The sequence below is a fragment of the Chryseobacterium salivictor genome (assembly GCF_004359195.1).
Lineage (GTDB): Bacteria > Bacteroidota > Bacteroidia > Flavobacteriales > Weeksellaceae > Kaistella > Kaistella salivictor.
The window spans coordinates 2,652,888-2,710,558 of sequence record NZ_CP037954.1; the positions used below are offsets into that span (position 1 = coordinate 2,652,888).

The window sequence follows — 57,671 nt, forward strand, 5'->3', positions numbered from 1 at the left end:
AAATTTCGACTCCATCGATGCCTTGAAAAATGCGACTGTAGAAGAACTGATGCAGGTAGAAGATATCGGCGGAAAAATTGCGGAAAGTATTGTGAATTTCTTTAATGATCCTGAAAATATTTTAATGATTGAACGGCTGAAATCTTACGGCGTTCAATTGGAAAAAGGAGAAAACTCCAATGAAGTTTTAAGCACTGTTCTGGAAAACAAAACCTTCCTTTTCACGGGGAAACTTTCTTTATTTACGAGAGAAGCTGCCGAAGAAATGGTCGAAAAACACGGCGGCAAAAATATCTCGGCGGTTTCTAAAAATCTGAATTATCTGGTTGTGGGCGAAAAGGCCGGAAGTAAACTGAAAAAAGCCCAGGACATCGGAACAATCGAGATTCTGGATGAACAGGAATTCCTGGACCTGATCAAGTAATATTTTAAAGCGTAAAAAACAAAACGGTTTAAATTGGAAGCTCCCTTTATTTTTGAAAAATAAAGGGAGCTTCCTGATTTTTATTTTATTAATGCATATCTCCTAAATCAATATTTGCTTTTCCTTTTCGTTCTTTTACAAATAAAACAAACGGAATACAGATCAAAAACAAGATTCCCAGGTAGAGAAAAACATCCATGTAAGATAAAACTGTTGCCTGCTTCAATACTGATAAATCCAGAATTTTATAGGCAGACTGCAAGGCAACATCGGGTGTGAATCCTTTGGCCTGAAACATCGCTTTCAGTCCGGCGATTCTCTGTTGTACATCTAAACTGTTTGCATCTAAATGACTTGATAAAGCAGCCTTGTGAATTGAAGTTTGATTAGAGATAAAAGTAGTAATCGCCGCAATTCCGAATGAACCTCCCAACTGACGCATCATTCCGGTGAACGACGCTCCCTGACCAATTTCCTGACCTTTCAAAGTACTTAAAGCCAATGAGGTAATCGGAATAAACAGTAAACCAAGACCAGCACCTCTTACGATCAGCATCCAGAAAAAATCAGATTTTCCGGTATCCGGCGTGATAATATTGTAGCCCCAGAAACTGTAGACAAAGAAAAGCAGCAATCCGAGCGAAACCAAAATCTGCTGTTTGACGCCTCTGGTGAGTAATCTCCCGATAATCGGCATCATGACGGCAGTAGTTAAGGCCGCAGGTATCATCAATGCGCCGGATTCCAGCGCCGTCCAGCCCATGATACTTTGGGTATAAAGCGGCACAATAAAGGTAGATCCATATAAACCGAATCCAAGGATAAATGACATAACGGTACCTATTCTTAAATTTCCGTTTTTCAGAACTCTTAATTCTACAATAGGATATCTGAACGTAAGTTCCCGCCAAAGGAAAAGTATAAATCCAATGACCGCAACTACAGTAAGAACAATAATTACTTTACTGTCAAACCAGTCGTCCTCATGTCCTTTTTCAAGAATGTATTGCAGCGAGCCGACAAATGCAGCAAGCAAACCGATTCCCAGCCAGTCGACATCTTTCGCTTTTCTTTTTTCAGAAAATTTAGGACTTCGGATGAACTGTAAAGTCAGTAATGTTGCTGCAATCCCGATGGGAATATTAATATAAAAAATATATGGCCAGCTGAAATTATCTACGATATAACCTCCTAAAGGCGGTCCTAAAGTGGGCCCGATAATCACTCCCAAACCATAAATCGCCTGCGCCATACTCCGTTTTGCAAGCGGGTAAGATTCGGTTATAATCGTTTGCGACGTCACCAATAATGCTCCACCACCGATTCCCTGCATTAATCTGAAGAAAACCAGTTCCCAAATGCTGCTTGCGTTTCCGCAGAGAAATGAAAATATGGTAAAAATAACGATGGAAGCGGCAAAATAATTCCGTCTTCCGAACTGTTGGGACAACCAACTTGTCATCGGGACAATAATTACATTCCCAATGGCGTAAGCCGTGATGACCCAGCCAACTTCAGAAAGTGTGGCTCCCAGATTCCCTTTCATGTCATTCAAAGCCACATTCACAATTGTAGAATCTACAATTTCCAGAAGTGCACAAAGAATGGCCGTAAGGGTTATGATGACACGCCTTGCGCCGTATTCTACTAATAAATCCTCTTGCATTTTTATTGCTGGATATTTGATATCGGATGGATTGGGATGAGTTTTGAAAAATACCCAATCTTTAATCCAATATTATTTTAAATTCACGGTTGTTTTCACATTCATTCCCGCACGAAGTTTTTTTGCGGTTTCCGGTTTTAATTTTACAAAATCTATTCTTACCGGAAGTCTCTGAACGACTTTTACAAAGTTTCCACTTGCGTTATCCGGAGGAAGAATTGAGAATGAAGAACCTGTTGCCGGAGAAAATGAAGTCACTTTACCTTCGAATTTTTCTTTAGGAAAAGCATCGATTTCAATATCTACAGTTTGACCTTCCACCATTTTAGAAAGCTGCGTTTCTTTAAAGTTGGCAATGACCCATTTGTCATTATCTCTAACCAGACTGAATAACTGTGAGCCAGCCTGGACAAACTGTCCTTTTTGAATAGGAACTTTAGAAACAAAACCATCTTCAGATGCAAGAATTACAGTGTAAGAAAGATTGAGTTTGGCATTTTCAACATCTACTTCTCTTTGTCTTACCATTGAATTGGCTACACCGATCTGCTCTGAACTTGCAGCGGTTTGCGAGGTTACAATTCCGGGTTGTTGCAACACCTGATTTTTTTGATCCACTAAAACCTGTAACTGCCGGTCAGCAGATTGTTTTGCCGCCAAAACAGTTTCATATTGCTGTTGTGTGATGGTGTGATCTTTTACCAGATTGGCATATCTTTTTAAATCCTGGGAGGTTTTCCAGACATTAACTTTTGCGGCTTCAATCTGCGCATTGGCTGTGGCAATTGCAGCATTGGCAGAATTGATGTTTTGAGAAGCTGCATGTGTAGAAGCAATTGCGGTTTGTACATTGCTTCTCGCCGTTCCCAATGCTGCGGTTGCCTGCGCAAGCGCCATTTTTTGGTCGCGGTCATCGATTACAATAAGGGTATCTCCTTTTTTCACAAACTGATTATCGCGCACTTTTACTTCGGAAACATATCCCGAAATTTTAGAAATTACCGGACTCATATTCGATGCAATCTGTGCATCATCGGTTTCTTCGTGGCTTAAACCATAAGAATAAGTTCGGTACCCGATGATTCCGCCGACGACTAAAACGATCGCCAGGATAATCGGAAAAGTAAGTGATCTTTTCTTTTTGATTTCAGGAAAAAATTCTGGTTGTGTATTATTATCTTCCATTATTTAAAAAATATTTTAAGTTTAATTTAAGTCTGAGTTGGCTTAGTGCAAAGTCAAAATTCCGGTGGTCTGCAAAAGTTTTCGATAGGCCAAAGCGGCATCAGCTTTTGCATTTACTACATTTACGTTGGCAGAAATCTGCGCCGTGTCAGCATCCAGAAGTTCAGTGATGGTCGCTAAACCGTTGTCGAATTTATTTTTGGTGACTCTGTAATTTTCGTTCGCCTGAGCCGCTGCTTTTTCGTAAACGGCGATTTTCTTTTTCGCAAACTCCGAGTTCTGGTAATCTCTGTTAACTTCTAATTTAATTTGGTCATTTAGTAATTCATTGGTCGCAGAAAGTTGTTTTTCTGTAGCCGCAGATCTCATTAAAGAAGAATTCTTTTTCCAGAGGTTATCGATATTATACTGAATTCCCACTCCAATATTTGCCGCATTGGTAATGGTCAGAATTTTCGGGATTTCCGCCGCGATATATCCGCCGGTTAAAGCGATGGTGGGTAAACTCTCCGCTTTGGCCGCTTTTGTTCCCAATTCTGCTGCTTTTCTTTGATAATCTAAGGCCTGCATATCTTTCCGCTGAGAAACGGCCTGGTTTAAATAATATGAAACAGGTTGACTTTCCGTGAGTTCTGAAATATAATTGGGATCGATTTCGATTTCCGTACCGTCAGGTAATCCTAAAAGTAAATCCATATTGATGTTGGCAATATTGAAGTTATTGTTCGCATCTAAGAGCTGAAGTTCAATATCTGAAGTCTGCAGATTCGCTTTCAACTTATCGTTTCGGGCGATGATTCCGTTGTTCTCTAATTTCTGAAAAGACTCGTCTCTTTTTTGTGAAGCCGTAAGATGATCTTCCAGAACTTTAATTTGCTGATTGGCTTTAAACAAATTATTGTAGGCTTGCGAAACGTTGTAAGCAATCGCCAGTTTGTCATTCTCTGTACTGAGTTTTGAAGCTTCAACTAAATATTCCGCCGACTGAATTCCATATTTAATTCGGCCACCTGCATAAATCGGCAATGAAGCAGCAACGTTTCCATAGAAAGCAGAATTTGCTTTTGGTGCAGTACTTCCTCCATTTGTAGAAGGTGGCAAAACCTTGAGATCAACATTGGCGTTGGCTAAAGCCAGAGCGCTTGCAGAAACTTTCAAACTCGGCAGTCTGTTATTTTTGGCTTCAAGATAATTGGCGGTCGCCTGATCGATTTTTGCCTGATCGATTTTAAGATTTTTAGAATTCTGAATTCCCAGATTTACCGCTTCATCAAGGGTCAGCATTTTCTTTTCCTGTGCATGAACCGTGATTCCGATGGCCGAGAAAACCAGCGCAATCAGGGGACTATATGTTTTCTTCATAACCTAAAAGGTGTTTTAATATATTTTGGACATGTATTTTAATTTCATCGAAATACTGATTTTCGTAATTTTCATCACCCTCAAAAAATTCCTTGTAAACAGGAAGTGTATTGAGTGCGGTAAAAATGGTTCCTGAAACCGTAGAATGCAGAAATTCTATTCGTGGTCTTTTAGTAAAGATTTTCTTTTCTAATCCTTTTTCGATGAGTTCGCTGTAAATAGCCAGAAATCCTTTTTTTGATTCTTTTAAAAATTCTGCGATATGGGGATTTTTATTGCTCAGCTGCTCTCTTTGTAAAATGCGGTAAAAAGTTTTTAAAGTTTTTACGCGGTCCGCATAACGGTTAATAACAGTGACCAGTTTTTCCCACTCATTCAAATTGTCGTTGGCTAAAATATCTTTGCTAAATGTCAAACTTTCGTTCATTCTCACTTCGAATATTTTGACGAAAAGCTTTTCTTTGGAGCCGAAATAATAGGAAATCATCGAAACATTTACCTTCGCTTTTTTCGAAATCTCCCGGGTAGAACTTCCTTCAAAACCCTTTTCAGCAAAGAGTTTTTCGGCGTGTAATAAAATATGTTCTTCTTTGGAAATCATGACAGATCATTTTTTTGAGGGTGCAAATTTAAATAAAAACAGAAAACAATCAAACGATTGATTGATTTTTTTTCTGTAAATAAATATAGAAATCGTCTATAATATACCGTGAGATTTTTTGTGAAAAGAAATTTAAATAAAATTGATTGAGCGATCCAAAAATTAATTTTAACTTCGTTATATCAATAACGATTAAAACCAAATTTTATGAAAAAAGTAATTTCAGTGTTAGCCATCACCATTTTCACTTTGGGATTTGCTCAGGAAGCTCCGAAGAAAGCCTGTTGTTCCGGAAAGGACAAAAAAGAATGCAAAATGGGTGACAAGAAAGACAATAAAGCATGTACTATGAAAGATCACAAAGACTGCAAAGGCACTTGTGACATGAAAAAGGAGGAAAAGAAGAAAGCAGCCTAAAACGAAACCACCTATTGGTGGTTTTTTTATGGTTTTTTGTGAAGGTAACGGGAAAGTTTAATCCCCAGATCAGTCCATATTATTTTGGTGTTTCCGTTTCTTTCTAAATGATAATTTGCCGTAGAGATTTCTTCTAAAATAGCTTCAATATTGGCTCCGTGGATGAATTTTGAGAAACTCTCCCATTTGAAACCGCCCGCCTCTATTTTTTTATAGACCAGACTTTCATTGCCGTAATTTTGAAGTAACGCCAGCCGGAACATTTCTGCGCAGTATTCTAAAAAATTCATTTGTTTTTCTTTGTTCCACAGTGAAATTCTTCTTCCCCAAAGAACAATGTTTTTTAAAAACTCTGGCTTCTTTTTTACCTGGAAAGCTTCACGAACCCACATGATAAACTGATCTTCAAATTCGGAATCTGTGTTTTCAGACTGCAGTAATTTCTGCGCGGTATTCCAGTTTCCCTGTGCCTGAAAAACTATTTCGCGTCTTCTGTCTGTACTGATCTCCTTGTTGTTCTGTAAAAACTGGTCGAGATCATCCTCTTTAATACTCGGGATTTCCACAATCTGCGTTCTCGAAATAATTGTCGGAAGCATGAAATCGGTGTTGGAAGCCGTCAGTATGATGTAAGTGTTTTTCGGTGGCTCTTCGAGAAACTTCAGAAATTTATTGGCAGCATCCGTATTCATTTTGTCAGCTTGCCAGACAATGAGAATTTTACTGCCGCCTTCAAAACTTTTCAGGGCGAATTTTTTATTGATTTCATCAATTTCTTCGACGTAAATACTAAGTTGTTTATTTTCTGATTCTAAAATTGTGCTCCAATCTTCGTTATTTGAATAGGGATTTTCCAGCATCATCTCCCGGAATTCATCAAAAAACTGAGCCGTCAATCCGCTTTTATTCGCTTTAAAAACGGGAAAGCTAAAATGCAGATCGAGGTGATTGAGATGATCGACTTTTGGAGAAGAATGCTCGTTTTCCTTTCTTAGAATTTCTTTTGCAAATGCCATTGCCAAGGGCAGCGTTCCATATCCGTCTTTGCCTACAAATAATTGTGCGTGGCTTACCCGATTGTTGCTGATACTATCTTTCAGAAGGTTTTTCAATTCCTGATGACCTACAATTTGTTCCCAATTCATGCTTCAAAGATAAATATTTTTGCTGGATATTCAGAATGAGATGGTGATGAGGATCTTTAGATATTTTAACACAAGCGGCCTTATAAATGTTAAATAATATAAAACCTGTTTAGCAATATTCAAACAGTTAATTTTGACATGATTCGTTGAGAAGAATAGTTCTGTAAAGTGATTTTCAGAAATGTTTAAATTGAATAGCCATCTGATAAGCTTAACAAACTTTAACCAAACTTACTTTCACAGTTCAGTATTATTTAAGATATTTGCGCATTATTTTTAAAAATAGAGAATGAAAAGATTTTTTGTATTACCTTTGATTGCGGCAGGTTTTTTACTTAACGCACAAACGATTGGTAATTCTCCATACGCTGCCTTTGGAATCGGTGATGTAAAATACGATAACACGACTGATATCAGTTCAATGGGTGGCATTTCTACTGCATATATTTGGGATTTTAACAACAATTTTAATTTCAGCAACCCGGCAGCCAATAAAAATTTAGAATTAACCACTTTGAAAATTGAAGCAAGTAATCAAAATAACTTCTTCAAATCCAATTACAATAACATGAGTGCAACCAAGCATTCATCTTATCTATCTAATTTAACGATTGCCTTCCCAATTTCTAATAAAGTTAAATTTGGATTGGGTTATCAACCTTACAGTTCAAAAGAATACACTATTTTAACTAAAGAAGTTTTGGATTCCGGAAATAGCCAGATGAGTCTTTACCATGGTGAGGGAACGCTCAGTACGGTACAGGCAGCTATGTCTTATCAGATTACACCGGAGTTTGCAATGGGTCTTCGATCTAATTTCTTCTTTGGTAACCTGTATGATATTAATGAGTTGACTACTTCTGATGCTGAACTGATCAACGGTTACGAAACAAAAAATAAAGTTAAGAGCTTTAATTTTACTTTGGGAACTGCTTATCAGAAAAAATTTCAGACTGATAGAAAGTTGACCTTAGGAGCAACTTACACTTTCGGAAATACCGGTCAGATGGAAACCCGATATGTCAACAGTACCTATTTTTACACGCCGGGAAAAATCAAAAATAATGAAAGCATTATTGAGGAGAAATTCAGCGAAGACAAAAACCTGATTCCTATGGAATTCTCTTTTGGAGCCGGTTATGGCAGAGATGCCAAATGGTTTGTCGGAACTCAGGTGGATTATAAAAACGGAGAGACCATTCAGTTTTTGGGGAAACCTTTTGTGAACGAAAATTCTTATAAAATTTCTGCCGGAGGTTGGTATTTGCCCAACTACAATAACTTCAGAAATTATTTCTCCCGTGTTACCTACCGATATGGAGCGTATTACGAAAAAGGAAATTTAGCGATTAACGGAACCAATATCAATCAGTTTGCGATTACCGGTGGAATGACTTTGCCTTTCGAAAATAGAAGTGCGAGCAGAATGAGCGGTATCGATTTAGGACTTGAATTAGGGAAAAGAGGAACGCTTGATAATAATTTGATCCGTCAGAATTTTGTTAATTTAAAAATCGGAATTAATTTTGCTGATAAGTGGTTTAACAAACGACTTTATGATTAAAAAATGAATTTCATTAAAGAAATACTTTATAAAAATATAGCCGGCTTACTGAGTTGTGCTATATTTTTTGCTTTAATATCCTGTGACGAAGACCTTACCAAGATCAACAAAAACAGAAATAATAATTTCCCGTCTCAGATTATCAATAATGCCAATATTGTCCAGCGGGATTCTGGGATGATAAAACTGCGCGCCACTGCTCCACTCATTGAAAAATTCGAATATATCGACTCGCCATATATTGTTGCCAGAAAGGGGATTAATATTCTTTTTTATGATAAAAAGAAACCGGATGTTCCTGGAAAAATCTCGGCAAAATATGCAAAGTTCAATGAAAAAAAGAAGTTTTACGAAGCCAAAGGAAATGTAAAAATCATCAGCAATGAAAATCAAATGTTTGCCATGCAATCGGTTTATTGGGATCAGGTAAAAAAGATTATTTATACAACAGACACGGTGTATGTCACCGATAAAGATGGTTCTACTTTGGTCGGCGCCAATGGAATGAAAGCAAAAGATGATTTCTCTGAATATACTTTTTACAATAACTCCGGCGACATCAACGCTCAAAAAATTCCTGAGAAATCAAGATAAGCAGATTGATTGCGTTGTATCTTAAGATGGATTTTTTCACCAAAAATTCATACATTTAAATAAATTTTGATTCTATGAATTTCCATGCTTTGGGTTTAATGTCTGGCACCAGTCTCGATGGACTGGATGTTTGTTACGCCTCTTTCCAAAAAGATGAACTCGGCAAATGGAATTTTCAGATTCTGCGCGCCGTCACTTTTCCCTATTCTGAAACTTGGGAAAAACGGCTTAGAAATGCCATTCATTTATCCGCAGAAGAAATCTTCTCACTCAATTCTGAGTACGGATTTTATTTGGGTGAAAAGGTGAATGAATTCATTATTCAATACGCAATAAAAAATATAGATTTCATCGCTTCGCACGGACATACCGTTTTTCATCAGCCAGAGAAAAAATTCACAGTTCAGATCGGAGATGGCCGTGCTATAAAATTCCTGACCAATATTCCGGTGATTTACGATTTTCGCAGTCAGGATGTTTTGATGGGCGGAAACGGCGCACCGTTAGTTCCCATCGGCGATGAACTGCTTTTTCCGGAATACAGCGCGTGTCTGAATCTCGGTGGCTTTTCGAATATTTCATTTAAAGAAAATGGAAAAAGAATTGCTTTTGATATTTGTCCGGTCAATATTGTGCTGAATCATTTCTCTAAAAAATTAGGAAAAGACTATGATGAAAATGGCGATTTTGCAAGAAACGGAAATGTAAATCCGCAACTTTTGCAGTCCCTGAATTCCATAAAATATTATCAGAAAAGTCCACCGAAATCATTGGGAATGGAATGGGTTTCTCAGTATATTTTACCGGAATTTAAAGATGAAGATCCTTCGGTGATTTTAGCGACTTTTACAGAGCACGCCGCCATTCAGATTGCTGAAATATTCAATCGGTTTCAACTCGACAAAGTGTTATTTACTGGCGGCGGAACGTATAATTCCTTTTTAATTGAAAGAATTTTAAGTAAAACCAATACCGAAATTTGTACTCCCGATAAGGAAATCATCGATTTCAAAGAAGCCCTTATTTTCGCGTTCATGGGAGTTTTAAGAATAACTAATGAAGATAACATTCTTTCTTCAGCCACCGGAAGTTCGCGAAACCACTGTTCCGGACTTCTCGTTTAACCATTAAAATAAAAGATAGATGCAAGTAGATATTAGACCTTTAAAAATTGAAGATTACGACGAACTCAGAGAGACGATGCAAAAAGCATATCCAGCGATGTCCGAAAGTATCTGGTCAAAGACGAGTATTAAAAAGTTAATCAAAATCTTCCCCGACGGACAGATCTGTATTACTGTTGACAACAAGATTGCAGCGGTTTGTCTCTCCTTAATTGTACAGTACGAATTGTACGGTGATGATCATACTTATAAAGAAATTACCGGAAATTATACCTTCAACACCCATTCTGATACCGGAAATGTTTTATACGGTATCGAAATTTTTGTAGATCCGGAATTCAGAGAACTACGGCTGGCGCGAAGATTATACGATGCGAGAAAAGAACTTTGTGAAAAACTGAATTTGAAATCAATTATCGTGGGCGGCAGAATTCCGAATTATCATTTGTATAGTTCAGAACTTTCTCCGAGACAATATATCCAGCAGGTTCGAAAAAAAGAAATTTACGATCCGGTTTTAAGTTTTCAGTTGGCCAATAATTTCCTGCCGGTTCGCGTTTTGAAAAATTATTTACCGGAGGATATTCAATCCGCTGAAAATGCAGTTTTGCTGCAGTGGAATAATATTTATTACAGCAAGAAACCAAATACGATGCAGGATTCTGTAATTCGGTTGGGCTTGGTTCAATGGCAGATGCGGCATTTCAAAGACATCGATGCGTTTTTTGAACAGGTTGAATTTTTCGTGAATGTAATGGCGGATTATAAATCAGATTTCATCATGTTCCCCGAGTTTTTCAATACGCCTCTACTCGCTCCTTTCAATGATTTGAGCGAAAGAGACAGCATGTTTAAACTGGCTGAACTTACGGAAGAAATAAAAAATAAACTGTCACAATTAGCAATCGGTTACAACATCAATATCATTGGGGGAAGTATGCCGCTTGTAGAAAATGAGGAGTTATACAACATCAGTTATCTGCTGCACCGTGACGGAAAAATCGATGAACACCGAAAAGTGCATATCACGCCCAACGAGAAAAAATTCTACGGAATGAAAGGTGGAAATGAAATAAAAGTCATCGATACCGATTGTGGAAAAGTAGGTCTGGTCATTTGTTATGATGTTGAATTTCCTGAATTACCAAGAATTCTGGCCGATCAGGGAATGAAAATTCTGTTTGTTCCTTACCTTACCGATACTCAAAATGCTTATATGCGCGTGCGTAACTGTGCGTCTGCGAGGGCGATCGAAAACGAATGTTATGTTGCGATCGCAGGATGTGTCGGAAATTTACCGGGAGTAAACAATATGGATATTCAGTATGGGCAGGCCGCTGTTTTTACGCCGTCTGATTTTGCCTTTCCCTCCAACGCGATTAAAGGAGAAGCGACACCGAATACCGAAATGACCTTAATCGTAGATGTTGATCTGAATTTGCTGAAAGAACTGCATCATTACGGCGCGGTACGAACGATGACCGACCGCCGGAAAGATTTATACGACACTATTTCCTATAATACCGATTCGGAAGCGGAATAAATAAAAATCCCGAGACTTTTTAGTTTCGGGATTTTAGTTTTTTTAAAATAGAAGTCAATTCTCTTTACAAACTAATGCACTTACAAAATCATCAAAATATTGACAGGTTCTAAGTGAAATAATGTTTTTGATCAGGAATTAAAATTTCCTTTAGATAAATATACCACTTTTTTAGTTTCAAAAAATTCACCTTCAAAATGATCTTTGAGTTGAAATAATTCTGCTTTTAACCCTGCAAGTTCTTCTCCTAAATCGCCACCTTTGAGATAAAGAACACCATTATGTTTTGGATTAAACTGCTCTTTTAAAAATTTACCTTTTAACCAACGCAGAAAAACCGGCATTTGAGTAACCGCTCTACTGACTACAAAATGAAACTGATCTTTCACCTCTTCAGCCCTTCCGTGGATTGCGGTTATATTTTTCAACCCAATTCCTTCCGAAACTTCCTTCACAACGGTAATCTTTTTACCAATAGAATCCACCAAAGTAAACTGAGCTTCTGGAAATAAAATCGCCAGCGGAATTCCAGGAAAACCACCGCCGGTACCGATATCCAGAACTTTTGTATTCGGTGCAAACTCCATTATTTTAGCAATTCCCAAAGAATGCAGAATATGTTTTTCGTAGAGTGAATCCATATCTTTCCTGGAAATGACGTTGATTTTTTCATTCCATTCCCGGTATAACCGTTCAAGATCAGCGAATTGTGTTTTTTGATTTTCGGAAAGATCAGGAAAATATTTTTCTATTAATTCTACAGACATTTTTCAGTATTTTTTTTTTACAAAAGTAAAGAAAGGATTTCACAATAATTTGGTTTGCGCTTTCAAACTAAAAAATTATCTTTGATTCTTTTAAAATTAAATATGGAAAAATTCTCAAACCGGCTGAACCGAATGAGTTTCTCACAGACCTTTGTAATGAGCAACAAAGTGCGGCAAATGAAAGCAGAAGGAATCGATGTGATCAGTCTAACGCTTGGCGAACCCGATTTCGATGTACCAAAAAATATTAAAGAAGCTGCTTTTGCGGCGATTAATAATAATTTCAGCCACTACTCGCCTGTTCCGGGATTTCTGGATTTAAGGGAGGCCATTTGCGCAAAGTTAAAAAGAGATAATAATTTAGAATACAACGCTTCGCAGATTTGTGTGTCAAATGGGGCCAAACAAGCGATTATAAACGTACTTGCTTCCATCATCAACGATGGCGACGAAGTTATTCTGCCCGCACCGTACTGGGTAAGCTACGATGAAATGGTGAAAATGATGGGTGGAAAATCTGTTTTCGTGGAAACGTCGATCGACACCGAGTTTAAAATGACCGCGGAACAACTCGAAAAAGCAATTACACCAAACACAAAAGCCCTGCTTTACAGTTCTCCGTGCAATCCATCGGGAAGTTATTATACGTATGAAGAACTTGAAAGTATTGCAAATGTTATTGCAAAATACCCTCAAATAACGATTATCTCTGATGAGATTTATGAGTTTATCAATTATGAAGGAAAGCATACTTCGATTGCAGAATTTCAGCAGGTTTATGAGCAAACAGCCGTAATCAACGGGATGTCGAAAGCATTTGCGATGACGGGTTGGCGAATTGGCTATTCTGCCTGTCCGACCTGGTTGGCAAAAGCCTGTGAGAAAATTCAGGGACAAATGACAAGCGGCGCCAATACCATGGCTCAAAAAGCGTCCATCACAGCATTGCAAACCGATCCGGCTGAATATCGTTTTATGATTGAAGAATTTAAAAAACGACGGGACTTGGTTTTTTCATTAATAAAAAATATTCCCGGTTTCAAAGTAAATTATCCGAAAGCAGCATTTTACTTTTTCCCTGATATTTCTTTTTACATCGGTAAAACTTTAAATGGAACTCTGATTAAAGATGCCGATGATTTCGCGATGTTCCTATTAGAAAATGCCCATGTGGGAACGGTCGGCGGCGTTTCTTTTGGTAATCCTAACTGTATCCGTTTTTCCTACGCTGCGTCTGAAAAAGAACTCACAGAAGCGATGAGGCGAATTCACGAATTTTTAGAAAAGGTTGAAATTAGCTAAAAAAGATATCCCATAAAAAAACCGGTTTGAAAATTTCAAACCGGTTTTCTTTATTGTGAGAAAGAATTAAAATTTAATAATATCTTTCATTTTCTCGTTTTCTTCGTTGACCAAATCGTCGTCCACCAGGATTTTTCCTGAATGCTCGTCGATAATGATTTTTTTACGTTGAGCAATTTCCATTTGCTTTTGTGGAGGCAATGTGAAGAATGATCCTTTCGGCGCACCTCTTTCTAAACCTACTACTGCTAAACCGGTTGGTGAATTCGTACGGATTCTGTGGTAAGAAGCCAATAATCTTTCATCAATATTTTTAGCGAATTCGTTTGATTTTTCAATCAGGAAATCTTCTTCTTTCTGAGTTTCAGAAACTAAATTCTCGAGTTCTTCTTTTTTGAATTTCAAGTGATTTTTCAAATCAGCTATTTTCGAATTTAACTCGTCTAAAGTTTCATTCTTATGGCTTATTTTTACACTAAATTCATTGATTCTTTTTTCTGAAAGTTGAATTTCCAATTCCTGAAATTCAATTTCTTTATCCAAAGATTCGAATTCTTTGTTATTTCTTACGTTATCTTGCTGAGATTTATATTTATCAATCAAAGTTTTTGCGTGACTGATCACTTCATTCTTTGTATTGATTTCATCGTTTTGAAGTTTAATCTCACTTTGAAATTTCTCAGCTCTTTTTTCTAAACCTTCGATTTCAATTTCTAAATCTTCCACTTCAATTGGCAATTCGCCTCTTGTGCTACGGATTTCGTCTAATCTTGAATCGATGATTTGTAGGTCGTAAAGTGCTCTTAGTTTGTCTTCAACGGCGATTTCTACTGTTTTTTTAGCCATATTTTATAAAAAATAGTTTACAGGGTTGGTTTTCTCGGTAGATTTTGAGACTGCAAAGATAGTGAATTTTTGTGATAATATATCAACCAAATGCTCAGTAACAAATTGTTCGGATTCAAAATGACCGATGTCGCAAGTCAACATTTTCCCGTCTCCCTGGAAATAATCATGATATTTTAGGTCGCCCGTTAAATAGGCGTCACATTTTTGGGAAATTGCCGCACCGATTCCGCTCGCGCCGCTACCGCCTAAAACGCCGACTCTCTTGATTTTTTTGTTGATGAAATCAGAATGGCGAATTGCTTTTAAATTAAATTTATCTTTAACAAAAGTCAGGAATTGTTCTTCGTCCATCGCTTCTTCAAACTCACCAAATCTCCCTAAACCCAAAAAATGGTTTTCATTTTCTAACTGAATAATTTGATAAGCCACCTCTTCATAAGGATGCGCAGATTTCATCGCATTAATAATTTGATTTTTTTTATAACTTTCATAAATTACCGAAATCATCACTTCATCCGCATTTTCGCGAATCCCAATTTTTCCGGAGAATGGGTCTGCCCCTTCTATTGGCCTGAAAGTTCCGCTGCCAGAAACTGCAAAACTGCATTCATCGTAAAAGCCGATATTTCCAGCACCTGCGCCAAATAAGGCATTTTTAATTTTTTCTGAAAAATCTTGAGGTACAAAAACATTCAGCTGATGAAGACCTTGCTTTTTCGGCATTAATACTTTTTGATTTTTAAGACCTAGTTCTTCACAAATTCTGTAATTCACGCCAAAGTAATCATTATCAAAGGCGGTATGAATTGCATAAATGGCGATTTTATTTTCGAGAGCTTTCAGCACTGCTTTTTCAACATAATTTTTGCCGGTGACTGATTTTAAACCTGAAAAAATAATCGGATGAAAGGCAACGATGAAGTTGATATTCTTAGCAATGGCTTCATCGACGACAATTTCCAGCGCATCATGACACACTAAAATTCCTGAAACCTCTCTGTCAGGATTTCCACAAAGCAAGCCCACATTGTCATAATCTTCCGCCTGGGATAAGGGAATTATTTTTTTTAGGTCGCAAACCAATTCATTTACTGTCATTTTCTTATGTTTGCAACGAATTTAAGAATTAAATCTGTAATAATACCGCCAATAGCAATGGAAAGAGAACATAATTATATGCCCGAGCGAATCCGCTGGAAACGTAAACTGTTCCGGATTATTTTCAAAGCTGACACTAAGCTGGGTAAACTTTTTGATATTTTTTTATTGGTCTTAATCCTTCTCAGCACTTTCATTGTTATGATGGAAAGCGTCCGGATTTTCGATGCAAAACTCCACAAGGTATTTGTAATCGTAGAAGTTATTATTACCATTTTTTTCACTGTGGAATATGCATTGAGAATAATTACCATTAAAAACAAGAAAGATTACATTTTCAGTTTTTTTGGGATTATTGATTTTCTGGCGATTTTACCTTTTTATCTTAGTTTATTTATTCCGATTACCAAATATTTTCTGATTATTAGAATGCTGAGAATGCTTAGGATTTTTAGAATATTGAATTTAATGGATTTTATGAATGACGGTTACTTCATCATTACCGCGTTAAAAAACAGTTCCAGAAAGATCTACATATTCCTTTTATTCCTGATGATCTTTTCTGTAATCGTAGGTTCTATGATGTTCATGGTTGAAGGCCACAGAGAAGGTTTTGAAAGTATCCCGCAAAGCGTTTACTGGGCGGTTGTAACGGTGACTACGGTGGGCTATGGAGATGTCTCGCCAGGCACTCCACTGGGAAAATTTCTGTCGGTATTATTGATGCTAGCCGGTTATTCCATTATTGCTGTTCCCACCGGAATTGTTACTGCAGAAATGCGGAATAAGCGTCAGGAACTTGGCAGAACCTGTAGCCGTTGCGGAAATAATGACATCGATGATGATGCAAGATTTTGTAAAATTTGCGGCGAGAAAGTCGTATAACAAAAAGGTGCATTGTAACAATGCACCTTCTCTTTTTTTCATTCATTTGGTTTTTTTTAACTCATCTTTTTATTTTCGGGAGGAAAACAAAAATCATCATTTGTGTTTGCGGATAGTTAGTAGTTTTTACCCTATTTTTAAAGACTAAGTATTATTAAACCTTTAAAAAAATCTTCACATTAAAGTAAATTTATTGTTGACTACTTTTCCGCTATTTACGGTGCGTTAAAATAATGAGATAATAAATTTTTGTCTAATGTTTCTTATTTTTCTTGTACAAATATAAGGCAATGTATTTCCCATTTACTAAGTTAAAACACCCTTTTTTTATAATACAATCTAGTTAAACTCTAATGATTATTTAAACATCCTTTTATAATCATCATGCAAATATTCAATCTAAGGTTCGTAAAGATTCCGTTTACAAACGCCCTATTTTTCATTCTTTTTTAATTTGTTAAAGATATTTCACTTAGAAATTTCACAAAGTTCATTGGTGATTACTCCTCATTGATATACCGTAATAATCATCTTATTGTTGTTTAATTTTATCTGGCCTCTCACAACTGCGGTATAAAAAAAGCACCTCAATTTCTTGAAGTGCTTTGTTGGATTAAAATCCATTGAAATAAAATTCAACCTGTTTGTTTCAGTTTATTTTGTTAAAGTGGTGTTCACTTTTACCAACTGTACATCAAAGATTAACCAGGCATTTGGTGGGATAACACCTCCCGCGCCATTGGCTCCATACCCAAGTTCTGATGGAATAAGCAGGGTTGCAGATTCTCCTTCTTTCAATAAAAGAATTCCTTCGTCCCAACCTTTGATTACCTGACCGATACCAATAGTAATTTCAATCGGCTCATTTCTTTTAAATGAAGAGTCGAATTCTTTTCCATCAACTAATTTACCGGCATAATGCACAGAAACAACATCACCAACATTAGCTTTTTTGCCTTCAGTTGTTTGGGTTATTTTATAGTACAATCCGGAAGGAGTTGCCTGCATCGTTGCTTTTAAATCATCAACTAATTTTTGCTGATTGGCTGCAAACTCTTCGGCTTTCTTTTTTTTGTCAGCTTCTATTTTTTCAAGGATGGCTTTATTATTCTCTTTGATTTTTGCTTTTCCTTCAGAAAATATTTTGGCAGCATCATAATTTTTGTACTCATCCCCTTTAGAGAAAATCGCAACTTTTTCTAAAACCACATCAGTTTTAGGTTTATCCTGCGGGCCTTTTTCCACATTGGCAATCGTGTCAATAACTTCAATACCATTCACAACTTCACCAAAAACCGTATGCTTTCCGTCTAACCAAGGGGTAGCAATTTCTGTGATGAAAAACTGGGAACCATTGGTATTTGGTCCTGAATTGGCCATGGAAAGAATTCCTTTTCCGGTGTGCTGAAGGTCATTTTTTTCGTCATCGAATTTATAACCCGGATCGCCCATTCCTGTTCCTTTCGGATCACCTCCCTGAATCATAAAATCTTTGATTACTCTGTGGAAAATAGTTCCGTCATAGAAAGGAACTCCTTTCGCTTTTGCAGTATTATCGATTTTTCCTTCAGCTAATCCAACAAAATTCGCAACGGTAACCGGTGCTTTTTTATCTTCCAGTTTCACGATCATATTTCCTTTTGAAGTTTGGAAATTGGCATAAAGTCCTTCTTTCAGACCTGCGTAAGTTTCTTTGTCTACGTTCATTTTTTTATAAATTGGGGTGCAACTTGTTAACGAAATCGCTGCTATCGCGATTAATAAATTCTTTTTTATCATAAATAGCAATATGTTAGAGTACTTTTAATTTAATGATTAAAGGCATATCATTTGAAATCTGGTCATTATCGCCATAGGTCCCAAAACCTAGTGCCGAAGGGATCAAAAGGGTAACTTCCTGATTTTTTTGCATGTATCTCAATGCATCTTCCACTGGTTTTAATTCTTCAAAATGACCAAAAATTTTATTTTTATTTTGAACAGGAGTTTCATATAATTTCACCAAATCGAAATCGTAAATATCATATTGATAAGAAATCATTTCGCCATTCTCTTTTCGCTTCTGATGCGCGAGATTTTTATCATTCACCCAATAGTTCATGGTCATCGGATAAAACACTTCATCTTGATTTTTAATCCAATCCTCAATTTGAGTTCTTTCTATCAGATTCAGATTTTTGGTCCTGTTTTTAGAAATATCTAAATCTTTCTGACTTAAAATTCCACCAACAGGAGGATATGCAGGTGCATGCTTTACACAACCGATTAAGATCAAAGAACAAAGTACGATTATTTTTTTCATAAAAACTTTTGCGAAAATAAGCATTTCGAATTAGACTAAAAAATGAAAAAACCGGAAAAAAAATATTCCCGGTCTTTAATTGCCGTTTTTAATAAAACACTAAAAATTTTTAGATGCTTTTTTCGACTAAAACTCTCCATCCAAAAGGATCTTCGGCAACATTTGTTTGAAGATCAACTAAATCTTTTTGCAGCGTTAAGGCAAAACTTTCTTCTAAAGGTAATTGTGGCAGTTCTAATTTTTCACCCTGGTATCCAATCGCTTTGAAAACAGTGGTTACAACAGCGGTACCGACTCCCCAAATTTCTTTTAAAGTGCCATTTTTGTGCGCTTCTATTACAGATTTTACAGAAATAGGTTCTACTTTTAATTCAATACCTCTTTTATTTGCCAATTGAATAAAACTGTCTCTGGTAACGCCATCCAAGATTTTCTCGGAAGTTGGTGGCGTATAAATCGTGTCATTAATTCTAACGAAAACGTTCATCGTTCCACTTTCCTCAAAGTATTCGTGGGTAGAATCATCCGTCCAAATGATTTGCTCATATCCTTCTTCATTGGCTAACTGCGTTGGGTAAAAAGATGCGGCGTAATTACCGGCAGCTTTGGCAAAGCCTACTCCACCGTTTGCAGCTCTTGAATAATAATCGGAAATTTTCACTGAAACAGGTGCTGAATAATAACTTTTTGCAGGAGTAGCTACAATTGCAAACATATATTTATTAGATATTCTGGCTTTTAAAGCTTCCTCTGTAGCGAAAATAAGGGGACGGATATACAGAGAATTTCCTTCACCATAAGGAATCCAGTCCCGATCTAAATCAACCAGTGCTTTTAATCCTTCTAAAAAAACCTCTGCCGGGATTTCCGGCATCGCAAGACGACTTGCAGATTTATTGATTCTGGAAAAATTCTTTTCCGGTCTGAAAATAAAAACCTGGCTGTCTTTATCCTTATAAGCTTTCATTCCTTCAAAACATGCCTGCCCATAATTAACCCCCATCATTGCAGGAGTAAAAGGAAGCGGTCCGTAAGGCATCAATTTCACTTCTCCCCATTTTCCGTCTTCATATTCACAGATAACCATGTGATCGGTAAACATGTTTCCAAAAGAAAAATTCTCTGGATCAAATTCGGATATTCTCGGAGCAGTAGATTTTTGAATTATCATATTTTAATTTTTTGTTGATGTTCTACAAATTTAATATAATTTTTTAAATATCAAAATTTTAAATTAATTTTGAAAAAAAATTCATGGAACGAGAAATAAAAACGACTTCAGATGGAAGCAAAACATTATATATCAACGACTTAAACGAAAATTACCATTCACACCATGGTGCGCTGCAGGAAGCCCAACATGTGTTTATCGATAATGGATTAAATTTAATTAAAAATTGTAATATTAATATTTTAGAACTCGGTTTTGGTACAGGTCTTAATGTTTTAGTTACAATTGATGAGTTTTTGAAAACTGACAAAAGTCATGTTATTCATTATTTTACCCTTGAAAAATATCCCATAAATGAACGGGAAGTTAACGAATTGGATTATGGATCTATTTTTCATAAAACAGAAATGCAGGAAATTTACCAAAGGATACACGCCAGTAATTGGAACGAAACCGTTGAAATCCTTCCTCAATTTTTCTTAACCAAATATCATTGTGATTTTTTTGAAATTAAAAATCTGGATTTTCCTGAAATTGATCTTGTTTATTTTGATTGCTTTGGAGCAAGAGTTCAACCCGATTTATGGGAAAAACCGCTTTTTGAAATGGTTGCAAATACGATGAAACCGGGCGGATTACTTACCACCTATTCTTCTAAAGGCAGTGTCCGTCGTATTTTGGAGGAACTCGGTTTTAATGTAGAAAAAAAAGCCGGACCTCCCGGAAAACGGGAAATGATCAACGCTGTTAAGAATTAAGGATGAATGAAAAATTGCTAACTTTGTGATTGATCCAAAAAAACTAAAATACCAATATGATTGATAAAGTAAATGTGCGAGTGTACGCAACTATTGTGAAGGATGGAAAAGTCCTTGCGCTGCACGAAGAATACGTTGGCGAGCAACTGATGAAATTCCCCGGCGGCGGACTGGAATTTGGCGAAAGTGTTTTGGAATGTCTGGAAAGAGAACTCGAAGAGGAACTGAATATCACAGTAAAAAATATCGAACATTTATATACCCAGGAAGATTTTCTGGTGTCTAAATTCCGAAGCAATGAACAGCTGCTGAGCATTTATTATCTTGCAGAAATGGTTGATGAAAATGAATTGCTTATTATGGATCCGTGTATCGAAAAAACAGAATGGGTTTCCCTCAATGCTGAAGAAAACCCATTTCTTTTACCAATAGATAAAATTGTTTTTGATGTTTTGAAGAAGAAACTTCTATAAAATTTCGTTCAAAATTTTCGCTAAGCGCAAACCACCATATAATAATTGACGCTCCACCAGAGGTTCAAATTTATAATTATAATCGTAGGCATAATTAGCATCCGGTTTGGAATTGGCGTAAATCCTGTTTGCTTCCCGATGACTGTCAAAGAACCAATCTTCTAAAGTTCCCAATTGAATAGACTTGACTTCTTCTTTGGTTTTGACATCCAATACTCTTGCAAATTCTGTATAACTGTATTTTTGAAAATCAACCATTTTAGAATCCCACAGAGAATGTAAATTTGTTGGAGCTCCAAAGTAATTGACTTTGATTTTATTTCCTCCCAAATCTTCTAAGCGGCCAACATGAAGTGGCTGAGCAGCATCACCAACTAAATGAACAAGAAACCTTAATGCAATTTCCCGGTCTTTAGCGGATGTTTTTCTGTCTTTGATCTGCTCCGAAAGAATTTTGATTTGCGTATAAATATTCGGTCCTTTCTGTTCTTTTAAAGCTTCTGTAAATTGTTGTATGTTCGATTGAGGTGCGACATTTACATAATGCCATTGCTCTGCAGGCTTCCAAACTCCGGTAGTGTCAGATTTAATATCGTCTGGCCAATTTGCCCAATAGGCTAATTTTTCTGTACCGATGATTTTCTTTAAACTTCTTTTTGCTTTCCCCGAAAGATGATTTTCTGCGATTTCTGCAATTACTCTGTGACCGGTTGTTCCCCATGAATAACCGAAATTAAAACTCAATAAAGCCAGTAGTAATACTGAGTTTTGTAAAATTCTGTTCATATTATTTTTTAATTTTAAAGGTAAGATACCCAGGATAAGGTTGCAAATATCCGCTATTCCAATTACTTTGCAGCAATGATTCTAAAAATTCATCAGTTCTATCTGCATGTGGGTCGTAAGGATCTTTCAAACTGACATCAGCGATATTCCCTTTTACGTTCCACCAAAAGGCGCTCCAACCGCCGCGAAGTTCTTTCACTATTTCAAAAACGGTCTTGCCTGTGGCGCGATTCATCAACTTGGCAAATATGCGTCCTTCAGTCGTTGTTAAATCCCGCAGTTGCAGTTCATATTGATCAGCCAATTTTCTTTGTCTGTCATTCACATATTTTCGTTGGGAATTTTTGTCAAGACCCTGCATTTCCGCCTGAATATCTTCATACTGTTCTAAGGCAGTTAAAAAAAGGGGATAAACCCGGCTCAGTTTTTTATTAAGAAAATAGTAATAATTTTGGTCAAGTTGATTGTTAAACCGGGGCTTACCTGTTAAGATAAGTTCATCCATAACAACGACGTTTTCCCCGTTTATTTCGTAAATTCTCGCCTTCTGCTTTGCGTCGTAGTAGTATTTAATTCCAAATTCATCTGTTTTAAGAAGTTCAGGCGGGTATTGACTTATCGGTTTTAGCGTTGTTAATTCCTGTTGTGCATTTGCATGAAGTCCGAAAAACAGAAGAAATAATAAGATCAATTTATTAAAATTCATTATTTTTACCTTCTATAAAATCAAAATTTAACTTAACAAAATTCATTCCTTTCTCATGAAATTTGAAAATAAATCATTAGAATTTTTAAAAAAATATCTAAATACCGCATCTCCAACTGGTTATGAACATAACGGGCAGAAAATTTGGATGGACTATTTAAAACCATATGTGGACAAAATAGAAGTCGATCATTATGGCACATGCTACGGAATTATCAATCCTGAAGCAGAATTCAAAGTAGTTATCGAAGCGCACGCCGACGAAATTTCGTGGTATGTGAATTATATTACCGATGACGGTCTGATTTATGTGATTAGAAACGGTGGTTCTGACCAAATGATCGCTCCTTCAAAAGTCGTTCATCTTCATGGCGAAAAAGGCGTGGTTAAAGGAGTTTTCGGTTGGCCGGCCATTCATACAAGAGGCATTAATTCGGATGAACCGGTTCCTAAGCTGGATAATATTTTCATCGACTGCGGCGCTTCTACCAAAAAAGAAATAGAGGAACTGGGGATTTTTGTAGGAACCATGATTACTTATCCTGATGAATTTTTTGAACTAAATAATAAATATTTCGTTTCACGCGCTCTGGATAACCGTGTTGGAGGATTTATGATTGCTGAAGTCGCAAGATTATTAAAAAAGAACAAAAAGCAACTTCCCTTCGGATTATACATTACCAATTCTGTTCAGGAAGAAGTCGGTTTATATGGTGCGAATATGATTGCAGATACCATTAAACCAAACATCGCAATCGTAACAGACGTCACACACGATACTTCTACGCCGATGATTGAAAAGAAAAAAGAAGGAGATTTGAAATGCGGAGACGGTCCTGTCATTTACTTTGCACCGAGCGTTCATCACAATATCCGACAGCTCATTGTAGAAACGGCGAAAACAAATAAAATTCCTTTTCAAAGAGCGGCGGCAAGCCGAGCAACCGGAACTGATACCGATGCATTTGCCCATTCCAACGGCGGAGTTCCATCTGCATTAATTTCACTTCCACTGCGTTATATGCATACCACAGTTGAAATGGTTTCACAGAAAGACGTGGCCAGTGTGATTCAGTTAATCTATGAAACCTTATTAAAGATTGAGCCAACAATGAATTTAAAATATCATTAATTTCAAAGGTCAAAAGAAAAAGTAAAAATAAATTGTAAAAAAGTAAAAATGAAAACAAAATTAATCTCACCATCACTCCTTTCTGCGGATTTCGGAAATTTGCAGCGGGACATTGAAATGCTAAATCAGTCGCAAGCAGATTGGTTTCACGTAGATGTAATGGACGGAAGATTCGTTCCCAATATTTCGTTTGGCTTCCCGATCATGAAAACGGTACAGCAATATGCAGAGAAATTTGTTGATGTGCATTTGATGATTGTAGAACCGGAAAAATATGTTGAAGAATTTATTAAATACGGTGCAGATTTGATATCTGTGCATTACGAAGCCTGTGTGCATCTGAACAGAACGGTTAATCTCATTCAGGAAAAAGGAGCAAAAGCCGGAGTGGTTTTAAATCCGGCGACACCGGTTTTAATGCTGGAAGACATAATTGCCGACGTAGATTTGGTATTATTAATGAGTGTAAATCCGGGATTTGGCGGACAAAAGTTCATTGAAAATACGTATAAAAAAATTGCAGAAACCAAAGATTTAATTTTATCAAACAATTCTACGGCATTAATTCAAATTGATGGCGGCGTCAATTTAGACAATGCTGCTAAACTATTTGAAGCTGGCGCAGATGTACTGGTCGCCGGGAATGCCGTATTCTCATCAGACAATCCTTCGGCAACGATTGAACTTTTGAAGTTGTAAAACTTTTAAAATATTCTCATCAATAAAAATCCCATTTAGCTAAAAAACTAAATGGGATTTACTTTTAAAATCTTTCATCAAAAAATTGATTCAGATATTTATGGTTTTTTTAGAAAATTTCTCTTCCTGAGAAGTGGAAAGCTGCTTCAATTAAAGCATTTTCATCTGAATCTGAACCATGTACCGCATTCTCTCCTACGCTTCTTGCAAACATTTTTCTGATGGTTCCTTCTGCAGCATCTGCAGGATTTGTCGCACCGATTAAAGTTCTGAAATCTTCAACAGCATTGTCTTTTTCCAAAACTGCTGCAACGATAGGTCCTGAACTCATAAAGTCAACCAATTCTCCGTAAAAAGGTCTTTCTGCGTGAACTTCATAGAATTTTTTGGCATCAGCAACGGTAAGTTGAGTCAATTTTAAAGCTTTCACTTTGTAACCAGCTTCAGAAATTTTTCCTAAAATAGCACCGATATGTCCGTCTGCAACAGCATCCGGTTTGATCATGGTGAATGTAATTTTACCTGACATAAATCTTGTTTTATTGTGGTGCGAAAATACAAAAAACTTTTATATATTTGTAATGAAAATTCTTACAGAGAATTGCTGAATTTATTTGGCACGGAAATTGTAAATTTATTTTCGATTCTCATGTTTAATTTGAGTTTTCATGGTTATTAGTTTTTACCCAGCTTCGGCTGGGTTTTTTATTGGGCAGAATTCTCTTCGGCCTCTTCCATTATTTTCAAATAAGTGATGTACCGCGTTTCCTCTATTTCGCCCGATTCTACAGCTTCCAGAACAGCGCATTTTGGCTCATTGATATGCATACAGTTATGAAATTTACATTTCCTGCCTGTTTTGAAAATCTCGGGAAAGTAGTGTTGAATTTCTTCTTTTTCCACATCGATCATTGCGAATTCGCGAACTCCCGGTGTATCGATCACGCTTCCACCAAATTTCCAAAAATGCATTTGTGCAAAAGTAGTCGTATGTTTTCCTTTCAAATGAGTTTCGGAAATGGCCGAGGTTTTAATATTGACTCCAGGCTGCATCGCATTCACCAAAGTAGATTTCCCGCTTCCTGAATGGCCAAAAAATACAGAAACCTTGTCCTTAATAATACTTTTCAAAACCTCTAAATTCAAATTTGAATAAGAAGAAATTTCTAAAGTTTCATAACCGATATTTTGATAAAGGCCTTCTATTTCTTTCGTCAATTCCTTTTCTTCTTCTGAAAGCACATCCATTTTATTAAATAAAATCAACGGCTTGATGTTGTATGCTTCACAACACGACAAAAAGCGATCGAGAAAACCATAAGAAGTTTCCGGATGTTTAAGGGTGAAAATAAAGCAGGCGATATCAATATTCGAGGCGATGATATGAGCTTCTTTTGAAAGATTTACCGCTTTTCTGATCAGATAATTTTTCCTTGGTTCAATCTTAGTAATCCACGCGACATCGTCCTGTTCCAAGGAAAACTCCACCAAATCTCCTACCGCAAGCGGATTGGTCAACCGGGTTTTTATCAGTTTAAATTTTCCCCGAATTCTCGCCTCGAAAAATTTTCCGGTTTCATATTCTAAAACCTGATACCAACTTCCGGTGGATTTTGTAATGAGTCCTTTCACGAATGATTATTGAGGAAAATTAATTTTAAAAATAAGAATTAAATATTGTTTTGCACTTCAATCGATTCTTCGTGAATGGCTTTGAAAACTTTTTCAATAAATTCTGCCGACATGCCGGATTCATCAGCTTTCTGAATGGCATATTCCGTAATCACCTTCCATCTTTCCGGTTGGAAAATGGCGATGTTATTATCTTTTTTCAAATTTCCGATTTTCTCAGAAATTTTCATCCTTTGAGATAATAATTCGATCAACTGAAAATCTAAATCAGAAATTAAAGTTCTGTGACGTCCCATTTCTCCATCAAAAGCCGAAATATCAGAATTTCTGACTTTTAAATTTTGCAGTAATTCTGACAGAGTTTCCGGTGTGATTTGCTGTGCAGCATCACTCCAGGCTTCATCGGGATTGCAGTGAGTTTCTATCATTATACCTTCATAGCCGACATTCAATGCTTCCTGGGCGATGCCTGCCAATCCGGTTCTGTTACCGCAAATATGCGACGGATCTACCAACATGGGAATATTAGGAAACTGATTTTTAAAATCCAGAGCAATCTGCCAATTGGGAATATTTCTATATTTTGTTTTTTGGTAAGTGGAAAAACCGCGGTGAAGAACACCCAGGTTTTTAACATCCTGACCTAAAAGTCTTTCTAAAGCTCCGATCCACAAAGCCAAATCCGGATTCACGGGATTTTTCACCAGGATCGTTTTATCCGTTCCTTTTAAAGCCTCAGCAATTTCCTGCACGGTAAATGGATTCACAGTTGAGCGGGCGCCAATCCATAAAATATCGACATCTGCTTCTAAAGCGGCAGCGACGTGATGTGCATTTGCTACTTCTGTCGCCGTTTGAAATCCGTATTCTTCTTTAACTTTTTTCAACCAGTTCAGACCGATTACTCCTACTCCTTCAAAACCGTTAGGTTTTGTTCTTGGCTTCCAAATTCCGGCACGGAAAATTGGCACATCAGCATTTGATTCTTTGATTCTTTTAGCGGTTTCCAGCATTTGTGCTTCACTTTCTGCACTGCAAGGTCCGGCAATAATCAATGGTTTGGAAAATTCTTTGATCCAATTATTTTCTAAGGTCTGTAAATTCATATTAAAGATTGAAGAGTATACTATTAATTAAAATCCAATTTAAAAAAATCATCTAATTCTTTTAAGACTGGGTTTATCTCGGCAAATTTATCAAAAATCTTTCGTTTAGTAATAATTTCTTTTTTCATTGATAAATCAGCGCGATATTCGATCGAGATATTGTGATTATTTACTTTATGCATAAAATGATTGAAGAAATCTGCACGTACTTTCTCAAATTCTGCCCTCGCTGATTCTGAAGGATACGTAACTTCTACAATATTTTCGTTTTTTTTCTGAAGTTTAAAAGAACCGATTGCATTAAAAATAATAATATCTTTTTGCTGAAGTTCCTGTAAGAATTTTTGCCATTCGCCTTTTAAATCAGTTTCACTAAAGTGTTGACTGGGCAAATTTTCTTTTTTCGAGTCGGTTATTTTTTCCGGTTCTTCCTCTGATTTTTCTAAAGCCGCACTGATGCTGAATGCAGACGGTCTTTTGGGTAAACCAATGGGTTCTGTTGTTTTCAAAACCACTTTTTTGATTTCCTCGGGGATTTCTTTAGCGACTTCTTTTGGTGTTTCTTTAGTAACTGCAGGATTTACCAATACCTTAGAACTAAGAAACGGTGCTAAAATCAGATATTTTTTTTTTTAGAGTCTGCCGCGTTTACAGATAAGGAAGAAAGTTGCATCAACGCAATCTCGACTGTTAACCGGGGATTTTTAGAATTTTTATAATTAATGTCTGCATGATTACAAATTTCAATCGCATCCACCAATTGTTGAGCGTTCCATTTTTTACTCTGTTCTAAAAACTTGATTTTTGTTTTTTCTCCTACCTCAATCAAACTTAAGGTCTGAGGATTCTGAGCCATCATTAAATCCCGGAAATGACTGCCTAAACCTGCAATAAAAATATGCGGATCAAATCCTTTTTTAATAATTTCATTTAAAGCAAATAAAGTGTCAGAGATTTTATTTTCATGCGCCAGATCAACAATAGAAAGATATTGTTCGTAATCAAGAACATTTAAAACCTCGGCTGCTTTGGCCAAAGTAATATTTTTCTGAGAAAAAGTAGAAAGCCTGTCGAAGATCGAAAGTGCGTCACGAAGCGCTCCATCTGCTTTTTGAGCAATTAAATAAAGTGCATCGTCTTCATATTGAATACCTTCCTTATCGGCGATTTTCTGTAAATGAAGCTGAATATCTTCAATGGTGATTCTCTTGAAATCATAAATCTGACAACGCGATAAAATGGTAGGTATGATCTTATGTTTCTCGGTCGTCGCCAAAATAAAAATAGCGTGCGCCGGTGGTTCTTCCAACGTTTTCAGAAAGGCATTAAAAGCCGCCTGAGACAACATGTGAACCTCATCAATAATATAAATTTTATACTTTCCAACTTGTGGTGCAAACCGCACCTGATCGGTCAGTTCGCGAATATCATTAACAGAGTTATTAGAAGCCGCATCGAGTTCGAAAATATTATAGGCAAAACCGTCTTCTGAGGTAGAACCGTCTCTCTCATTGATTTTCCGCGCAAGAATCCTTGCACAGGTTGTTTTACCAACACCTCTCGGTCCACAAAAAAGTAAAGCTTGCGCCAACTGATTTTCCCCGATGGCATGCTCTAGAGTTTCTGTAATATGACCTTGCCCCACAACAGTATCAAACTCTTGCGGACGGTATTTTCTTGCAGAAACCACGAAATTTTCCATTGGCCAAAAATAAGCAAATAAATGAGAAAATGAAATAGAAGCCGAAAATTAATAAGGCAGAAATTGTAATCTCAATTAAACAGGTTTTGGAACCGGGCTTTTTTAAAAACAAAAAACTCTCAAACTTTTATATTTAAGAGTTTTTAAAATTGATGTATAGAATTAATTTACATTTCCTTTTTCGAGAATTTCACGGTTCTGGTATTCCTGAACAAGATCGATAGCATTCGTTACTACATCGCTTAAAGCGGTAATAAATGTTCCTTCCTCTGCCATGCTCATTGCGTGTTTAAGGGCTTCAATCTCTTTGGGAATGCTTTCGTAAGTCACATTTCTGCCCGCTTCCTGAATTCCGGAAATAAGCAGCTCGTTGATTTCCTCTTCGGTTCTTCCACGCAGATGTTTTTCGTTTCTGATGATGATATAATCAAACATCCGTCCTGCAATTTTACCACATTCTTTAATGTCTTTGTCCCGTCGGTCTCCCACTCCGGAAATAATTCCAATTTTTTTGGTGGCTTCTACGTTTTTTAAATAATCCTCAATGGCTTCATATCCCGCAGGATTATGTGCAAAGTCTATTAATACCTGGAATTTTTTAAACTTAAAAATATTCAACCGACCAGGCATCAAGACCGGACTTGGTATAAAAGTACGGAGAGAATTGGCAATATCTTCAATTTCAAAACCATACAGATAAGCCGCTAAACTGGCTGCCAAAACATTAGAAATCATAAACTTGGCTTTGGCTTCCATGGTAATTGGAATGCTGTGTGCCTTCGCAATACGGATTTTCCAATCTCCTTTTTTAATGGTAACAAAACCTTCTTCATATACGCAGGTTACTTTTCCTTCTTTGGCGAATTTCAGAATGTGGGGATTATTTTCATCCAGACTGAAAATGGCTACCTTAGAATCTAAGTCAGGAAGCAATCTCATTGAATATTCGTCGTCGGCATTTAAAACACTCCAGCCATCTTTTTTCACAGAATCCAGTACGACCCGTTTCACTTTTGTCAGATCCTTCAAATTGTGAATATCGTTCATTCCGAGATGGTCTTCTTTGATATTGGTTAAAACCCCGATATCGCATGAACTGTAACCTAAACCAGACCGAAGGATTCCGCCTCTCGCTGTTTCTAAAACGGCAAATTCTACGGTAGGATCCTTTAATATGAATTCCGCGGAAACCGGTCCCGTAGTATCTCCTTTGGTGAGCATCGTGTTCTGAATATAAATTCCGTCCGAAGTGGTAAATCCTACTCTATAGCCGTTATTTTTTACGATGTGGGAAATCAGTCTTGTGGTGGTTGTTTTACCGTTAGTTCCGGTTACCGCAATAATCGGAATTTTTGCCGGTTTTCCGTGAGGATAAAGCATATCGACCACTGGAGCCGCTACGTTTCTTGGCAAACCTTCACTTGGAGCAAGGTGCATTCTAAATCCCGGTGCCGCATTCACTTCTAAAATAGCTCCTCCACTTTCCCTTAAAGGTTGGGTGAGATTTTCTGCCATGATATCAATTCCGGCGACATCCAGACCGATAATTCTTGAAACTCTTTCCGCCATGACTATATTTTCGGGATGAACCATATCAGTGACATCGATCGAGGTGCCACCGGTAGAAAGATTTGCGGTTGATTTCAGATAAACGATTTCGCCGTTTTTCGGAATGCTTTCCAGAGTGAAATTTAATTTCTCTAAAAGTTCATTGGTATCTTTATCGACGAGAATTTCTGTTAACACATTTTCATGTCCGTAGCCTCTTCTCGGATCTAAATTTTCTTTATCAATGAGTTGCTGAATATTCAGCGCGCCATCTCCGATGATATGTGCAGGAACCCGGCGGGCAGCTGCAATCATTTTATGATTTATAACCAATATGCGGAAATCATATCCGGTGATATATCTTTCTACAATCACTTTCTTGGAATAATTCTGTGCATGAGCCAAGCCGACTTTTGCAGTTTCAAAATCATTAATATTGATGGAAGAACCTTTACCATGATTGCCGTCTAAAGGTTTTATTACAAGCGGATACCCAATTTTCTGAATCGTTTTCTCTAATCCTTCTTCATCGGACACCAAGTCACCAACCGGAACGGGAATCGCCGCTTCATCGAGCATCTTTTTTGTGAGTTCTTTATTACAGGCAATATCTACCGCAATCGAACTTGTATTTCCTGTAATGGTCGCCTGAAATCTTGTCTGATTAACTCCATATCCCAACTGGACCAGAGAATTTCTGCCCAATCTTATCCAGGGAATATTTCTGGCAACCGCTTCCTCTACAATACTTCCTGTTGATGGTCCTAACCTTTCGCGCTCGCGGATTTCTTTTAAATTTCTAATGCATTCTTCTAGATTATAATCACGGGCCTCAATTAAGCATCTTGCAATTTCAACAGACTGTTCAGCCGCATAAATACCGGAATTCTCTTCCAGATAACTGAATACAACATTATAAACGCCGGGAGTTTTGGTTTCTCTGGTACGTCCGAAACCTGTATCCATTCCTGCTAAAGTCTGAATCTCCAAAGCGATATGTTCGATAACGTGGCCCATCCAGGTTCCCATTTCAACCCGTAAGAAAAAACCGCCTTCTGTCCCTTCCGAACACCGGTGGGTAATAAGTGTGGGCATCAATAGCTGTAATCTGTCACGGAAACCATCAATTTTATTGGTGGGCAAATGCTCCATTTCTTCGAGATCCAAACGCATCTGAATGAGTTTCTTTCTTCTGATACTCCAAATATTGGGTCCGCGTAAAACTTGTATTCTATCAATTTTCATAGGTGATTGGTCTCTTTTTATATTCTTTGAATTTTTATTTGAATTTCAAAGATAATCGAAAACCTTAATAATTCTAAAAAAAATATTTAAAATTGGAAGCATTTTTTCACGCACATCCCAATTAAGCCATCAGCCTTTAATTAAAATGATAAGGTAATTATTGAAGTAGCAAGGAATAATTTTTTAAATTTGCAATCTATGAAAGCAGTTGGAAAATTAATGATTATTGGCGGCGCCGTTAACAAAGGCAGTTTCTCCGAAACCGATTATGATCAGAATGTAGAAAAAAACCTGAATTTTTTCGAGCGTGGAATTTTAAGAAAAATTATCGATGAATCCCGCTTAAAAGAAAATTCGGTGATCGAAATTATTACGACTGCATCCCAAATCCCACAAATTGTAGGTCCGGAATATAAAAAAGCATTTGAATTTCTGGGCGCAAAAAATGTAAATATCCTGGATATTACCAACCGCGAACAAGCCAACAGTGATGGAATTACTGCCCGTGCCAGCGCCGCTGATGTAGTCATGTTTACAGGTGGTGACCAACTTCGGTTGACTTCAATTCTGGGCGGAACGAGATTTCATGACGTTCTTCTACAAAAATATCAGGAAGAAAATTTCATTTATGCAGGAACTTCAGCGGGAGCAGCGGCGGCTTCGGAAAATATGATTTATCAGGGATCCAGCAGTGAGGCTTTACTTAAAGGGGAAATTAAAATCGCACAGGGTTTAGGATTCATCGATAACGTAATTGTAGATACGCATTTTGTGCAACGCGGGAGAATCGGAAGATTATTTCAGGCAGTGGTCAACAATCCCCGAACTTTAGGAATAGGTTTAGGTGAAGATACCGGACTGTATATTGAAAACGATACCATGACAGCCATTGGATCCGGGCTTGTTATTTTGGTAGACGGCCGTTTTATTAAAGACACCAACTTAACCAATGTAAAGCTTGGTCAACCTATTTCGATTGATAATCTCATCGTTCATGTTTTATCTCAAAATGATTTTTACGATTTAAAATTGAAAGATCTTACCATTGTAAATTCTCAGTATAATCCGATTCCGCAGGATTAATAAAATAAATTTTATTATTAAAAATGAAAATAATCATCCACGGGGGATTTTTCTCTGAAAGCGACCAAAGCCATGATGTGAAAGTTGCCAAGCAAAATTCCTTAAAACAGATTGCCCAAGATTCTTTTGAATTTCTAAAAACACATTCCGCAGAAGAAACGGTGGTACATGCCGTAAAATTGTTGGAGGATGATTTACTCTATAATGCCGGAATGGGTTCCCAAATTCAAAGCGATGGAAAAATCAGAATGAGTGCTTCTCTGATGAACGGAGAAACCCAAAAGTTTTCTGGCGTCATCAATATTGAAAATGTAAAAAATCCAATCGAAGTAGCACAGGTTTTAATGAAAGAAGACGATCGGGTTCTCGGCGGAAACGGCGCAAAACAATATGCTGCAGAAAACGGTTTCGCGGATTTTTCGACCGAAATTCCGCAGAGGAGAAAAGAATACGAGGAGAAATTAAAAAACGGCGGAAAAGGAACGGTAGGTTGTGTCGCCTTAGACCAAAAAGGAAGATTAGCAGCAGCAACTTCCACTGGCGGAAAAGGTTTTGAACTGGTTGGAAGGATTTCTGATTCTGCAACCGTTGCGGGAAATTTCGCTAATGGATATTGCGCCGTAAGTTGCACAGGAGTTGGTGAAGATATTGTAAGCAACGCCACCGCAGCAAAAATTGTGACACGGGTTACAGACGGTTTTCCATTAAAAAATGCCGTAGAAAAAACCTTTGTAGAACTGAAAGAAATCAACGGTTTTGCGGGAGCAGTCGCCATTGACAAAAATGGAAATATCGCCCATCAGGATTCTTATCCAACGATGGTTTTTGCAAGTTTTGACGGAGAGCATTTTGAAATTTTCGATTAGATGAATTAATCCGATTTTTGTATTGAATATGGAGAAAACTGCCCTAATTGGAGCAGTTTTCTCAATCATTTGATTATAGGTAGGAATGCAGCTCGAAATATAGGTAAAATAACAAGATTGAGGTTTTATTCATTTCATATTGGGATAAAAAAAATGCGTTGGTCAACGCATTTAAAATTTTAATAAGTGAATAAAACCGATCCCCAGGTAAATCCACTGCCGAAAGCGGAGAGCAGAACCAGATCACCTCTTTTAATTTTTCCTTTTTCAACAGCTTCACTTAAAGCTAACGGGATTGAAGCGGCGGTGGTATTTCCAAAACGCTGGATGTTGTTGTACACTTTTTCATCCGGCAATCCGAAACGCTGCTGTACAAACTGAGCAATCCGTAAATTGGCCTGATGCGGAATAAACATGTCTAAGTCTTCCGGTTTTTTTCCGGCTTTATTTAAAGCTTCCATCATGGTTTCTGGAAATCTGGTAACTGCATGTTTGAAAACGAAATTGCCATTCATGACAGGGTAGATTTCTGCATCGGTCACATTTTCCGGTTCCAGCCTCATCCGATCGCTCCAGCCAAATTTAGAACCGGGGAATTTGGTACATAATTCATCGGCATATTTTCCTTCGGAATGCATATTGGTGGCCAAAATATCACCGGCACTTTCGTCTTCAGTAGCTGATAAAATGATGGCTCCTGCCCCATCTCCGAAGATGACAGAGACTCCACGTCCATCATCGGAAAAATCCAACCCAAAAGAGTGAATTTCGGCACCCACAACTAAAATATTTTTATACTGCCCTGATTTAATAAAAGCGTTGGCAACACTCATCGCATAAACAAATCCTGAACACTGGTTTCTGACATCTAAAGCACCGATGGTTTCACAGCCGAGCATTTCCTGCAAAAGCACACCGCAACCCGGGAAAAAATAATCCGGCGAAAGGGTTGCAAAAATAATATAATCGATATCTTTTCCGGTCATTCCTGCCATTTTCAATGCGGCTTCTGAGGCTTTGAATCCCAGATAAGCGGTGGTTTCTTCGGAATCATTTCTGTTTTTCCGGTGATGACGTTCTTTGATACCGGTTCTTTCTGTAATCCACTCATCATTAGTGGTCATCAGTTTAGATAAATCATCGTTGGTTACTATATTTTCCGGAACATAATGTCCCAAACCTTTAATACAACTTTTAAGCATAAATTTGAAATTTAAACAAAGGTAAAATATATTTTGACACCCCGGAAGTTTTCTGGCAGATCCCATAGTTTACAATTTTTGGCAAAAATTCATGATAAAAAGAATAGATTCTAAATCTTCCTACAGGGACGTTATAATCAAAATCCCGAAGTGACCCTTTGAAAATCAGGGTTAAGTCGACCTTTTCTATTTTCTCCAATGGTTCAATTATAATTTATGGTGGAAATTCGGAAAAAGTAGGATTTACAATTCCCTGAAAATCCCCATCAAGTTTTTTAATTTTAATTTTTTGCCGAAATTATTTTTTACTGATCCATTTTAAACTTTCTCATTCAAACTTTGCATCCTGTGGAGAAATTATAAGAGAGACCGTAGAAAGAAAAGATTAAACTTTATAAAAAAAGGCTGAATTAAATAAGCGCCTCAATATTGAGACGCTTATCATGGTAAAAACTAAAAAACTACTATGGTAATAAGACTTTATCTATTGCATGAATAATTCCGTTACTGCACTGAACATCGGTCAAAATAATATTCGAAACCCGGTTATTGGTATCTGTAATTTTTACACCTCCTGTTGTCGTAATTTTAAACGTACCCCCTTGAAAAGTGGTAACCGTCATATTATTGGTTAAATCTGTAGAAGCTACATTGGCTCCCGCAACCACATGGTATTTTAAAACATTTTCTAAAGTTCCCTTTGGTATTGCCGCCAAATTTGAAAAACTTAATTCTGTTAACAGAGAGGTAAAAGCTGTATTGGTCGGCGCAAATACGGTAAATGGTGAACTTGCTGTTCCGCTTAATATTCCCACAAAATTCGGCATATCAGTTCTGGTCAGCGCTGCAACCAGGGAAGTGAAATTAGGATTAGCCAGCGCATGGGTAACAATGGTCGGCAAACCGATTACGGCATCTACTTTATGAATAACACCGTTGGAAGCCATGATATCCGCTTTCGTGACATTAGAGATTCCATTGATTTTTACTCCTGAAGCATTATTAATAAACATACTGATATTTCTCGCAGAAGAAGCTCCGCCTTTTGCTAAAGTAGAAACATAACCGGTCGTAATCGCGCCAGATGGTACTTTGGCAGCAAGAACGTGGTTCAATAAAATTTCTTTTAAAGCCGCCACCGGCACATCATTTAAACTTGCAAAACCGTTGGCTGACAGAAAGGTAGAAAACGCTGCGTTGGAAGGCGCAAAAACCGTGAACGTTCCTGTCCCATCCAGCGTGGTAGCCAGACCTGCTTTGTCAATGGCAGCCTTCAATGATGATAAATCAGAATCGCGTGATGCGATGGCGTAAACTGTTTGACTCATTACCGGTTCATCCTCGTTTTCCTTACAGGCGATCGACGTTATTCCAATAAGGAAAAGTGCCGAAAGGATTTTAAATATATTTTTCATAATTGTAAATTTTTATTATTCAAATCTAGGAAAATATTTTACTATTAAATTAAAAATAGCAAGATATAATACTAATTGGTTTTATTTACAAAATCTATCGAATACAACCGATCTAAAAATAAACCCCGCAAATGTTGCAGGGTTCATCGTATGGAAATTTTTTGTATTAAAAATGTATGATCTTTTTAAAACACTTTATCTTCAATGATTTCATTAAAAAAAAGAAACGTTCCTTTGAAAATAATCGCTTTTTTTTAATTCATGCGAAACTGATTTTAATTTTAAAGTAGATTCTCATCAACTTGATTTGGCAATGTTACTTTCAGGTTGGGTTCAATTTCCATCGCTCTTTTAATGGCGAAAATGGCACCTTCATTTCTTGCCCAGCTTCTTCGGGAAATTCCGTTGTTCACGTCCCAGAAAAGCATTGATTTTAATCTGCGGTCTGCATCTTCGCTTCCGTCAAGCAACATCCCGAAACCACCGTTGATCACTTCACCCCAACCAACGCCGCCGCCATTGTGAATACTCACCCAAGTTGCACCGCGGAAACTGTCGCCAATCACATTCTGAATCGCCATATCTGCCGTGAATCGGGACCCATCATAGATATTGGAAGTTTCACGGTATGGAGAATCCGTTCCTGAAACATCATGATGATCCCTGCCTAAAACGACCGGTCCAATTTCATTATTTCTAATGGCTTTATTAAAGGCTTCGGCAATTTTCATCCGACCTTCAGCATCGGCATAAAGAATTCTTGCCTGCGATCCAACGACGAGTTTATTTTCCTGAGCTCCCTTGATCCACGTTATATTATCCTGCATCTGCTGTTGAATTTCTGCAGGGGAATTTTTCATGATTTCTTCTAAAACTGTGCAGGCAATTTCATCGGTCTTTTGCAGATCTTCCGGTTTACCACTTGCGCAAACCCAGCGGAACGGGCCAAAACCGTAATCGAAACACATCGGTCCCATAATATCCTGAACATAACTTGGATATTTAAACTCTCTTCCCAAAGTTGGATGATCAGACATTACATCAGCACCCGCTCTGCTTGCTTCCAGTAAAAAAGCATTTCCATAATCGAAGAAATAGGTCCCTTTTTCTGTATGTTTATTGATTGCAGCAGCATGTCTCCGTAAACTTTCCTGCACTTTTTCTTTGAATAAACCAGGATTTTCCGCCATCATTTTATTGGATTCTTCAAAGGAAATTCCGACCGGATAATATCCTCCAGCCCAGGGATTATGCAGAGAAGTCTGGTCAGAGCCGATATCTATTTTTAAATTTTCATGGTCAAATTTCTCCCATACTTCAACGACATTTCCAAGATAGGCCAGAGAAATGGTCTCTTTGTTTTCTTGTGCTTTTTTTACTCTTTCCACCAATTCATTCAGGTTTTCATGAATTTCATCAATCCACTTTTGCTCATGACGGATCTTGGTGATTTTCGGATTGACTTCTGCGCACACCGTAATACAGCCGGCAATATTTCCCGCTTTCGGTTGTGCACCGCTCATTCCGCCCAAACCTGACGTAATAAACAATCCGCCTTTCGGTTCTTTTTTAATTTTTCTAAAAGCATTCAAAACCGTAATTGTCGTTCCGTGCACAATTCCCTGTGGACCGATATACATATAACTTCCGGCGGTCATTTGTCCATATTGCGAAACGCCTAAGGCATTCATTTTCTCCCAATCATCCGGTTTTGAATAATTCGGAATCACCATTCCATTGGTTACGACCACTCTCGGAGCATCTTTGTGTGAAGGAAACAGTCCCATCGGATGACCGGAATACATCGTTAAAGTCTGTTCATCGGTCATTTCTGACAGATATTTCATTGTCAAAAGATATTGCGCCCAGTTTTGGAAAACCGCTCCATTTCCACCATAAGTAATAAGTTCGTGAGGATGTTGGGCAACTGCGTAATCCAAATTGTTCTGAATCATTAATATAATCGATTTTGCCTGCTCCGATTTTCCCGGATATTCTGCAATATTTCTCGCTTTCATTTCATAATCCGGACGGAAACGATACATATAAATTCTACCGTATTTTTCTAATTCCTCTTTAAATTCGGGCAACAATTCTGCATGAAATTTGGGTTCGAAATAACGCAAAGCGTTTTTCAGAGCGAGTTTTTTTTCTTCGTCAGAAAGAATTTCTTTCCGTTTTGGCGCGTGGTTGATTTCGGTTTCGTAGGGTTTTGGTTGTGGAAGTTCGTTGGGAATTCCCTGTTGAATCTGTTCTTTAAAAGTCATTTTAATATTCAAAGTTGTAAGTTGATTATTCGAAGTTTTAAAGATATTCAAATTAGAAAATACAAAGCAAAGAAATATGAAAAAAGTTCCGGTCTGTAAAAAGAGGAACTTTTATTTCAATTTAAAAATTAAAAAAACCTTACTTTTTGTAGTAAGGCTGTATTAATTACGACAAAAGATCTTCATTTTCTTCTTCGTGATCATCTTCATTATCGCTGAGACTGTAATAATTATTTTCTTCATCTTCAGATCCGATTTCTTCCATCTCATCATCGGCGCTTGCACCGGGGACATCCAAATTTTCGTCTAAATCACTTTCTTCGGTTGATTCGGCGCTAATTGGATTTCCGTTTCCGTCCAGCGAAATATGTTCTTCCTGATTGAAAATATCATTTTCAGGATCGTAGTTCATCTGCTCCAGCTTTTCTTTTTGTTCATGCGTGTTATTCTGCGGTTTCATAATATAAGATTTGGTGTAATTATACTGCGACAAAAATGATTCCAATTTCTTTGAAAAAAGACAGCTTCAAAAAAACGTAATCCTTTTAATAATTGAAAAAAATCTATATTTGCGCTTGATATTTCAATGAAACAGGTGAATCGTGTGCAAATCACGAACTGTCGCGCAACTGTAATCCGCTGTCGGAAAGTCAGATCCCTACTTTGAAATTACAAATGCTTTCGCGATTTGAAGCAGAAAATTCAACGGACCATTCGTTCAGCTTTTTCTGTTCATTTCAATTATTAATGTTTTAATTCAATAACAATGAACTACGAAGAAAAAATCCAAAATTCCGAAACAAAAGTTTTCAAAGTCGTTTTTCCCAATATTACGAATCATCATAATACCATGTTTGGCGGAACGGTGATGGAAATGATGGATGAAGTCGCTTTTATGACCGCTACCCGATTTGCCAGAAAATCTTTTGTAACGGTAAGTTGCGACCGAATCGATTTCAAAAAACCTATTCCCGCAGATACTTTGGTAGAACTTATCGGCCGGGTAAAATATGTGGGAAACTCCAGTTTAAAAGTGAATATCGAGGTTTATGTGGAACAGATGTACGATGAAATAAGGGAAAAAGCGGTTTCCGGCGATTTTACTTTGGTCGCTATCGGTCCTGACAAAAAACCTGTGAAAATCTTTGAAAGAGAAGAAACGACGAACCAATTATAAATAAAAAATCCACGATGAAGTGGATTTTTTGATGTTATAAATCGTCATCAAGCATTTGATTTTTATTTTTTTCCCAAGCATCACCGTATGCTTTTTCCTGATTTTTCCAGGCTTTGGGAGGAACTGCGTTTTCCGCTTGCAGAGGCCGGTCATTGATAATTATTTCGTCTTTTTTGTCGCTTTCGTTTCGAATCACCCGATCGTCAATACCAGGAATTTTGATGATTCTGCTGTCTTTTTTGTCGGTATCTTTATCTTTGTTTTTCATGATAGAAGGTTTATAATGGGATTGGACATTCTTAAACAAATAGTATTCCGAAATGAAACTGTATCTTCTGCAATAAAATGTAAGGAATGAAGAATATCAGTACCGAATTTTAAAGTGAAACATCTTTTTTATTAAATGGAATTTTTTCTTCCGCATCATTAGAAAACGGTAAAAAAAATCTTTATCATTCCCAAATAATTCTTAATTTTTATTATTAAATTTGCCCTGATTGATATTATGGAAAAAGACAAAAAAAAACTCACCCCTAAACCGGCAGACCAAAACAAAACCCTTTCTAAACCGCGCATATTTTTCGGTATTTTATTTCTCGTGTTTTCGGTAGTCGCTGCCCTGTCGTTCATTTCTTATTTAATGAACTGGAAAGCGGATCAAAGCCAAGCTGGAACCATGTTGGATAAAACCATCAAATCGTCGAACATCTTTGGAAAAATCGGTGATTGGCTCGGCAATATTTTTATTTTTGAAAGCATCGGTATTGCAGCATTTCTGGTTGCTTTTCTCTTTTTCGTTTTTGGAATGATGATTCTGAAAAAAAATTATTTCAAACCGTGGAAAACCATTGGTCATTCCTTGTTTTTCATCTGTTGGCTTCCTATTTTTATGGGCGCACTCACCAAAGGCGACGGCGTTTTGAGCGGCGTTTACGGATTCCAAATCATGGATTTTTTAAATGCTGTTATCGGATCTGCAGGATTATGGATGGTGATTTTAGTAAGTATGGGTTTGTATTTTATTCTGGAATTTAATCTTCGTCCGAGCAGTATTAAAGCAAAACTGAGCAATTTAAATGACAGCACCATCGGTCGTGTCAAAGGAATGATGCCGCGTTCAGAAGAAAATTTTGAAGCTGATGAAGAATTGGAAGAACAGGCTCAGCAGGATGCGCCGAATGTTACGGTGACCGAAGTGAATCCGCAGCAGGAAGTTCTTCATAAAGAAATTGAAACCATTAAAACTCCCAATCAAACCTCGTTTGAAGAGGTTGAAGAAAAAACAACGGTTACTTTAAGTCCAGCTGCTTCTACAGCGGAAAAACCGAATGTTCCTAAAAATGATGATATTGATTTTAAAGTTGAAGTGGCAAAAACTATTGACATCATTGATGAAAGTGACCGCAAATCTCAGGAATTAGTTGATAAACACGGTTATTATGACCATCGACTGGAACTCGCTAAATTCCAGATGCCAACGATCGATTTATTAAGAGATTATGGCAATGAGGAAATCTCCGTTAATAAAGAAGAATTAGAAGAGAACAAAAATAAAATCGTCGGTTTATTGAAAAACTTTAATGTCGGAATTTCTGAAATTAAAGCGACGATAGGACCCACTGTTACGCTTTACGAAATCGTTCCGGAAGCTGGAATTCGTGTAGCATCGATTAAAAAACTTCAGGACGATATTGCTTTGAATCTATCGGCCTTAGGAATTAGAATTATCGCCCCGATGCCTGGAAAAGGAACGATCGGAATTGAAGTTCCAAGAAAAAACCCCTCTATGGTTTCCATGCGAAGTGTTATTGCTTCCCAGAAATTTCAAAATTCAGATATGGATTTGCCGGTTGTTTTTGGAAAAACAATTTCCAATGAAATCTTTATGGCCGATTTAGCAAAAATGCCACACTTACTGATGGCAGGTGCTACCGGACAGGGAAAATCTGTCGGGATTAATGCAATCTTAACTTCTCTCCTTTATAAGAAACATCCGAGTGAATTGAAGTTTGTAATGGTGGATCCTAAAAAAGTAGAACTTTCGCTTTATTCAAAAATTGAAAGACATTATCTGGCAAAACTTCCTGATGGCGAAGATGCGATTATTACCGATACACACAAAGTGATCAATACATTGAATTCCCTGTGTATCGAAATGGATCAGCGTTATGATTTGCTGAAAAACGCTTTCTGTAAAAATATAAAAGAATACAATAAGAAATTCTCTGAGCGAAAACTGAATCCAGAAAACGGACACCGCTATTTACCTTATATCGTTTTGGTAGTCGATGAATTTGCAGATTTAATTATGACCGCCGGAAAAGAAGTTGAGCTTCCGATCGCCAGATTAGCACAGTTGGCGAGAGCGGTAGGAATTCACTTAATCGTTGCAACCCAAAGACCTTCGGTAAACGTAATCACGGGGATGATTAAAGCGAATTTCCCTGCAAGAGCGGCTTTCCGTGTGATTTCAAGTGTAGATTCCCGCACGATTTTAGATTCTCCCGGAGCAGATCAGTTAATCGGGAAAGGTGACATGCTTTACTTTAATGGAAATGAAATTATGCGTTTGCAGTGTGCTTTTGTAGATACACCGGAAGTTGAAAAAATTGCCGAATTTATCGGTGAACAGAAAGGATATGCAAGTGCATTTATGCTTCCGGAATATTCTTCTGACGAATCTACTTCTACAGTGAACGCCTTTGATCCCAACGAAAAAGACGCTCTTTTCGAAGATGCTGCGAGAATATTGGTTTCTACCCAACAGGGTTCTACCTCAATGCTGCAAAGACAACTGAAATTAGGTTATAACCGGGCCGGAAGAATTATGGATCAGTTAGAAGCCAGTGGCGTTGTAGGAGGCTTCAATGGAGCAAAAGCGAGAGAGGTGCTAATCAGCGACTTAAATTCTTTGGAACAGTTTTTGGAAGAATTGCGAAAGTAAATTTTAACCTTAAACAACAGTTTAACTTTAAGGCTGATAATTCAACCAAAAATAAAAAAGAATGAAAACGATATTGAAAAAAATCTCAATTGTAATGATGGTTGCCGCTACCACTGCAAGTTTTTCTGCCCAGAAAATCGATGCGAAAGCAAAAACCATTTTAGATGCCATTGCCACCAGTTATAAAAGCAAAGACAACGTCTATTTTAAATTTGTTTATGGAACGGGAACCGGTAAAAAAGTAACCAAAACCGAACCCGGAATATTTTATTCTGCCAAAGACCTTTATAAATTAAAAATCATGGGTACTGAGCAGATTTTTGATGGAAATAAAATCTACAGCATTTCTGACGAAGACAAAGAAATTACCGTGGCAAAACCAACCGGAAGCGAGCAAATGTTCTCCCCACTTACTTATATTGAACAATACAAAAAAGGATACAACGTAAAATATGCCGGAAAAGTAACGGTAAACGGAGTAAGCTGCGATTATATTAAATTAACCCCGGTTAAAAATAATGGAATTAAAGAGGTCAACCTTTTTGTAAATTCGGCAAAAAAGCAAATTGTAAAAGTGGAACAGTTCTCCAATGACAACGCTGTTTCAGTAATTGCCATTAATAATTATAAAGAAAATCAGAAGTTGAGCAGCACCATGTTTACCTTCAATAAAGATCAATATAAAAATTATTTTGTCACCGAACTTTAGAACACATTAAATCACGATAAAAAAGTCACAAAGGGAACATTTCTTTTGTGGCTTTTTTGGTAAATTTGACTTATGATAAAAAAACTCGACGGCTACGTCATCAAAACTTTTTTCGGCCCGTTTCTTTTCATATTCAGTGTGCTGTTTTTCATTTTTGTGGTCAACATCATCTGGATCCGATTGGCGCAGTTTACCGGTAAAGGTTTGAGTTACTGGGAGATTTTGAAATTGCTTTCTTATCTTTCCGCAATCGTAGTACAACTGGTATTGCCCCTGACAATTCTGCTCTCTTCCATAATGACTTTTGGTGATTTTGGCGAACGTTATGAGTTGGCGGCCATGAAAGCAGCCGGTATTTCGCTCACCAGGATTATGTTGCCATTGTTTGTCACTACCCTATTCTTTTCTGCTTTCCTGTTTTTCTTCTCCAATAATGTGGTACCCGATTTCCAACGCAAGGCGAAGAATATGCTGTATAATATTGCCGCAACCAAACCTGCGCTGAACTTTACACCGGGACAATTCCTTCAGCAACTTCCGGGTTATAGTGTGAAATTTGATAAAATAACGGGTGAAAATGGTGAAAATTTAACAGGAATTTTTATTCATAAAATGGCGACTTCTTTTGAAGACCAGCAATCCATTGTCGCAGAAAAAGGAAAATTCGTTCCTGCAGATAATCCTAATTATTTAAAATTGGTTTTATTTAATGGCCATATTTACGAAGATCATTTGAATGGAATCGATTATAATGCCCGGTTAAAACAACCCGATCAGGCGATAAAATTTGATACTTTAGTTTCGCATTTTAATATTTCTGAAATCATTGACAAAGCGATTGAAGCAGAAAAAATCACCGATGACTACTCTTTTCAGAATGTTGTTGAACTGAATACTACTATTAAAAAAACCAAGAAAAGCAACGATGATATTATGAATAACATGACTTACGAACTGGTCAGCCAGGCCAACAGTTACGTAAGTTATGTAGATAAATCGAAGGCAAAAATTCCTGTCACAGCTCCTGTAAAAACAGATACGGTCAACAGTAAAAAAAAGGAGGAAATGCTCTATTCTGCGTATAACAAATTAGAAAACATCAAGCAGTCGACGTTGGGTAAAGAGGGACAGCTTAAAGATATGCACGCCTATTTTGCACGCGTAATCATGCATCAACAAAGAATTGTTTCCTATTCCGTTACCTGTCTTATTTTCTTTTTAATCGGGGCAAGTTTAGGTTCGATTATCCGAAAAGGAGGTCTAGGATTGCCGGTAGTTATTGCTATTGTAATATTTATCCTTTTTTATGTTCTCAATCTTTCTGCAGAAAATATTGCGTGGTCTGGGGGAATAGATCCTTATCTGGCAGCCTGGTTGCCTAACCTTGTACTGCTTCCGTTTGGCGTTTGGTTAACTTATAAAGCATTAACAGATTCCCAACTCTTCGATGCTGAAAAATACAAATCGATGTTTAAACCGCTTATCAACAGGTTTTCAAAAAATAAGGAACATCAGCGGTACCGCTAAAAAATCTAGTATTCATATTTATAAAGGATGGTTCGCCATCCTTTTTCTGTTGACTGAAAATTAATCTGATCAGCCTTTTTCAGGAATAAAAACTGGTTAAAAAAACACCTCTCCGAAAAGCACAAAAAAAGTTTATTGAAGAGAATCAATAAACTTTAATTTTTAATCAATCAATTTCTTAAATGATCAACTTCAATTTACTTCAAATATTTCGTAATAGAATCACTTGTCGGTTTCGTTGTGCTGATAAATGAATCAATTAAATGACCGTTTTCGTCGATCAGGAACTTGGTGAAATTCCACAGAATGGTCGTATTTTTAACACCGTTTAAATCCTTATCTGTAAGGTATTTGAAAATGGGTGCAATATCTTCTCCTTTTACAGAAACTTTTGCCGCCATGGGAAAAGTAACGCCGAAGTTTTTCTCACAGAAAGCCCCGATTTCTTGATTGCTGCCCGGCTCCTGGCCACCGAAATTATTGGCAGGGAAACCGATCACCACTAATTTATCGGGATAATCTTTCGACAGTTTTTCCAAATCAGCGTACTGAGGAGTAAATCCACATTCAGACGCGGTATTTACAACTAAAATCTTCTTGCCTTTAAAATCGGCAAAGTTGATTTCTTTCCCATCTAAACTTTCTACTTTGTAATCATAAATTGTATTTTCCATCGTATTGTTGGTGGTTTTGATCTGTGAAACATCGTTCTTCTGATTTTTGCAGCTTTGTAAAAAAACGCCTGAAGATAACAGAATTATAAATAGCTTTTTCATTACTTTAAAATTTAAAAGTATTCGCCGGGAATACCTTGTTGGTTTCTATTTTATTTAAAATCATTACAAAATCACTGTCTTTTTTCGGAGATGAAGATTCGATCCGGTAAGGCATCATCACAGATCCTACCATTTTATAATCAGAATATAATAATGTTTCATCTTTCTTAATTTCCTTCAGCAGCATATATGTTTTAGAATCAAAAAAATAGAGTGTTTTATTTACATTTTTAGTCAGTTCTACTTTATGGCAATAAATATCGCCCACTTTTTCTTTACCAAGGTATTTCGCATCAAAACCTTTATTTTCCCAGTCGATAAAATCGTTATCGAAACTCTCAGGCACATAATTCGGATATTCCTGGATTTTGTTGGCTGCATAATTCATTGCATATCCTTTTGTTCCATCGTAACCTTCTACTGCAGTTTCTTTTTTACCAATGGTAATAGTGGTTTTGGTAAGATTTGGTCTTTGCTGATAAATCTTAATCGGATATTCATCATTGATTCCTAAAGTCACTCTGCCCTGTAATAAGACGGAATTTAATAATTTCCAATTGGTTAATCCACCTGTTAATTCTATATTTTTGTCGATAATTTCTTTGGCTGTTTGCGCTGAAACTATAGAACCTATTGCCATTAATAAAACTAAAAATAATTTTTTCATATAATAAAATTACGCTCCGAAGGCGTTTTTTACAAAATTAACTGTTTACAAAAATACTGTTTTGCCTGACCAATTTTCAAATATATACTTTTTGAAATGAAATGCTAATGATTTTAATTATGGGTAATGCTTATTTAACCAATTTTAAGAATGTTTATCCTAATATATTTTGAAGAATCTCTTAAGAATTGCTATTATTTTTCAGAATCCTCCGAGCTTTTTCTAAATCTTCCGGCACATCAATCCCGACCCCCACGAAATCGGTTTCAATCATTTTGATCTTCATGCCGTACTCCAGATAGCGGATACACTCAATTTTTTCTGCGATTTCCAGAGGACGCATTTTCAATTTTGCAAAATTCAGCAAAGCGCTTTTTCTAAAAGCATAAACGCCGATATGTTTAAAATATTCTGCTGTGACAGAGGTGTCCCGCGGATATGGAATTACCGAACGGCTGAAATAGAGTGCCAATCCCTGATTGTCAGTAATCACTTTTACGTTATTTGGATTTTCGATTTCCTCCATTTCCGTCAGTTTTATTTTTAAGGAAGCCAACGAAATTTGCCCGTCCAAATCATCATTAAAAACAGAGATCAGTTTTTTCAATGGTTCTGTCTTCAGAAAAGGTTCATCGCCCTGAACATTCACCACAATATCGCAATCGATATTTGATACAGCTTCTGCGATTCGGTCGCTGCCGGTTTCGTGTTTACCGGTCATTACAACATTCCCACCTGAGCTTTGGATTTCATTAAAAATAATTTCGGAATCGGTTGCAACGAATACTTCATCAAACAATTCCGTTTCTACTACATTTTGATACGTGGTTGCAATGACCGTTTTTTCACCCAAAATCTGCATGAGTTTTCCGGGAAACCTGCTGGCTTCGTAACGGGCGGGAATAACAGCGATAGTCTTCAAATTAATTGTATTTTTTTAATATTTTCTCCAAACGCTCATCGGGTTCATAGTCTAAAACATCAATAAGTTTTACATTTTTGAAATCAGGATGAGTCGTATTTATAATGATATTGTGATTTTCAGGAAGAACAGAAGGAACTTTTAACATTAAAGTTGCCCGCCGGTAGAAATTTTTCTATTGCAAAAACGAATTTTTTCAACATGATTTAAAAAACTAAACCAATTTGATCAAAGCATTTTCCAATCTCGGCAACATATTTTTGATTTCATCTAAAGAAACTCCTCCTGCCGAAGCACGGAACCACGGCATATTGCGAGAATTTCCGAAAGCCGAAAACGGAACCAAAGCAATTCCCGCTTCTTCAATCAAATAGAAAACAAGATCAGAAGAATCTGCAATTACATTTCCATCAGGTTTCGTTTTTCCGATATAATCTAGTTCCACTGTTAAATAAAGCGCGCCCATCGGCTGAATACTTTCCACAGAAAAGCCTTTATGTTTAAGATTCTGAATTCCGTTGTGAAGAACAGTTAAACTTTCCGCGATTTCTCCTTTAAAATGATTCACGAATTTATCCACTTTTTCCGGATGATTCAGTAAAACTGCCACGGCTTCCTGTTCAGGTTTTGGCGCCCAGGCTCCAATGTGTCCCAGCAAAGCTTTCATTTTATCGATAATTAAAGACGGTCCAAAACTCCAGCCTACACGGATTCCGGTAGCAGCAAAGCATTTGGAAGCACCATCAATATAAATTGTATAATCTTTTAATTCAGGATACAAAGAAACAGGATCGAAATGCTTGCCCCCAAAAGTCAGCATCGCGTAAATTTGATCGTACATCAAATACAAAGGCTTTTCTCCGTCGCTGCGATTTTTATTTTCCTCCAGAATCAGTTCACAAATTTCAGCGAGCTGCTGTTTCGTAAACATCGTTCCAGTAGGATTCAAAGGCGAACAAAGCGCAATTAAAACCGCTCCTTTTAAATGAGGTTTTAAGTCAGCAGCAGTCGGTAAGAAATTATTTTCCGCTGTAGTTTCCACTTCTACTTTCTGCGCTTCCGTCAAATAAGAATAGTGATTGTTATTCCATGATGGCACCGGATAAATGACTTTATCATCCGGATCTACAATTGTTTTAAATGCCGCGTAAATCAACGGTCTGGAACCGCCGGCAACCAAAATATCATTTTCGGAATAATCCAGATTCCAACGGTTTTTAATGTCTTTTGAAATCGCTTTTCGCAAAGACAAAAGGCCGTTCGCAGGCGGATAATTGGTTAAATTATTCTGATAAGCTTTCTGAATTTCCTCTTTTAATAAATCCGGAATAGGATAAATATTGGAATTGAGATCACCAATCGTAAGATTCGCAATTTCTGCGCCCTGTGCTTTCAAATCATTGACTTGATTTCCTATTTTGATAATTTCTGAGCCAATGAGATTGGCGGCCAATTTTGATATTTTCATTATTTTTTAATTAAACGAATTATTTTGAACTTCATTGATAATCTCATTCAAAAATACAAATTTTAATTGCTGCAGATATCAATTAAAGCAAGAACGGCTAAAAAAAATTGGTAAAAATTTCATCAACTTTTACCAATTATTAATAAACAGATTTTTACAAATTCAAATCCTGTTTTACAATTTTGATTTTTTCTTCCAGAACCAGCAGTTTTTCTTTAAATTCCTGTGCAGAATTTATCGCATCTTTCACAGAAACGTAGAATTTAATTTTTGGTTCTGTTCCGGATGGGCGAACACAAACTTTCGTGCCATCTTCCGTATAATAAATCAAGACATTCGACTTTGGAATGTCATTCATCACCGATTTTTTATTGTCCAGAAGATTCAAAGAAGTTTGTTCCTGGAAATCTTTTACGACGGCCACTTTGGAACCTGCAATTTCTTTTGGCGGATTTTCACGGAAATCTTTCATCATCTGCTGAATTTCTTCGGCACCGGTTCTCCCCTTTCTCACCACGTTTACCAATCCTTCATAATACATTCCGAGGTCTTTGTAAATATCGATCATGTATTCGAAAACCGAACTGCCGTTGGCTTTACACCAAGCTGCAATTTCGCAGGCGAGCAAAATTGAACCACAGGAATCTTTATCGCGAACAAAATCTCCGGTCATAAAACCGAAACTTTCTTCACCCCCACAAATGAATTTTTCTTTGCCTTCGAAATCACGGATCATTTTCCCGATCCATTTAAAACCGGTTAATCCAACTTTGCAGTCAACGCCAAATTTTTCAGCAATATCATAGAAAATATCAGAAGTTACAATCGTAGAACCGATGAATTCTTTTCCGGTGATTTTTCCGGCTTTTTTCCATTGGTCTAAAATGTAATAGGTTAAAATCGTATTGGTTTGATTTCCGTTCAAAAGTTGCATTTCACCTTCTAAATTTCTGACCGCAATTCCCAGTCGGTCTCCGTCTGGATCCGTTCCCAGAACGATATCGCCATTGGTAATCCTGGCTAAATCCATCGCCATTTCCAACGCTGCCGGTTCTTCCGGATTGGGCGAATCAACGGTGGGGAAATTCCCACTCGGAATCATCTGTTCTCTCACCAAATCAACTTTTTTGAAGCCTGCTTTTTTCAGCGCCTGAGGAACAGTTGCATATGTAGTTCCATGGATTGAACTGAAAACAATATTCAGATTATCTCTGCCAACATTCTGGTAAAGAGAGTTTTCCATACAGGCATCGATATACACATCATCCTGTTCCGGACCGATCCATTCGATCAAATCGTCGTTTCCGCTGAATTTAATTTCATTGAATTTTACCGAATAAACTTCTTTAATAATATTCTCATCATCTGGCGGAACAATCTGCGCGCCATCGTTCCAATATACTTTGTAACCGTTATATTCAGGTGGATTGTGAGAAGCGGTCAATACGATTCCGGCGTTGCATTTCTTATCTCTCACCGTGAAAGAAAGTTCCGGCGTTGGACGGTGTTCTTTGAATAACAAAACTTTGATTCCGTTGGCCGTTAAAACATCGGCACACATTTTCCCGAATTCTTTTGAATTATGCCGAACATCGTAAGCAATCGCAACTTTAATTTCCTGATTCGGAAACTGCTGATGAAGATAATTTGCTAAACCTTGAGTTGCTTGACCAAGCGTATATTTATTCAAACGGTTGGTTCCAACGCCCATGATTCCACGCATTCCGCCTGTTCCGAATTCTAATTCCCGGTAAAAAGAATCTTCTAATTCATCCGAATTCGTATCGATCCAGTTTTGAATAGTTTTTTGTGTTTCTTCATCGAAAGTATCTGTTAACCAGAGTTTTGCTTTTTCTAAGGTGGTCATATCTTATTCTTTTTTTATTTAAAATTTTTCAGAACCGCTTAGTCCAATTCTTTATGTTGAACCGTTGCTGTCTGTTCTATTTTCAAGGCGCTGATCGGCTCGTTATAATACGTCAGTTTCGCCGTATTTTTAATGCTTCCTTTTAAAGAATCTTTCACATTTACTTCCGCATAATTTCCATTTTTTGATTCAATCTTTAAATGGTCAATCATCCAGTAAGGAGCGATAATGCTTGCGGTATCAGAGATTTTCAAAACCGCGTTTTTTGTTTTGCCCAAAAAGTTAGCGCGGCTTTTTTCAGTCATTTCAACTTCTGCTTTTCTGGAATTGACCGACCCAATAAATTTAGCGTTATTTTTTAAAGTAAGTTTAAAATTATCCGTCTTTATTTCGCTGGAAATATTTAATTCAGCAGAATCAGACATGGATACTTTTTCCAGATTATATTTCGAATAAATGGTGATATTGTAGAAATCGACACCCTCTGTTTCGCGGTTTTCCGAAATGGTTAACGTTTTATCTTTTACTTTGATTTTTAAATTACCGCCTACATTTTTATAAGTTTCAACATTCACAAAACTGCTGTCACTTTTAATATAAAAAGCCCGGAATTTACCGTTGAGATTAAGATTTACAAAATCCTCCACCTTAATATCGTTGCTTACAATATCTCCTTTCGGCGAAACTTTTCCGCAGGAGAACAAACTGAATATGAGCAGTGTATAAATTAAATTCTTCATTATTAAATTTTCTAAAACCAATTTTTCCGGATCAATGCCTTTACCGATTTTCTAAAGCCTTTATATCACTTCCTCCACGTGATAATTCTCGTGCTGTCTGTTGGTTCTGATAATCATTTCTCCCAGAAATCCTGCGATGAATAGAAGCGTTCCCAAAACCATCATGGTTAAAGCAATAAAAAACCAGGCATTATTGGTTAAAAGATGACCATAAATTCCACGGGAAACATCTATTAATTTTGAAATTCCGAGCCAGAAGGCAGATAAAAATCCTGCGATAAACATCAATGTTCCTGCTGCTCCGAAAAAATGCATCGGTCGCCCGCCAAACCGGCTTACAAACCAAAGGGTAATTAAATCTAAAAAGCCGCGGACAAAACGCTCCGTTCCAAATTTAGAACTTCCATACGGTCTTGCCTGATGCTGCACCGGTTTTTCAGTAATCTTCCTGAAACCGGCATTGGCAGCCAAAACGGGAATATATCGGTGCATATCTCCATACACATCGATGGATTTTACCACCTGTTTTTTATACGCTTTCAAGCCACAATTAAAATCATGAAGGGAAACTCCAGAAATACTTCTTGCAGCAGCATTAAAGATTTTAGACGGAATATTTTTGGTCATTACATTATCAAAACGTTTCTTTTTCCAGCCCGAAACAATGTCGTAACCTTCCGTTTTAATCATGTCATATAATTCAGGAATTTCTTCGGGAAAGTCCTGTAGATCGGCATCCATCGTGATAACAACCTCTCCGTTTGCTCTTGCAAAAGCGGCGTGCAAAGCTTGAGATTTACCGTAATTTCTGGAAAATTTAATTCCGTGAATTTGCGGATACTGCACTTTTAAATTTTCGATAATACTCCATGAAAGATCGGTGCTTCCATCATCTACAAACCAGATTTCGTAGGAAAGGTTATGGGAATTACAAACTTTGTCGATTCTTGAAAAAAGTTCGTCGAGAGATTCTTCTTCGTTGAGAAGTGGTATGATGATGGATAAATTCATTGATAATAATAGATTATTGAGACAAAATTAGGGGTTTATTTTTTTTAATCAGCAATTGTGCAAATGATTAAAATCAAAGTTCTGATCTGCTGCGGAAAAAACTGGCAAAAAACGTAGATAAAATCACGTAGAAAACAAGAATTGCGGCGAAATAATAAGTGAACTGGCGAAAGCTGAAAAAATCTTTATCCTTGGTCATTTCGTGGGAAATACGCAGCTTGTTCTGTTGGTATTCGGTTTCCAGTTCCGCTTTCTGCTCCTCAGTTTTTAGGATGGGTTTCGCTTTATTGTACTCGTTATCCATTTCAATCTTCTGTCTTTCAAGGTATTGAAAATTCAATAAATCTTTGGCAGCCGGATCTACAAAGTTTAAAAACAGAAACATGGTGAGGACTGATAAAAACCCGCCAAAGAACATGGGTTTAAAAGCGCGGCCAAAACCTTCCCGAAACCCTATCCTGATTCCTGCTTTTCTCAGCGAATTTACGGAGATATAGGCACCCGCCAAATAAATAACCGGCATCACAAAGGAATTCATAAGCATCGTATTATCGAAATAATCGGTATTCATTCCGAAAAAATACATTCCAAAGAAAACGACCATTGTGGCAATAAACAGCATGAAACCAATGGTATAGACATTTTTTATCATATTTAAAGTACTAAATTTTATTATTTTTTTGTTTTGAATTTTGAAATTTGAATTAAAGGCGTATATTTGCAACGGCAAGTCCTAAACAACCAGCTCCTGAGACTCCTCCAGGGTGGGAACGCAGCAAAGGTAATCGGTTGTAGCGGTGTGATTTAGGTAGCTTGCCATTTTTTGTGCCTTATAGTCTCGTTTTTATTTCACTTAAAGTTTTTTCGTCCGTCCAATTCTCTTTGGTTTTAAGATAATTAATCTGCATATCTGAAACTTTAAATTATTTTGTGAATTCCCGAAACGTTTTTCTTTTACTCAATTCTTCTTTTTAAATTTCAAAATCTTCACCTAATTTCGGTAAAGTGAATTCGATATTTCTTTCTGAAAAGAGCTGATAAGCATCCTCGTGATTGATTTTAATCGGCGGGAACGTATCGAAATGACAACCTATTACTCTTTTAGTTTTTAATAATTCTGCTGCTGCAAAACTTGCTTTGCGGGCACACATGGTATAATGCGAACCAACGGGAAGAATTGCCACATCGATGTTGCCAAACAGTTTTGGAAACATTTCCATATCTGCCATTACCCCGGTATCGCCTGCCAAATAAATATTTTTACCGGGAAATCTGAAAACATATCCTGCAGGTTCGCCACCGTACGTTCCATCAGGGAAAGAACTGGTATGGCTTGCCGGCACCATTGATATTTTCAAATCTTCAATCTTTGCAGAACCCCCGAAATTAATATCAACCGAATTCTGATGACCAAAATAGCCGCAAATTTCCGGTTGACCGATTACAGTTGCATCCGGGTGATGTTGCAGCACTTCTTTTACATCAGCAATATGATCGCCGTGAGCATGGGTAATCAACACATAATCGATCTTCTGTACTTTGATATCAAAACCGGATTTCTCTTTCTGATAATTATAAAAAGGATCAGATAATATATTTTTTCCTTTATAGGTGAACAAAAAACAGTTTTGTCCGAGAAATTGTATTTTCATTGTAGAATCCATCATCTTGATTTTTAAATTTTAATTAAAATAATTGAGCCCTGCTGCAACCAAAACAGCCATTGTCAAAGTTAAAATCCCTACCTGCTTTAAAAACGGATCGAGTTCTTTCGGTTCTTTTACCTGCATGATTTTTCTTCGAAGCGCCGTCATCGGAAGCATCAGGATAAAAAAGATAAATGCATAATATTTTCCTTCGGTATGCAAACCGTTCATCATCATAAAAACCAATATTAAAAGCAAAGGCAATTGCAACAGGATTATTTCATACACCATTGCTCCTTTAAAACCTAAACGTAATGCTAAAGTTTTCTTTCCGCTCAAGGCATCACTTTCGATATCCCGCATATTATTCAGATTCAAAACTGCGGCACTCAATAAACCTACTGCTGTAGCTGGTAACAGCACATCCCAGTCGAAATGTTTGGTAAAAAGGAAATAACTTCCACCCACCGAAACCAAGCCGAAAAAGATAAAAACCATGATATCGCCCAGACCTAAGTAACCGTAAGGTTTTTTACCGATCGTATACCCAATCGCGGCTAAAATACAGGCAACTCCCAATCCCACAAAAGTGTAAAATTCATTCATTAGGTTTTCTCTAAAGAATGCCAAGTACAAAAGCGCAACTGTGGCAACCAGAGATAAAACAGAAAACAGGATTACAGCATTTCGCATTTGAGTTGCGGTGATTCTTCCAGAAGCTACGGCTCTTTGCTCTGCTTCATTGGCTCTTAACTGATCGGTTCCTTTGATTCCGTCGCCATAATCATTGGCAAAATTCGAGAGAATCTGATAGAGTAACGTGACCAGCATTGCCATTGCAAAAATTGTCCAGTCCCATGTTCCGCCACTTTCATGAATTCTCCATTTTGCAATAAAAGAACCCAAAATTATTCCACTCATCGAAAGTGGTAATGTTCGCAGACGCGCTGCTTTTATCCAATCTGTCATAGTTTAGAGATTTGAGATTTAGAGATTTGAATTAAGAGACCAGTCTATTTTTTTGAATATCCATTATCTCCTGTCTTACAGTCTCCTATCTCATTTAAGAGATCCATTTATTATCGCCGAAATCGGGTTTTCTTTTTTCGAGGAAGGCATTTCGTCCTTCTTTTGCTTCTTCGGTCATGTATGCCAAACGGGTAGCTTCGCCGGCAAAAACCTGCTGCCCCACCATTCCGTCGTCGGTTAAATTCATCGCAAATTTCAGCATTCTGATGGACATTGGCGATTTCCCCAAAATCTCTTCCGCCCATTCGTAAGCGGTATCTTCCAGTTCTGCATGGGGAATTACAGCATTCACCATTCCCATATCGGCAGCTTCCTGAGCAGAATAATTTCTTCCTAAAAAGAAAATTTCTCTGGCTTTTTTCTGTCCCACCATTTTGGCTAAATATGCAGATCCGTATCCGCCATCAAAACTGGTAACATCGGCGTCGGTCTGTTTAAAAATCGCATGTTCTTTACTCGCTAAAGTCAAATCACAAACGACGTGCAGCGAATGCCCGCCACCTACAGCCCAACCATTAACCACTGCAATCACGACCTTCGGCATGAAACGGATCAATCGCTGAACTTCTAAAATATTCAGACGGTGTCTTCCGTCTTCACCTACGTAACCCTGTTCTCCACGTGCTTTCTGATCACCGCCACTGCAAAAAGCATGGCCTCCATCTTTCGGACTTGGTCCTTCGCCAGTGAGTAATACCACTCCTACCGAAGCATCTTCGGAAACGTGGTAAAAGGCATCATATAATTCTGAGGTTGTTTTCGGACGAAACGCATTGCGTACTTCCGGTCTGTTAAAGGCGATTCTTGCGACTCCTCCTTTTTTTTGGTAGGTAATATCTTCGTATTCTCTGACGGTTTTCCAGTCTGTCATTTTGCGTAAAATTTTGCGTAAAGGTAAGGAAAATAAAAAGCCGGGTCAAAACGAAAATAGGTTTATATTGGTAGCATTTCGCTGTGATTAGGAGCAACGCTATTATTTTTTTTTCAGGAACCTACAGTTGCTTTCCGCTGTAATTCCCCACGCGAGAGACCAATGCTTACTTTCTCTGACCTTTCCTAATTCAAGCAGATTTTCTTCACAAATCTTAAAGACGTAATAATTTGGCAATAGTGGCAATCTCTCTTACAATCCTCCAAAAAAGATTTGGTCAGGCTGAATTATTCGATTTTTACTGCAGGAACAAATATAGATTATTTTGTAACTACGACCGTTCTGAAACCTTCCGAGATCTTCCGTTTTGGCACCCGAAACAGCTACTTTCCAGTGAAACACTCATGCCTTTTTTGCTCTTTTGAATAACTTCATTTTACAAAAACTTTTGTCCCTTTTGTGGTTGAAAAATTTTCAACATTAAGAAATTAAGTGGAATAAAATTTCATTCGAAAAGTGAAACACGCATGCCTTTTTTGCTCTTTTGAATAACTTCATTTTACAAAAACTTTTGTTCCTTTTGTGGTTGAAAAATTTTCAACATTAAGAAATTAAGTGGAATAAAATTTCATTCGAAAAGTGAAACACGCATGCCTTTTTTGCTCTTTTGAATAACTTCATTTTACAAAAACTTTTGTCCCTTTTGTGGTTGAAAAATTTTCAACATTAAGAAATTAAGTGGAATAAAATTTCATTCGAAAAGTGAAGTGCGCATGCCTTTTTTGATCTTTTGAATAACTTCATTTTACAAAAACTTTTGTCCCTTTTGTGGTTGAAACATTTTCAACATTAAGAAATTAAGTGGAATAAAATTTCATTCGAAAAGTGAAACACGCATGCCTTTTTTGCTCTTTTGAATAACTTAATTTCATGAAATTTTTGTTCCTTTTGTGGTTAAAAAATCTTCAACATTAAGAAATTAAGTGGAATAAAATTTCATTCGAAAAGTGAAGTGCGCATGCCTTTTTTGCTCTTTTGAATAACTTCATTTTACAAAAACTTTTGTCCCTTTTGTGGTTGAAAAATTTTCAACATTAAGAAATTAAGTGAAGTAAGATTTCATTCAAAGTGAAACACGCATACCTTTTTTGATCTTTTGAATAACTTAATTTTCATGAAACTTTTGTTCCTTTTGTGGTTAAATTTTTACTTTTCACATTATACAGCTCCATAAACCAGCTCAAATCCCGACGCTCTACCCAAAGCATTTTTGCCGAAGCGGTTTTTCATGCGGTCCATGGCCTGGTAGAGATTCATGAGTTCTTCGCTGTCTTCGAATAAATTCATCTGATAGGTTCCGTGCACGAGATTGGTAAACCGCAAACCGACCAGCCTCAGGCGCATCCGCCGCGTGTAGAGTTTTTCAAACAGATCCAAAGCGACTCTTGCCAAAGTATGATCCAGGGAAGTATAAGAAATTTTGCACTGTTTCGTTTCCGTATCGAAATTGGCGTATCGGATTTTTAAAACGACCGTGGAAGTCAGCCATTTTTCCTGTCTTAATTGATAAGCCAGAGATTCTGCCATGCTCGAAATCAATCTTTTTAATTCGAATAGATCCATCGTGTCATTCGTAAAAGTATGTTCACTGGATAATGATTTTCTTTCCGAATACGGAACCACCGGCGTCAAGTCGAT

At 37.2% G+C, this 57,671-nt stretch carries 54 protein-coding genes and 1 other RNA gene (2 of these 55 cut by a window edge); 19 read left to right on the forward strand and 36 right to left on the reverse strand.

Features of this window, described 5'->3' with window-relative positions:
• On the forward strand, nt 1–424 hold the final stretch of the coding sequence (gene ligA / locus NBC122_RS12030) for an NAD-dependent DNA ligase LigA (protein ID WP_133440607.1). Its footprint begins 1,577 nt before the window's first position; only the last 424 of its 2,001 coding nucleotides appear in the window; its start codon lies beyond the left edge, outside the window; its stop codon occupies nt 422–424.
• Between the two features lie 88 nt (nt 425–512).
• Here ligA and NBC122_RS12035 read toward each other — a convergent pair whose 3' ends face one another.
• The 4 genes from NBC122_RS12035 to NBC122_RS12050 all read right to left on the reverse strand — a co-directional run bounded on the left by NBC122_RS12035 (nt 513) and on the right by NBC122_RS12050 (nt 5,238).
• Nucleotides 513–2,090, reverse strand: coding sequence for a DHA2 family efflux MFS transporter permease subunit (locus NBC122_RS12035; protein WP_133440608.1), 1,578 nt, complete (start codon nt 2,088–2,090; stop codon nt 513–515).
• Nucleotides 2,091–2,162: 72 nt separating this feature from the next.
• Complete coding sequence (locus NBC122_RS12040) at nt 2,163–3,275, reverse strand: HlyD family secretion protein (RefSeq protein WP_133440609.1); 1,113 nt, start codon at nt 3,273–3,275, stop codon at nt 2,163–2,165.
• 42 nt (nt 3,276–3,317) lie between these two features.
• Complete coding sequence (locus NBC122_RS12045) at nt 3,318–4,637, reverse strand: TolC family protein (RefSeq protein WP_133440610.1); 1,320 nt, start codon at nt 4,635–4,637, stop codon at nt 3,318–3,320.
• On the reverse strand, nt 4,621–5,238 hold the full coding sequence (locus NBC122_RS12050; RefSeq protein ID WP_133440611.1) for a TetR/AcrR family transcriptional regulator: 618 nt from the start codon (nt 5,236–5,238) through the stop codon (nt 4,621–4,623). The genes NBC122_RS12045 and NBC122_RS12050 overlap by 17 nt, the downstream gene beginning before the upstream one ends.
• 207 nt (nt 5,239–5,445) lie before the next feature.
• On the opposite strand from NBC122_RS12050, the gene NBC122_RS12055 reads away from it, so the two are divergent.
• Nucleotides 5,446–5,655 (forward strand): hypothetical protein, encoded by a 210-nt coding sequence (locus NBC122_RS12055; protein ID WP_133440612.1) that lies wholly within the window; start codon nt 5,446–5,448, stop codon nt 5,653–5,655.
• Between the two features lie 26 nt (nt 5,656–5,681).
• Here NBC122_RS12055 and NBC122_RS12060 read toward each other — a convergent pair whose 3' ends face one another.
• Nucleotides 5,682–6,800, reverse strand: a complete 1,119-nt coding sequence (locus NBC122_RS12060) for a DNA polymerase III subunit (RefSeq protein WP_133440613.1) — start codon at nt 6,798–6,800, stop codon at nt 5,682–5,684.
• A gap of 289 nt (nt 6,801–7,089) precedes the next feature.
• Here NBC122_RS12060 and NBC122_RS12065 point away from each other — a divergent pair, with 289 nt between their 5' ends.
• The 4 genes from NBC122_RS12065 to NBC122_RS12080 all read left to right on the forward strand — a co-directional run bounded on the left by NBC122_RS12065 (nt 7,090) and on the right by NBC122_RS12080 (nt 11,625).
• Nucleotides 7,090–8,364, forward strand: a complete 1,275-nt coding sequence (locus tag NBC122_RS12065) for a hypothetical protein (protein WP_133440614.1) — start codon at nt 7,090–7,092, stop codon at nt 8,362–8,364.
• A 3-nt stretch (nt 8,365–8,367) separates the two neighbouring features.
• Complete coding sequence (lptC, locus tag NBC122_RS12070) at nt 8,368–8,958, forward strand: LPS export ABC transporter periplasmic protein LptC (RefSeq protein ID WP_133440615.1); 591 nt, start codon at nt 8,368–8,370, stop codon at nt 8,956–8,958.
• Nucleotides 8,959–9,032: 74 nt separating this feature from the next.
• Complete coding sequence (locus tag NBC122_RS12075) at nt 9,033–10,082, forward strand: anhydro-N-acetylmuramic acid kinase (RefSeq protein ID WP_133440616.1); 1,050 nt, start codon at nt 9,033–9,035, stop codon at nt 10,080–10,082.
• A gap of 19 nt (nt 10,083–10,101) precedes the next feature.
• Nucleotides 10,102–11,625: a carbon-nitrogen hydrolase family protein gene (locus tag NBC122_RS12080; RefSeq protein ID WP_133440617.1), complete on the forward strand. Its 1,524-nt coding sequence runs from the start codon at nt 10,102–10,104 to the stop codon at nt 11,623–11,625.
• Between the two features lie 131 nt (nt 11,626–11,756).
• On the opposite strand, the gene rsmG is transcribed toward NBC122_RS12080, so the two are convergent.
• Nucleotides 11,757–12,392, reverse strand: coding sequence for a 16S rRNA (guanine(527)-N(7))-methyltransferase RsmG (gene rsmG / locus NBC122_RS12085; RefSeq protein ID WP_133440618.1), 636 nt, complete (start codon nt 12,390–12,392; stop codon nt 11,757–11,759).
• A 102-nt stretch (nt 12,393–12,494) separates the two neighbouring features.
• Here rsmG and NBC122_RS12090 point away from each other — a divergent pair, with 102 nt between their 5' ends.
• Nucleotides 12,495–13,694, forward strand: a complete 1,200-nt coding sequence (locus NBC122_RS12090; RefSeq protein WP_133440619.1) for a pyridoxal phosphate-dependent aminotransferase — start codon at nt 12,495–12,497, stop codon at nt 13,692–13,694.
• A gap of 66 nt (nt 13,695–13,760) precedes the next feature.
• On the opposite strand, the gene NBC122_RS12095 is transcribed toward NBC122_RS12090, so the two are convergent.
• Both NBC122_RS12095 and NBC122_RS12100 read right to left on the reverse strand, forming a co-directional pair.
• A complete protein-coding gene (locus tag NBC122_RS12095; protein WP_133440620.1) occupies nt 13,761–14,540 on the reverse strand; it encodes a zinc ribbon domain-containing protein in 780 nt (259 codons plus the stop codon).
• Nucleotides 14,541–14,543: 3 nt separating this feature from the next.
• Nucleotides 14,544–15,641: a Nif3-like dinuclear metal center hexameric protein gene (locus NBC122_RS12100; RefSeq protein WP_133440621.1), complete on the reverse strand. Its 1,098-nt coding sequence runs from the start codon at nt 15,639–15,641 to the stop codon at nt 14,544–14,546.
• A 57-nt stretch (nt 15,642–15,698) separates the two neighbouring features.
• Here NBC122_RS12100 and NBC122_RS12105 point away from each other — a divergent pair, with 57 nt between their 5' ends.
• The gene (locus NBC122_RS12105; protein ID WP_165983219.1) at nt 15,699–16,526 is read left to right on the forward strand and encodes an ion transporter; all 828 of its coding nucleotides are present in this window, start codon (nt 15,699–15,701) and stop codon (nt 16,524–16,526) included.
• A 654-nt stretch (nt 16,527–17,180) separates the two neighbouring features.
• Here NBC122_RS12105 and NBC122_RS12110 read toward each other — a convergent pair.
• The 3 genes from NBC122_RS12110 to NBC122_RS12120 all read right to left on the reverse strand — a co-directional run bounded on the left by NBC122_RS12110 (nt 17,181) and on the right by NBC122_RS12120 (nt 19,999).
• Complete coding sequence (locus tag NBC122_RS12110; RefSeq protein WP_246012364.1) at nt 17,181–18,233, reverse strand: peptidylprolyl isomerase; 1,053 nt, start codon at nt 18,231–18,233, stop codon at nt 17,181–17,183.
• Nucleotides 18,234–18,318: 85 nt separating this feature from the next.
• On the reverse strand, nt 18,319–18,828 hold the full coding sequence (locus NBC122_RS12115; protein WP_133440623.1) for an FKBP-type peptidyl-prolyl cis-trans isomerase: 510 nt from the start codon (nt 18,826–18,828) through the stop codon (nt 18,319–18,321).
• Between the two features lie 109 nt (nt 18,829–18,937).
• Nucleotides 18,938–19,999: a branched-chain amino acid aminotransferase gene (locus NBC122_RS12120; RefSeq protein ID WP_133440624.1), complete on the reverse strand. Its 1,062-nt coding sequence runs from the start codon at nt 19,997–19,999 to the stop codon at nt 18,938–18,940.
• A gap of 83 nt (nt 20,000–20,082) precedes the next feature.
• Here NBC122_RS12120 and mnmD point away from each other — a divergent pair, with 83 nt between their 5' ends.
• Nucleotides 20,083–20,757, forward strand: a complete 675-nt coding sequence (gene mnmD / locus NBC122_RS12125; RefSeq protein ID WP_133440625.1) for a tRNA (5-methylaminomethyl-2-thiouridine)(34)-methyltransferase MnmD — start codon at nt 20,083–20,085, stop codon at nt 20,755–20,757.
• A gap of 56 nt (nt 20,758–20,813) precedes the next feature.
• Nucleotides 20,814–21,230 carry an NUDIX domain-containing protein gene (locus tag NBC122_RS12130; RefSeq protein ID WP_133440626.1) on the forward strand — a complete coding sequence of 139 codons (417 nt, stop codon included), beginning with the start codon at nt 20,814–20,816 and terminating at the stop codon, nt 21,228–21,230.
• Here NBC122_RS12130 and NBC122_RS12135 read toward each other — a convergent pair.
• Both NBC122_RS12135 and NBC122_RS12140 read right to left on the reverse strand, forming a co-directional pair.
• Nucleotides 21,225–22,016, reverse strand: a complete 792-nt coding sequence (locus tag NBC122_RS12135) for a S1/P1 nuclease (RefSeq protein ID WP_133440627.1) — start codon at nt 22,014–22,016, stop codon at nt 21,225–21,227. The two genes, NBC122_RS12130 and NBC122_RS12135, sit on opposite strands and share 6 nt — an antisense overlap.
• Nucleotide 22,017: 1 nt before the next feature.
• A complete protein-coding gene (locus tag NBC122_RS12140; RefSeq protein WP_133440628.1) occupies nt 22,018–22,722 on the reverse strand; it encodes a DUF4294 domain-containing protein in 705 nt (234 codons plus the stop codon).
• Between the two features lie 55 nt (nt 22,723–22,777).
• On the opposite strand from NBC122_RS12140, the gene NBC122_RS12145 reads away from it, so the two are divergent.
• Nucleotides 22,778–23,854, forward strand: a complete 1,077-nt coding sequence (locus tag NBC122_RS12145) for a M42 family metallopeptidase (protein WP_133440629.1) — start codon at nt 22,778–22,780, stop codon at nt 23,852–23,854.
• Between the two features lie 48 nt (nt 23,855–23,902).
• Nucleotides 23,903–24,553 (forward strand): ribulose-phosphate 3-epimerase, encoded by a 651-nt coding sequence (gene rpe, locus NBC122_RS12150; RefSeq protein WP_133440630.1) that lies wholly within the window; start codon nt 23,903–23,905, stop codon nt 24,551–24,553.
• A gap of 109 nt (nt 24,554–24,662) precedes the next feature.
• On the opposite strand, the gene NBC122_RS12155 is transcribed toward rpe, so the two are convergent.
• The 6 genes from NBC122_RS12155 to cphA all read right to left on the reverse strand — a co-directional run bounded on the left by NBC122_RS12155 (nt 24,663) and on the right by cphA (nt 31,786).
• The gene (locus NBC122_RS12155; RefSeq protein ID WP_133440631.1) at nt 24,663–25,082 is read right to left on the reverse strand and encodes a nucleoside-diphosphate kinase; all 420 of its coding nucleotides are present in this window, start codon (nt 25,080–25,082) and stop codon (nt 24,663–24,665) included.
• A 176-nt stretch (nt 25,083–25,258) separates the two neighbouring features.
• Entirely contained in the window at nt 25,259–26,185 is a 927-nt protein-coding gene (rsgA, locus tag NBC122_RS12160) for a ribosome small subunit-dependent GTPase A (RefSeq protein WP_133440632.1), read from the reverse strand.
• A gap of 38 nt (nt 26,186–26,223) precedes the next feature.
• A complete protein-coding gene (locus NBC122_RS12165; RefSeq protein ID WP_133440633.1) occupies nt 26,224–27,291 on the reverse strand; it encodes a chorismate mutase in 1,068 nt (355 codons plus the stop codon).
• A 23-nt stretch (nt 27,292–27,314) separates the two neighbouring features.
• Nucleotides 27,315–27,878, reverse strand: a complete 564-nt coding sequence (locus NBC122_RS12170) for a hypothetical protein (RefSeq protein ID WP_246012366.1) — start codon at nt 27,876–27,878, stop codon at nt 27,315–27,317.
• 29 nt (nt 27,879–27,907) lie between these two features.
• Nucleotides 27,908–28,993, reverse strand: a complete 1,086-nt coding sequence (gene dnaX, locus NBC122_RS12175; RefSeq protein WP_133440634.1) for a DNA polymerase III subunit gamma/tau — start codon at nt 28,991–28,993, stop codon at nt 27,908–27,910.
• Nucleotides 28,994–29,155: 162 nt separating this feature from the next.
• Entirely contained in the window at nt 29,156–31,786 is a 2,631-nt protein-coding gene (gene cphA / locus NBC122_RS12180) for a cyanophycin synthetase (protein ID WP_133440635.1), read from the reverse strand.
• A gap of 198 nt (nt 31,787–31,984) precedes the next feature.
• Between cphA and NBC122_RS12185 the strand changes: the two genes are divergently transcribed.
• A complete protein-coding gene (locus tag NBC122_RS12185) occupies nt 31,985–32,869 on the forward strand; it encodes a cyanophycinase (RefSeq protein ID WP_133440636.1) in 885 nt (294 codons plus the stop codon).
• A 23-nt stretch (nt 32,870–32,892) separates the two neighbouring features.
• Nucleotides 32,893–33,735 (forward strand): isoaspartyl peptidase/L-asparaginase, encoded by an 843-nt coding sequence (locus tag NBC122_RS12190; protein WP_133440637.1) that lies wholly within the window; start codon nt 32,893–32,895, stop codon nt 33,733–33,735.
• 179 nt (nt 33,736–33,914) lie between these two features.
• Here the strand turns inward: NBC122_RS12190 and NBC122_RS12195 are convergent, their stop codons facing one another.
• From NBC122_RS12195 to NBC122_RS12210, 4 genes are all read right to left on the reverse strand, one after another.
• Nucleotides 33,915–34,937 carry a 3-oxoacyl-ACP synthase III family protein gene (locus NBC122_RS12195; protein WP_133440638.1) on the reverse strand — a complete coding sequence of 341 codons (1,023 nt, stop codon included), beginning with the start codon at nt 34,935–34,937 and terminating at the stop codon, nt 33,915–33,917.
• Between the two features lie 464 nt (nt 34,938–35,401).
• Nucleotides 35,402–36,352 (reverse strand): fasciclin domain-containing protein, encoded by a 951-nt coding sequence (locus NBC122_RS12200; RefSeq protein WP_133440639.1) that lies wholly within the window; start codon nt 36,350–36,352, stop codon nt 35,402–35,404.
• 281 nt (nt 36,353–36,633) lie between these two features.
• Nucleotides 36,634–38,619, reverse strand: a complete 1,986-nt coding sequence (locus NBC122_RS12205; protein ID WP_133440640.1) for a urocanate hydratase — start codon at nt 38,617–38,619, stop codon at nt 36,634–36,636.
• Nucleotides 38,620–38,785: 166 nt separating this feature from the next.
• A complete protein-coding gene (locus tag NBC122_RS12210) occupies nt 38,786–39,079 on the reverse strand; it encodes a hypothetical protein (RefSeq protein ID WP_133440641.1) in 294 nt (97 codons plus the stop codon).
• A gap of 306 nt (nt 39,080–39,385) precedes the next feature.
• Between NBC122_RS12210 and NBC122_RS12215 the strand changes: the two genes are divergently transcribed.
• Nucleotides 39,386–39,796, forward strand: coding sequence for an acyl-CoA thioesterase (locus NBC122_RS12215; RefSeq protein ID WP_133440642.1), 411 nt, complete (start codon nt 39,386–39,388; stop codon nt 39,794–39,796).
• A 34-nt stretch (nt 39,797–39,830) separates the two neighbouring features.
• Here the strand turns inward: NBC122_RS12215 and NBC122_RS12220 are convergent, their stop codons facing one another.
• Complete coding sequence (locus NBC122_RS12220) at nt 39,831–40,064, reverse strand: hypothetical protein (protein WP_133440643.1); 234 nt, start codon at nt 40,062–40,064, stop codon at nt 39,831–39,833.
• Nucleotides 40,065–40,301: 237 nt separating this feature from the next.
• Between NBC122_RS12220 and NBC122_RS12225 the strand changes: the two genes are divergently transcribed.
• The 3 genes from NBC122_RS12225 (at nt 40,302) to NBC122_RS12235 (ending at nt 44,976) form a co-directional block, all read left to right on the forward strand.
• Nucleotides 40,302–42,740, forward strand: coding sequence for an FtsK/SpoIIIE family DNA translocase (locus NBC122_RS12225; protein WP_133440644.1), 2,439 nt, complete (start codon nt 40,302–40,304; stop codon nt 42,738–42,740).
• A gap of 61 nt (nt 42,741–42,801) precedes the next feature.
• On the forward strand, nt 42,802–43,449 hold the full coding sequence (locus NBC122_RS12230) for a LolA family protein (protein ID WP_133440645.1): 648 nt from the start codon (nt 42,802–42,804) through the stop codon (nt 43,447–43,449).
• Between the two features lie 72 nt (nt 43,450–43,521).
• Nucleotides 43,522–44,976: an LptF/LptG family permease gene (locus NBC122_RS12235; protein WP_133440646.1), complete on the forward strand. Its 1,455-nt coding sequence runs from the start codon at nt 43,522–43,524 to the stop codon at nt 44,974–44,976.
• A gap of 197 nt (nt 44,977–45,173) precedes the next feature.
• Here NBC122_RS12235 and NBC122_RS12240 read toward each other — a convergent pair whose 3' ends face one another.
• The 8 genes from NBC122_RS12240 to NBC122_RS12280 all read right to left on the reverse strand — a co-directional run bounded on the left by NBC122_RS12240 (nt 45,174) and on the right by NBC122_RS12280 (nt 53,079).
• Nucleotides 45,174–45,650: a glutathione peroxidase gene (locus NBC122_RS12240; RefSeq protein WP_373456859.1), complete on the reverse strand. Its 477-nt coding sequence runs from the start codon at nt 45,648–45,650 to the stop codon at nt 45,174–45,176.
• Between the two features lie 106 nt (nt 45,651–45,756).
• On the reverse strand, nt 45,757–46,419 hold the full coding sequence (locus tag NBC122_RS12245; RefSeq protein WP_133440649.1) for a histidine kinase: 663 nt from the start codon (nt 46,417–46,419) through the stop codon (nt 45,757–45,759).
• 181 nt (nt 46,420–46,600) lie between these two features.
• Nucleotides 46,601–47,341 (reverse strand): 3-deoxy-manno-octulosonate cytidylyltransferase, encoded by a 741-nt coding sequence (gene kdsB / locus NBC122_RS12250; RefSeq protein WP_394345885.1) that lies wholly within the window; start codon nt 47,339–47,341, stop codon nt 46,601–46,603.
• Nucleotides 47,342–47,555: 214 nt separating this feature from the next.
• Complete coding sequence (locus tag NBC122_RS12260) at nt 47,556–48,809, reverse strand: pyridoxal phosphate-dependent aminotransferase (RefSeq protein ID WP_133440651.1); 1,254 nt, start codon at nt 48,807–48,809, stop codon at nt 47,556–47,558.
• 154 nt (nt 48,810–48,963) lie between these two features.
• A complete protein-coding gene (locus tag NBC122_RS12265) occupies nt 48,964–50,676 on the reverse strand; it encodes a phospho-sugar mutase (RefSeq protein ID WP_133440652.1) in 1,713 nt (570 codons plus the stop codon).
• Between the two features lie 38 nt (nt 50,677–50,714).
• A complete protein-coding gene (locus NBC122_RS12270; protein WP_133440654.1) occupies nt 50,715–51,416 on the reverse strand; it encodes a GIN domain-containing protein in 702 nt (233 codons plus the stop codon).
• A gap of 60 nt (nt 51,417–51,476) precedes the next feature.
• Nucleotides 51,477–52,427: a glycosyltransferase family 2 protein gene (locus NBC122_RS12275; RefSeq protein WP_133440655.1), complete on the reverse strand. Its 951-nt coding sequence runs from the start codon at nt 52,425–52,427 to the stop codon at nt 51,477–51,479.
• Between the two features lie 73 nt (nt 52,428–52,500).
• Nucleotides 52,501–53,079, reverse strand: coding sequence for a DUF4199 domain-containing protein (locus NBC122_RS12280; RefSeq protein ID WP_133440656.1), 579 nt, complete (start codon nt 53,077–53,079; stop codon nt 52,501–52,503).
• A gap of 72 nt (nt 53,080–53,151) precedes the next feature.
• On the opposite strand from NBC122_RS12280, the gene ffs reads away from it, so the two are divergent.
• Nucleotides 53,152–53,249, forward strand: an RNA gene (gene ffs / locus NBC122_RS12285) — signal recognition particle sRNA small type.
• Between the two features lie 149 nt (nt 53,250–53,398).
• On the opposite strand, the gene NBC122_RS12290 is transcribed toward ffs, so the two are convergent.
• The 4 genes from NBC122_RS12290 to dinB all read right to left on the reverse strand — a co-directional run.
• A complete protein-coding gene (locus NBC122_RS12290) occupies nt 53,399–54,079 on the reverse strand; it encodes a metal-dependent hydrolase (protein WP_133441124.1) in 681 nt (226 codons plus the stop codon).
• Between the two features lie 30 nt (nt 54,080–54,109).
• Complete coding sequence (menA, locus tag NBC122_RS12295) at nt 54,110–55,042, reverse strand: 1,4-dihydroxy-2-naphthoate octaprenyltransferase (protein ID WP_133440657.1); 933 nt, start codon at nt 55,040–55,042, stop codon at nt 54,110–54,112.
• Nucleotides 55,043–55,136: 94 nt separating this feature from the next.
• Entirely contained in the window at nt 55,137–55,973 is an 837-nt protein-coding gene (locus NBC122_RS12300; protein ID WP_133440658.1) for a 1,4-dihydroxy-2-naphthoyl-CoA synthase, read from the reverse strand.
• A 1,218-nt stretch (nt 55,974–57,191) separates the two neighbouring features.
• Nucleotides 57,192–57,671 carry the final stretch of a DNA polymerase IV gene (gene dinB, locus NBC122_RS12305; RefSeq protein WP_133440660.1) on the reverse strand. Its footprint extends 678 nt past the window's final position, so only the last 480 of its 1,158 coding nucleotides appear in the window; the start codon falls outside the window, past its right edge — the gene reads right to left on this strand; it ends in the stop codon at nt 57,192–57,194.

What these genes read in the sequence shown, in the direction of transcription:
- NBC122_RS12040 (WP_133440609.1), bottom strand. Translation starts at nt 3,275, where the DNA reads ATGGAAGATAATAATACACAACCAGAATTTTTTCCTGAAATCAAAAAG.
- NBC122_RS12135 (WP_133440627.1), bottom strand. Translation starts at nt 22,016, where the DNA reads ATGAACAGAATTTTACAAAACTCAGTATTACTACTGGCTTTATTGAGT.
- NBC122_RS12110 (WP_246012364.1), bottom strand. Translation starts at nt 18,233, where the DNA reads ATGAACGTAGACAAAGAAACTTACGCAGGTCTGAAAGAAGGACTTTAT.
- NBC122_RS12100 (WP_133440621.1), bottom strand. Translation starts at nt 15,641, where the DNA reads ATGACAGTAAATGAATTGGTTTGCGACCTAAAAAAAATAATTCCCTTA.
- NBC122_RS12290 (WP_133441124.1), bottom strand. Translation starts at nt 54,079, where the DNA reads ATGAAAATACAATTTCTCGGACAAAACTGTTTTTTGTTCACCTATAAA.
- NBC122_RS12200 (WP_133440639.1), bottom strand. Translation starts at nt 36,352, where the DNA reads ATGAAAAATATATTTAAAATCCTTTCGGCACTTTTCCTTATTGGAATA.
- NBC122_RS12035 (WP_133440608.1), bottom strand. Translation starts at nt 2,090, where the DNA reads ATGCAAGAGGATTTATTAGTAGAATACGGCGCAAGGCGTGTCATCATA.
- NBC122_RS12190 (WP_133440637.1), top strand. Translation starts at nt 32,893, where the DNA reads ATGAAAATAATCATCCACGGGGGATTTTTCTCTGAAAGCGACCAAAGC.
- NBC122_RS12130 (WP_133440626.1), top strand. Translation starts at nt 20,814, where the DNA reads ATGATTGATAAAGTAAATGTGCGAGTGTACGCAACTATTGTGAAGGAT.
- NBC122_RS12275 (WP_133440655.1), bottom strand. Translation starts at nt 52,427, where the DNA reads ATGAATTTATCCATCATCATACCACTTCTCAACGAAGAAGAATCTCTC.
- NBC122_RS12300 (WP_133440658.1), bottom strand. Translation starts at nt 55,973, where the DNA reads ATGACAGACTGGAAAACCGTCAGAGAATACGAAGATATTACCTACCAA.
- NBC122_RS12090 (WP_133440619.1), top strand. Translation starts at nt 12,495, where the DNA reads ATGGAAAAATTCTCAAACCGGCTGAACCGAATGAGTTTCTCACAGACC.
- NBC122_RS12280 (WP_133440656.1), bottom strand. Translation starts at nt 53,079, where the DNA reads ATGATAAAAAATGTCTATACCATTGGTTTCATGCTGTTTATTGCCACA.
- NBC122_RS12080 (WP_133440617.1), top strand. Translation starts at nt 10,102, where the DNA reads ATGCAAGTAGATATTAGACCTTTAAAAATTGAAGATTACGACGAACTC.
- dnaX (WP_133440634.1), bottom strand. Translation starts at nt 28,993, where the DNA reads ATGGAAAATTTCGTGGTTTCTGCAAGAAAATACCGTCCGCAAGAGTTT.
- NBC122_RS12065 (WP_133440614.1), top strand. Translation starts at nt 7,090, where the DNA reads ATGAAAAGATTTTTTGTATTACCTTTGATTGCGGCAGGTTTTTTACTT.
- NBC122_RS12225 (WP_133440644.1), top strand. Translation starts at nt 40,302, where the DNA reads ATGGAAAAAGACAAAAAAAAACTCACCCCTAAACCGGCAGACCAAAAC.
- NBC122_RS12215 (WP_133440642.1), top strand. Translation starts at nt 39,386, where the DNA reads ATGAACTACGAAGAAAAAATCCAAAATTCCGAAACAAAAGTTTTCAAA.
- menA (WP_133440657.1), bottom strand. Translation starts at nt 55,042, where the DNA reads ATGACAGATTGGATAAAAGCAGCGCGTCTGCGAACATTACCACTTTCG.
- NBC122_RS12050 (WP_133440611.1), bottom strand. Translation starts at nt 5,238, where the DNA reads ATGATTTCCAAAGAAGAACATATTTTATTACACGCCGAAAAACTCTTT.
- NBC122_RS12140 (WP_133440628.1), bottom strand. Translation starts at nt 22,722, where the DNA reads ATGAATTTTAATAAATTGATCTTATTATTTCTTCTGTTTTTCGGACTT.
- NBC122_RS12205 (WP_133440640.1), bottom strand. Translation starts at nt 38,619, where the DNA reads ATGACTTTTAAAGAACAGATTCAACAGGGAATTCCCAACGAACTTCCA.
- NBC122_RS12120 (WP_133440624.1), bottom strand. Translation starts at nt 19,999, where the DNA reads ATGATAATTCAAAAATCTACTGCTCCGAGAATATCCGAATTTGATCCA.
- NBC122_RS12185 (WP_133440636.1), top strand. Translation starts at nt 31,985, where the DNA reads ATGAAAGCAGTTGGAAAATTAATGATTATTGGCGGCGCCGTTAACAAA.
- NBC122_RS12220 (WP_133440643.1), bottom strand. Translation starts at nt 40,064, where the DNA reads ATGAAAAACAAAGATAAAGATACCGACAAAAAAGACAGCAGAATCATC.
- NBC122_RS12245 (WP_133440649.1), bottom strand. Translation starts at nt 46,419, where the DNA reads ATGAAAAAATTATTTTTAGTTTTATTAATGGCAATAGGTTCTATAGTT.
- NBC122_RS12195 (WP_133440638.1), bottom strand. Translation starts at nt 34,937, where the DNA reads ATGCTTAAAAGTTGTATTAAAGGTTTGGGACATTATGTTCCGGAAAAT.
- NBC122_RS12165 (WP_133440633.1), bottom strand. Translation starts at nt 27,291, where the DNA reads ATGAATTTACAGACCTTAGAAAATAATTGGATCAAAGAATTTTCCAAA.
- NBC122_RS12055 (WP_133440612.1), top strand. Translation starts at nt 5,446, where the DNA reads ATGAAAAAAGTAATTTCAGTGTTAGCCATCACCATTTTCACTTTGGGA.
- lptC (WP_133440615.1), top strand. Translation starts at nt 8,368, where the DNA reads ATGAATTTCATTAAAGAAATACTTTATAAAAATATAGCCGGCTTACTG.
- NBC122_RS12240 (WP_373456859.1), bottom strand. Translation starts at nt 45,650, where the DNA reads ATGGAAAATACAATTTATGATTACAAAGTAGAAAGTTTAGATGGGAAA.
- NBC122_RS12060 (WP_133440613.1), bottom strand. Translation starts at nt 6,800, where the DNA reads ATGAATTGGGAACAAATTGTAGGTCATCAGGAATTGAAAAACCTTCTG.
- NBC122_RS12095 (WP_133440620.1), bottom strand. Translation starts at nt 14,540, where the DNA reads ATGGCTAAAAAAACAGTAGAAATCGCCGTTGAAGACAAACTAAGAGCA.
- cphA (WP_133440635.1), bottom strand. Translation starts at nt 31,786, where the DNA reads ATGAAAATTGATAGAATACAAGTTTTACGCGGACCCAATATTTGGAGT.
- NBC122_RS12155 (WP_133440631.1), bottom strand. Translation starts at nt 25,082, where the DNA reads ATGTCAGGTAAAATTACATTCACCATGATCAAACCGGATGCTGTTGCA.
- rsmG (WP_133440618.1), bottom strand. Translation starts at nt 12,392, where the DNA reads ATGTCTGTAGAATTAATAGAAAAATATTTTCCTGATCTTTCCGAAAAT.
- NBC122_RS12230 (WP_133440645.1), top strand. Translation starts at nt 42,802, where the DNA reads ATGAAAACGATATTGAAAAAAATCTCAATTGTAATGATGGTTGCCGCT.
- NBC122_RS12235 (WP_133440646.1), top strand. Translation starts at nt 43,522, where the DNA reads ATGATAAAAAAACTCGACGGCTACGTCATCAAAACTTTTTTCGGCCCG.
- NBC122_RS12260 (WP_133440651.1), bottom strand. Translation starts at nt 48,809, where the DNA reads ATGAAAATATCAAAATTGGCCGCCAATCTCATTGGCTCAGAAATTATC.
- rpe (WP_133440630.1), top strand. Translation starts at nt 23,903, where the DNA reads ATGAAAACAAAATTAATCTCACCATCACTCCTTTCTGCGGATTTCGGA.
- NBC122_RS12145 (WP_133440629.1), top strand. Translation starts at nt 22,778, where the DNA reads ATGAAATTTGAAAATAAATCATTAGAATTTTTAAAAAAATATCTAAAT.
- NBC122_RS12265 (WP_133440652.1), bottom strand. Translation starts at nt 50,676, where the DNA reads ATGACCACCTTAGAAAAAGCAAAACTCTGGTTAACAGATACTTTCGAT.
- NBC122_RS12115 (WP_133440623.1), bottom strand. Translation starts at nt 18,828, where the DNA reads ATGAAAAAAATAATCGTACTTTGTTCTTTGATCTTAATCGGTTGTGTA.
- NBC122_RS12270 (WP_133440654.1), bottom strand. Translation starts at nt 51,416, where the DNA reads ATGAAGAATTTAATTTATACACTGCTCATATTCAGTTTGTTCTCCTGC.
- mnmD (WP_133440625.1), top strand. Translation starts at nt 20,083, where the DNA reads ATGGAACGAGAAATAAAAACGACTTCAGATGGAAGCAAAACATTATAT.
- NBC122_RS12105 (WP_165983219.1), top strand. Translation starts at nt 15,699, where the DNA reads ATGGAAAGAGAACATAATTATATGCCCGAGCGAATCCGCTGGAAACGT.
- NBC122_RS12045 (WP_133440610.1), bottom strand. Translation starts at nt 4,637, where the DNA reads ATGAAGAAAACATATAGTCCCCTGATTGCGCTGGTTTTCTCGGCCATC.
- NBC122_RS12210 (WP_133440641.1), bottom strand. Translation starts at nt 39,079, where the DNA reads ATGAAACCGCAGAATAACACGCATGAACAAAAAGAAAAGCTGGAGCAG.
- NBC122_RS12075 (WP_133440616.1), top strand. Translation starts at nt 9,033, where the DNA reads ATGAATTTCCATGCTTTGGGTTTAATGTCTGGCACCAGTCTCGATGGA.